Below are 57,671 nucleotides of genomic sequence, written 5' to 3'. Positions count from 1 at the left end.
GGTGCGATTGAACCCCCCGCGCTCACCGGGCCGATCCGGTCCTCCACGCCGATTGCCACCCCGATCGAAGCCGCCGCGTTCAGTAGGCCGATCCGCACCACCACGCTGACTGCCACTCCGATCGAAGCCGCCGCGTTCAGTAGGCCGATCCGCGCCGCCGCGCTGACTGCCGCCCCGGTCGAATCCGCCACGGTTGTCACCGCCGGAACGCTCCGAGCGCCGGCCCTCTCCCCGATCGGGTCCGCCACGCCTATCGCCGAATCCACGGTCGGAGCCACCGCGATTCTCACTCCGGTCGGCGCCGCCGCGCCGGTCGCCGTACGGGCGGTCCGAACTCCGGTCCCCGCGATACGGACGATCGCCACCTTCGCGCCCGTCGTCACCACGGTCGGATCGTCCGCGGTTCTCGCCGTACGGGCGATCCGACCCTTGGCCACGGTTGTCCCCGAAGCCGCCGCCGCGCTTGAAACCGCCACGGTTCTCCCCGGCGCTACGGCCGGAATCCGGTGCGCCGCGGCCTGATTCGCCTGGGCCACCGCTGCGGCGGAAACCTCCGCCACTGTTCGGACGGCGGTCCTGACCGCCGCGATCGACATCACCGCGGCCGGACCGAGGCTCGGATGGCCGGTCGTCGCCGGATCGGTCGCCCGACCGCTCGCGCGCGGATCGCCCGGAGCCAGAATCCTGGCCGGACCCGCTGCTGCGGCGGAAAGGCTTCCGACCGTCGTTCTGCTCCGACACGGTGATCCCTTTCTCTGTTCATGCTTCGTTGCCCGGCCGAGCCGTCGCCGTGGGCGGGTGCACCCGCCTACTCGAATTCAACCATGTGCCGGCGATCTCGCCGCCACTCGGCACTGGCCCCGGAACGACAAAAAGGGGACCCACGGTATGGGCCCCCTTTTCGGGAAGTATGTTCCGGCGGTGTCCTACTCTCCCACACCCTGTCGAGTGCAGTACCATCGGCGCAGGTGAGCTTAGCTTCCGGGTTCGGAATGGGACCGGGCGTTTCCCCACCGCTATAACCGCCGTAACTCTATGAAACTATCCACACAATCGTGTGTTGTTTCAGATACCGCACAGTGGACGCGTAACATCTTCGTTGGTAAGCCCTCGGCCTATTAGTACCGGTCACCTCCACACATTACTGCGCTTCCAGTTCCGGCCTATCAACCCAATAATCTGTTGGGGGCCTTACCCACTCGAAGGTGGTGAGAAACCTCATCTAGGAACAGGCTTCCCGCTTAGATGCTTTCAGCGGTTATCCCTTCCGAACGTAGCCAACCAGCCATGCCCCTGGCGGAACAACTGGCACACCAGAGGTTCGTCCGTCCCGGTCCTCTCGTACTAGGGACAGCCTTCCTCAAGTTTCTAACGCGCGCGGCGGATAGAGACCGAACTGTCTCACGACGTTCTAAACCCAGCTCGCGTGCCGCTTTAATGGGCGAACAGCCCAACCCTTGGGACCTACTCCAGCCCCAGGATGCGACGAGCCGACATCGAGGTGCCAAACCATCCCGTCGATATGGACTCTTGGGGAAGATCAGCCTGTTATCCCCGGGGTACCTTTTATCCGTTGAGCGACACCGCTTCCACACGCCGGTGCCGGATCACTAGTCCCGACTTTCGTCCCTGCTCGACATGTCTGTCTCACAGTCAAGCTCCCTTGTGCACTTACACTCAACACCTGATTACCAACCAGGCTGAGGGAACCTTTGGGCGCCTCCGTTACCATTTAGGAGGCAACCGCCCCAGTTAAACTACCCACCAGGCACTGTCCCTGAACCGGATCACGGTCCGAGGTTAGAAGTCCAATACGACCAGAGTGGTATTTCAACGACGACTCCCACGACACTAGCGTGCCGCTTTCACAGTCTCCCACCTATCCTACACAAACCGTACCGAACACCAATACCAAGCTATAGTGAAGGTCCCGGGGTCTTTTCGTCCTGCCGCGCGTAACGAGCATCTTTACTCGTACTGCAATTTCGCCGAGTCTGTGGTGGAGACAGCAGAGAAGTCGTTACGCCATTCGTGCAGGTCGGAACTTACCCGACAAGGAATTTCGCTACCTTAGGATGGTTATAGTTACCACCGCCGTTTACCGGGGCTTAAATTCTCAGCTTCGCCCCCGAAAGGGCTAACCGGTCCTCTTAACCTTCCGGCACCGGGCAGGCGTCAGTCCGTATACCTCGTCTTACGACTTCGCACGGACCTGTGTTTTTAGTAAACAGTCGCTTCTCTCTGGTCTCTGCGACCCAACCCAGCTCGAGGAGTAAATCCTGTCACCGGACCGGGCCCTCCTTCTCCCGAAGTTACGGAGGTATTTTGCCGAGTTCCTTCACCACAGTTCTCTCGATCGCCTCGGTATTCTCTACCTGACCACCTGTGTCGGTTTGGGGTACGGGCCGTGTACCAACTCACTAGAGGCTTTTCTCGGCAGCATAGGATCACTGAATTCACCTCAACGGCTACGCATCACCTCTCAGGCACATGCTGTGCGGATTTGCCTACACAACGCCCTACAGGCTTACACCCGGTAATCCACCACCGGGCCCAGCTACCTTCCTGCGTCACCCCATCGCTTGACTACTACCACAGGGGTCCCATGCATCCCCCTCCAGCTTCCCGAAGGAAGTCCATTGGGTTCAGGATGGTTAGCACCATGGATTCGCCATTGGGCGCGGATACACGGGTACGGGAATATCAACCCGTTGTCCATCGACTACGCCTGTCGGCCTCGCCTTAGGTCCCGACTCACCCTGGGCGGATTAACCTGGCCCAGGAACCCTTGGTCATCCGGCGGACGAGTTTCTCACTCGTCTTTCGCTACTCATGCCTGCATTCTCACTCCCACAGCCTCCACACCTGGATCACTCCGGCGCTTCCCCGGCTGCAGGACGCTCCCCTACCCACCCCGACCACTACCCATCACTGGGGATGTACATGTCGGAGTGCCGCGGCTTCGGCGGTGTACTTGAGCCCCGCTACATTGTCGGCGCAAGACCACTTGACCAGTGAGCTATTACGCACTCTTTCAAGGGTGGCTGCTTCTAAGCCAACCTCCTGGTTGTCTCAGCGATCTCACATCCTTTTCCACTTAGTACACGCTTAGGGGCCTTAGCCGGCGATCTGGGCTGTTTCCCTCTCGACTACGAAGCTTATCCCCCGCAGTCTCACTGCCACGCTCTCACACACCGGCATTCGGAGTTTGGCTGACTTCGGTAAGCTTGTAGGCCCCCTAGGCCATCCAGTAGCTCTACCTCCAGTGTGAAACACGTGACGCTGCACCTAAATGCATTTCGGGGAGAACCAGCTATCACGGAGTTTGATTGGCCTTTCACCCCTACCCACAGCTCATCCCCTCAGTTTTCAACCTAAGTGGGTTCGGGCCTCCACGTCGTCTTACCGACGCTTCACCCTGGCCATGGGTAGATCACTCCGCTTCGGGTCCATGACATGCGACTCAGGACGCCCTATTCGGACTCGCTTTCGCTACGGCTCCCCCACACGGGTTAACCTCGCCACACACCGATGACTCGCAGGCTCATTCTTCAAAAGGCACGCCATCACCCCACAACAAAGGAGGCTCTGACGGATTGTAAGCGTCCGGTTTCAGGTACTATTTCACTCCCCTCCCGGGGTACTTTTCACCTTTCCCTCACGGTACTAGTCCGCTATCGGTCACCAGGGAGTATTCAGGCTTACCGGGTGGTCCCGGCAGATTCACAGCAGATTTCACGGGCCCGCTGCTACTCGGGTACTCACTACGAGAGAGCACGTGTTTTCGTCTACGGGATTCTCACCCTCTACGACGGACCGTCCCAGGCCACTTCGACTAACACGAACTTTTCTGACTCTCGCTCCCCACGGCAGTAGGAAGAAAATGAGCCCCACGACCCCACACGTGCAACCCCTGCCGGGTATCACACACGCATGGTTTAGCCTCATCCGCTTTCGCTCGCCACTACTCACGGAATCACAATTGTTTTCTCTTCCTGTGGGTACTGAGATGTTTCACTTCCCCACGTTCCCTCCACACCGTCTATATATTCAACGGCGGGTAACACGACATCACTCGTGCTGGGTTTCCCCATTCGGAAATCCTCGGATCTCAGCTCGGTTGACAGCTCCCCGAGGCATATCGCAGCCTCCCACGTCCTTCATCGGCTCCTGGTGCCAAGGCATCCACCGAACGCTCTTAAACACTTACAAACAAAGATGCTCGCGTCCACTGTGCAGTTCTCAAACAACACACCCGAATCAGACAAACCCACCACCACGACCACTCCGAAGAGCGCGGTCTGCGTAGCATCCAACCGGATCGTTATCTTTCGCCTAGAAAGAAACACTCGCGTGTTCTTTCAGGACCCAACAGTGTGCCGATATATCCCCACCGAAACAGGGAAGTAGCCAGTGTTCCACCCATGAGCTTCCGCAGTCCCACAGTCGGGGACATGAACGGTCTCTGACGCGGTCGAGGACGACTCTTCGAACCGACCAGCGTAGAAGTGCTCCTTAGAAAGGAGGTGATCCAGCCGCACCTTCCGGTACGGCTACCTTGTTACGACTTCGTCCCAATCGCCAATCCCACCTTCGACGGCTCCCTCCCACAAGGGGTTAGGCCACCGGCTTCGGGTGTTACCGACTTTCATGACGTGACGGGCGGTGTGTACAAGGCCCGGGAACGTATTCACCGCAGCGTTGCTGATCTGCGATTACTAGCGACTCCAACTTCACGGGGTCGAGTTGCAGACCCCGATCCGAACTGAGACCGGCTTTAAGGGATTCGCTCCACCTCACGGTATCGCAGCCCTCTGTACCGGCCATTGTAGCATGTGTGAAGCCCTGGACATAAGGGGCATGATGACTTGACGTCGTCCCCACCTTCCTCCGAGTTGACCCCGGCAGTCTCCTGCGAGTCCCCACCATGACGTGCTGGCAACACAGGACAAGGGTTGCGCTCGTTGCGGGACTTAACCCAACATCTCACGACACGAGCTGACGACAGCCATGCACCACCTGTACACCAGCCACAAGGGAACCGACATCTCTGCCGGCGTCTGGTGTATGTCAAACCCAGGTAAGGTTCTTCGCGTTGCATCGAATTAATCCACATGCTCCGCCGCTTGTGCGGGCCCCCGTCAATTCCTTTGAGTTTTAGCCTTGCGGCCGTACTCCCCAGGCGGGGTACTTAATGCGTTAGCTACGGCACGGATCCCGTGGAAGGAAACCCACACCTAGTACCCACCGTTTACGGCGTGGACTACCAGGGTATCTAATCCTGTTCGCTACCCACGCTTTCGCTTCTCAGCGTCAGTTACTGCCCAGAGACCCGCCTTCGCCACCGGTGTTCCTCCTGATATCTGCGCATTTCACCGCTACACCAGGAATTCCAGTCTCCCCTGCAGTACTCTAGTCTGCCCGTATCGCCCGCAAGCTTGGGGTTGAGCCCCAAGTTTTCACGAACGACGCGACAAACCGCCTACAAGCTCTTTACGCCCAGTAATTCCGGACAACGCTCGCACCCTACGTATTACCGCGGCTGCTGGCACGTAGTTGGCCGGTGCTTCTTCTACAGGTACCGTCACTCACGCTTCGTCCCTGTCGAAAGCGGTTTACAACCCGAAGGCCGTCATCCCGCACGCGGCGTCGCTGCATCAGGCTTCCGCCCATTGTGCAATATTCCCCACTGCTGCCTCCCGTAGGAGTCTGGGCCGTGTCTCAGTCCCAGTGTGGCCGGTCGCCCTCTCAGGCCGGCTACCCGTCGTCGCCTTGGTAGGCCATTACCCCACCAACAAGCTGATAGGCCGCGGGCCCATCTCGCACCGATAAATCTTTCCACCACAAACCATGCGATTCGTGGTCATATCCGGTATTAGACCCAGTTTCCCAGGCTTATCCCAGAGTACGAGGCAGATCACCCACGTGTTACTCACCCGTTCGCCGCTCGTGTACCCCGAAGGGCCTTACCGCTCGACTTGCATGTGTTAAGCACGCCGCCAGCGTTCGTCCTGAGCCAGGATCAAACTCTCCGTTGAAGACTCACAAATCGAGAAGCCGATCTCTCGGCACTCTCAATCAGAAGTAATCTCGAACCAGAGTCCGAAAACCTAACTTAAACGCCAGCCGGAAAAATAGCTGACAAAAAATACCCGACCCTCACACGGGGGTGTAGAGAGCCGGAACCAAAATAATTGGCACTGACATTCATCGACACACTATTGAGTTCTCAAAGAACACACGCACCCAAGATCCGGCCGATTTTTCTTCGACCTTCTCTAGAGGCAACTTTTCCAGCCTAACCACTCCCACCTACCGAGTCAAGCTCAGGGGCGTCGAGCAGTCTTGCCAGCCGCCAGGCGCTCCCCGTCCTACCTCGTGGCCCCAGGCCTTGGTGGCTCCGGGTCGGCGTCCGTGTCGCTCTGACTTGGAATAAGTTACGTGTCGGATAACGGATCGTCAAATCCCCAAGACACTCGACATTCTCGCAGGTCAAGAGCGCGGGATCAGAGCGCCGCCCGACCTGAATCACAACGATGTGACTCAGGTCATGATGATCTTCATCGACCGGCGCGCCGCGCTCCCGCGAAGTTCTTCTTTCCGCGCCGCAGCACCAGCCAGCTCCCGTGCAGGTAGTCGGAATCGGCGGCGGTCCACTCCGGGTCGGAGATACGGGTGTTGTTCACCGACGCGCCGCCTTCGTTCACCGCGCGCCGCGCCGCGCCGCGACTGTCCGACAGGCCCGACGCCACCAGGAGATCCACGATCGTCGCGCCCTCGGCGGCCTCCGCGACCGTGCCGTCCACCGCGGCCTCCGAGAGTGCTGCGGACAGCGTTGATTCGTCCAATTCCTGCAGGTCACCGCGTCCGAACAGGGCCTGGCTGGCCAGCTGGACCGCGCGCGTGTTCGCCTCGCCGTGCACCAGTGTGGTCATCTCGGCCGCCAAGCGGCGCTGCGCCTCCCGGGCGTGCGGGCGTTCCTCGGTCGCCCGCTCGAGTTCGTCCAGCTCCTCGCGGTCGAGGAAGGTGAACCAGCGCAGGTACCGGACCACATCCGCGTCACCGGTGTTGACGAAGTACTGGTACCAGGCGTACGGGCTGGTCATCTCGGGGTCCAGCCATAGGCTCCCACCGCCGGTGGACTTGCCGAACTTCTTGCCGTCGGAGGAGGTGACCAGCGGCGTGGTGAGGGCATGGACGTGCTCGCCGTCCAGCCGTCGATTCAGCTCGACGCCCGCGATGATGTTGCCCCATTGGTCGGACCCGCCGACCTGCAATCGGCAGTCGTGCCGGCGGCGCAGCTGCACGAAGTCGTTGGCCTGCAACAGCATGTAGCTGAACTCGGTGTAGGAGATGCCTTCGCCGTCGAGGCGGCGCTTCACCGTCTCGCGGGCCAGCATGACATTGACGGAGAAGTGCTTGCCGATGTCGCGGAGGAAGTCGACAGCGCTCAGGGGCCCCGTCCAGTCCATGTTGTTCGCGATGATCGCGCCGCTCGGCGAATCGTCGAGGGCGACGAAGCGTTCGAGCTGACCGCGGATCCGGTCGGCCCAGTCGGCGACGGTGTCGGTCGAGTTCATCACCCGCTCGCCGACATCGCGGGGGTCGCCGATCAGCCCCGTGGCGCCGCCGGCCAGCACGATCGGCCGATGACCGGCCTGCTGGAATCGTTTGAGCGTCAGCAGCGGCACGAGGTGCCCGGCGTGCAGGCTCGCCGCGGTCGGATCGAAACCGGCATAGAGGGTGATCGGTCCCTTCGCCAGATCGGATCGCAGCTCGTCCAGGTCGGTGGACTGCGCGATCAGCCCACGCCAGCTCAGTTCATCGATGATGTCGACGCTCACCGCCCCCATCTTTCCGCACGTCCCGTGGATGTCCGTGCACAGGTCCATCACACCGAAATACGGTCGCGCGCGAACGGTGCGCGGCGGGCGCCGGAGCGGACTCAGGCGAAGGCGTCTTTCAACGAGGTCAGATGCACCCGGCTCGCCGTGGCCGCGGCGGCGCCGTCGCGGGCCCGGACGGCGTCCAGCAGGACCTCGTGGGCGCGATGGTCGGCGCGTTCGTCGGGCAGCGGGCGCAGGCGCAGCATGTCGATCATGGCGTGCCGCGAGCGCGGGACGAAGGCGTCGAACATGCTGGTGAGTACGTCGTTGTGGGCGGCGGTGACGACCGTGCGGTGGAAGGCGGTATCGGCGTCCACGAGGTGCTCGACCGACGGGCCGGCCTCGGCGCGGGCGGCCAGTGCCCGCCACATGGCGCGCAGGTCCGCGGGCGTGCGCCGCTGGGCCGCGAGCGCCGCGGCCTCCGCCTCGATGGCGATACGAGCCTCGATCACGGTGACGATGTCGGCGCGGCGCAAGAGCGTGTCCCAGTCCTCGGTCACCTCCAGCGCGGTGACGAAAACCCCTGCGCCCTGGCGGCTTTCGAGCACACCCCGGCCCGCCAGCTCGCGGATAGCCTCGCGCAACGTGGAGCGCCCGACGCCCAGCTGAGCGGCCAGGGTGGTCTCCCCCGGCAGCTTGTGGCCGAGCAGCCATTCGCCGGCGCGGATCCGGTCGAGCAGCACCTCGGCGGCCTGAGCCGCCAGCGGATGCCTTTGCACGTGCGCCAAAGCCCGCCCACCTCTCTGCTTGTCTGAGGAGTTGTTTCTGGCTAGTCTATGCCACATGGGACAGGGACTGCCTCTCCTCGGCCGCCGCGGCGGGGTCTGATCGACCGGCACCCTGCCCGCGGGTTGCTGGGCTGCGCCGGTCACACCTCCGACGCGAAAGCAACGCCACTCATGTCCTCTCCCTCCTTCCCGTGGAATCGCCAGCGCCCGTCCGTCATGCCGTCGCATCGGTATCGCCCTGTGCACGAACGGGTTTCGATCCCGGAGTTCGATCGTCGATGGCCGTCGAACCGGATCACCGAGGCGCCGCTGTGGGTGCCCGTGGACCTGCGCGACGGCAATCAGGCCCTCGCCGAGCCGATGGATCCGGCCCGCAAGCGCCGGTTCTTCGAGCTGATGGTGGCCATGGGCTACACGGAGATCGAGGTCGGGTATCCGAGCGCCTCACAGGCCGATTTCGACTTCGTCCGGCTCATTCGCGATGCCGATCTGGCGCCCGCGGACGTCACGCTGGTCGTGTTCACTCCGGCGCGCCGCGATCTGATCGAGCGCACCGTCCAGGCGATCGACGGCATCGCCAACGACGTGGTGATCCACATGTACACGGCGACGGCGCCACAGTGGCGGGACGTGGTGCTGGGCCGCACCCGCGACGAGGTGGCCGCGCTGATCCACGCCGGTGGGCGCGACGTCCTGGAGCTGGCGGGGCACCTGCCCAACGTCCGGTTCCAGTTCTCCCCGGAGGTCTTCATGCTCACCGAACCGGATTTCGTTCTGTCGGTGTGTGATTCGATGACAACGCTGTGGGATGCGACGCCGCGGCGTCCGGTGACCCTCAACCTGCCCGCGACCGTGGAGGTGGCGACGCCGAACGTGTACGCCGACCAGATCGAGTACATGCATCGCAACCTGTCCCGCCGGGACAGCGTCGTGCTGTCGGTGCATCCGCACAACGATCGGGGCACCGGCATCGCGTGCGCCGAACTGGCGGTGCTGGCCGGGGCGCAGCGGGTGGAGGGCTGCCTGTTCGGTAACGGGGAGCGCACGGGCAATGTCGACATCGCCACGCTGGCGCTGAATCTGCATGCCCAGGGCGTGGATCCGCGGGTCGACTTCTCCGACATCGACGAGGTGCGCCGGACCGTGGAGTACTGCACGCGCCTGCCGATCTCGCCGCGGCATCCCTATGTGGGCGATCTGGTGTACACGGCCTTCTCCGGGACGCATCAGGACGCGATCAAGAAGGGGTTCGCCGAACATCGCGCCCGCGCGGCCCGGCAGCAGCTGAGCGAGCGCGAAATCGATTGGGAGGTACCGTATCTGCCGATCGACCCCGCCGATGTCGGCCGCTCCTACGAGGCGGTGATCCGCGTCAATTCGCAGTCCGGCAAGGGCGGGATCGCCTACCTGCTGGAGACGGAGTACGGCGTGACTCTCGCCCGCGACGAGCAGATCGAGTTCGCCCGCACGGTGCAGCGCTACACCGACGAGACCGGGGCGGAGGTGTCGGCGGAGATGCTGTGGAAGCTGTACTCCGAGTTCCGTCCGGAGGCGGCGCTCAGGCCGGACGTTCCAGCTTCGGCGCCCGCGGGCTGCGCCGATAGGCCGACACGGCCGGGGAATCCGTGAGCCACAGCCGCCACGGCCGGTCGGCGGCCAGGCTGACACCGACGCGCGGCCCCACGGCGACGGCCGCGGAGTCGGTGATCTCCGGTCCCAGTTCCAGGCGGATCGCTGCGCCCGGATCGAACAGGGGCGTGCCGTAGTCGGCCAATGTGATGCCGAGCGCGCTGCCGAGATTGCCCGGTCCCTTGGCCAGGCCCGCGTCGGTGCGGGCGGCCGGGCGGCGGGCGCGGGCGGTCTCGTGCCCGGCGATCACCTCACCGGCCCGGATCAGCACGGCGCTCGCGACGCCGTCGGGTCCGCTGGTGACGTTGACGCAGGTGTGCATGCCGTAGCTGAAGTAGACGTACAGCACACCGGGCGGGCCGAACATGACGGCGTTGCGCGGCGTCCGGCCGCGGCCGGAGTGCGCGGCCGGGTCGTGCCACGGCCCGGCCGGGTCCCCGCCGTACGCCTCCACCTCGACGATTCGCACGGCGACGGGACCGGACCACAGGGTGGCGCCGAGCAGGCGGCGCGCGGCCGCGGGTGGTTCGACGGCAAGTTTCTCGGCAGACACAGCGATCCATTGTGCAGAATCGGCCCGGCACCCCGCGTGCCGGGCCGATCCCTCATCGCGTCCCTATTCGGGCCGGTTCACAGCCAACGGCTGACGCCGTCGTGCCCGGAGCAGGTGCCCCGGCGATGCTGGCTGAAGCTGTAGGTGCCGTCCTTGCACTGTGCGGTGGCGCCGTCGGGCGGCGTCGAACTCTGCTGCGGGCGCTGCACGCAGGCCTGGTCGACATTCTCGTACTCACCGGCGCCGCACACGTACTGGACGGGACCGGCGGCCGCGGTAGGCGCGACGAAGGCGGAGGTGGCGACGGCGGCCGCGAACAACAGCGGCGCCAGTCCGAAGGCGGCCCGCCCGGCGACCGCGGGGCGAGCCCGCCCGACGGCGCGGCGCATACTCATGAGCATTTCGAAATTCCTTACCGCAGAACACTTCTCATCAGGAGTGAGGCAATTTCCCCCAGTGCGGATCACCCTAACTCGGACGACCGGCATAATCCGAGCGATCTTCCTCGGAGAGGACGAAAGACCCTGCGCCCCAATGACCAGCGTCATCCCTCTACCCGATGCACACCCCGGGCTCAGCCCCGCCTTACCCGCGACAACCCCGTCACAGAACGGCATCCCCACTGCCGCGCAGGCCCTGCAATTTGTCCGGGTTGACCTGGAAACGGATGTTCTCGACGCGACCCTCGAGGATGTCGTAGCTCAGCGCGCCGATCGGCTGATCGCCGACCAAGACCAGCAGCCCTAGTTCACCGTTGATGATGGCCGGTTCCATCCGTGCCCCGGCGGAGGTGGGCTTGGCCATGGCGCCCAGCATCCAGCGTGCGACATGGTCGGGACCGTGTAGCGGGCGGCGGGCCGCGGTGACCTTGCCGCCGCCGTCGTTCCACAGCGTGACATCCGGCGCGAGCAGTGCCATCAGCGCGTTGACGTCGCCGCCGTGCGCGGCCGCCAGGAATTTCTCCGTGACTTCGCGCCGTGCGGCCTCGTCGGCGTCGTAGCGCGGGCGCCGGGCGTGGACGTGCCCGCGGGCGCGGTGGGCGATCTGGCGCACGGTCGTCTCGGGCCGGTCGAGGAAATCGCCGATCTCGGCGTGCGAGAAACCGAAGACCTCGCGCAGTACGAAGACGGCGCGCTCGAGCGGGCCGAGGGTTTCCAGCACGACCAGCATCGCGGTCGAAACACTGTCGGCGGTCTCGGTTTCCGCGGCGGCGTCGGCCGTGGTGAGCAGCGGTTCGGGCAGCCACGGTCCGACGTAGGTCTCGCGCACGGCGCGGGCCGAGGTGAGGCGATTCAGGGACAGATTCGTCACGGTACGCACCAGATATGCCTTCGGGTGATCGATCGCGTCGCGATCGGCGGCGTGCCATTTCAGCCAGGCGTCCTGCAGCACGTCCTCCGCGTCGGCGACGCTGCCCAGCATCCGGTAGGCGGTGCCGAACAGCAGTCGCCGGTGCGCGTCGAACGGGTCGGTGCTTACGTGGTCCGGCATGGTGTCATATTTTCCCGGCGGCGGCCGGTCGGCAAGGGTCAACGGGTCGCCCGGCCGCCCTTGGACAGCGCCACCCGGACATTCACACGCTTGCTCATCGCGTAGAAGGGGATCGGGCTGCTGCTGACGCTCTCCTTGTAGAAGACCGCCGCGCGACCGGTCAGGTACCAGCGCTTCGGGGTGTCGTCGGCGTGGGTGAACTGGATGACGGCGTCCCGGCGGCCCAGGCTGACCGGCTGGTGGAAGTAGCCGAAGCGGAACGGCTTCACCTTCTTGCCGCGCAACCGCCGGGCGATGGCGTCGGCGGCGTAGGCGGCGGTGGGCATCCCGCTCTGGCAGGTGCCGTGGATCTCGCCCCAGGCCTGGCGTACCGCGGCGGCGTCGCCGACGGCGTACACGTCGGGGTGCGACACCGAGCGGAGAGTGTCGTCGGTGACGATCAAACCCTTTGTGTCGGTGGCGATTCCGGCGTCCGCGGCGAGGCGGGGCACGCGCACGCCGGCGGTCCACAGGGTCAGGTCCGAGGCCACCAGTTCGCCGGTGGTCAGGCGGACGGCGTCGGGCAGCACCTTGGTCACCTGCACGCCGACCTCGCGGACGATGCCCATGCGATCCAGTGCCGCGTCCAGGTAGGCCCGCGCCCGATCGCCCATCATCGACCCCGGCTCACCGGCTGCGATCAGAGTGACCGTCAGTTCGGGATGGCTCTCGGCGAGTTCGGTGGCGGCTTCGACGCCGGTGAGACCGCCGCCGACCACGGTGACGCGGCCGCGGTCCGCCGCGACCTCGGCCAGGCGCCGCGAGAAGCGGTGCGCCAGGCGCGGATCGTTCAGCGTCCACGCGTGCTCGGCGGCGCCCGGCACGACGGTGGTGTCGGTGGCGCTACCGAGGGCGTACACCAGGGTGTCGTAGGTCAGATCGGTGCCGTCGTCCAGCGTCACGCGGTGCCCGGCGGGATCGATCGCGGTGGCGGCGGCCCGGCGGAAGTCCACCCCCGTCCCCTCGAGCAACTGCGGAATACGGTGATCGCCCAGCTCCTGACCTGCCGCCACCTGATGCATCCGCAGCCGCTCGGTGAAGCGCTCCGAAGGATTCACCAAGGTGATACGCACATCGCGACCCCGGGTGCGATGCGCCAGCCGGACGGTGGCCAGCATGCCGGTGTATCCGGCGCCGAGGACAACGATCTGGTGGATGTTCGCGGTGTTCATGATCGGCTCCAAGGGGGACGTCGGTGATGAGTCGCCCATGAGACAGGACAGCTACGAAAAACGTGACAGCCTGCAATTGTGATCCACGTCACCACCCATTCGAAGCCGCGCAGTAGAGGTTCCGGTCGCGCTTCGTTGGCGGCTGCCCGTCACGCACCCACGTGTTTGCGCAGGAACGCGGCCAGGGGTGTCAGGACGGCCTGGGGGTTGTCAATGAAGGGCCAGTGGCCGAGGCCGTCGAGAATGTGAATTTCGGCCTGGGGGAAGTGGTTTCGCTGTTGTTCGGCGAAGCGCACGGGGATGTAGCGGTCGCCGGCGCCCCAGATCACGCAGGTCGGGAGGGTGTCGGCGGTGAGGCCGAGGTGCCGTTCGGGGAATGCGGCGGCGGGGTCGCGGGAGTTGCGGTAGAGCTGGAGTACCGCGCGCTTGTGTGCCCAGTCCGCGTAGGCGGCGATTCGGTCGACATAGGAGCGGGGCAGCGGGACGGGGTTGTCGCGGTTGAGCGCGGCGTGCATGGCGCGTGGGGTGCCGGCCAGCTGGAACAGCTCGCCGAGCACCGGGGTCTGCCAGATCTTCGCGTACCGGTGCCAGCGATATCCTTCGAGGACGCCGGTGTTGATCATGGTGAGTCCGGCCAGCCGCTCGGGGTGGTCCAGCGCCCAGCGGAGTCCCCACGGCCCGCCGAAGTCGTGCAGCACCAGATGCGCCCGCTCGACGCCGAGGTCGTCCAGCAGCAGGCCGAGAAACCGCGCGTGCCCGATCACGCTGTGCTCGAACGAACGTGGCCGCTCCGACCGCCCGAAACCGGGCATGTCCATGGCGATCACGCGCGCGAATCCGGCGATCGCGGGCGCCAGCTCGGCCCAGTCGTCCATCGGCCCCGGATTCCCGTGCACGAACACCACGGCCTCCGTGGACCCGGCGGGCCCGCTGTCGTGCACGGCACACCGCACACCGTCGACCAGGCGTTCGGTCACCGCGAGCAGCGGTGCGGTTCCGGTCATCGAGTACTCCCCCTCCTCCGTGCGCCCGTCGGTCACGCCACGCGACCGGTCACGCCACCGACCGTACGTCGAATCCGTCCATCGTGCGCTCGCTTCGGCGGCGGCGCTGACCGGTCCGGCGAAACCCCGGCGCTCGCGGCCACCGTCTCGGGGGCGAACCCGGGACGAAATCCGGGCGCTTCCCGATTACGCGCGGCGATGCTCGGCTCTAGCGTCGAGACATGTCCTCCCGGCCGTCGCGAACGCGGCGAATTCTGTTCTGGCTCAGCATATTCGCCGTCCTCGTCCTGGTCGGAGCGACGGGAGTGACGGCCTGGCGGTACTCCGAGGCGAAGGTGTCCACGGTCGGGACGGTCGCCTTCACCGAGGAACTCACCGTCCCGTCGTTGGCGCGGCCCCGCACAGAGCCGGACGGCACGCGCGTGTTCGATCTCGAAATGAGTTCGGGAAGAAGGGAATTCCAGCTCGGCCAGGTCACCGAGACGTGGGGTTTCAACGGCGACTACCTCGGCCCGACATTGCGAGCGCGGCGCGGCGAGAAGGTACGCGTCGAGGTCCGCAACACCCTCGGCACGGCCTCCACCGTGCACTGGCACGGCATGCATCTGCCCGCGGCGATGGACGGCGGCCCGCATCAGCCGATCGCGCCGGGCGCGCTCTGGGCACCCGCGTGGACCGTGGACCAGCCCGCCGCCACACTCTGGTATCACCCGCATCCGCACGGCGCCACCGAAACTCACGTCCAGCGCGGGCTGGCCGGAATGTTCCTGATCGACGACGAGTCCGCGGACCTCCCGCTGCCCAGCGCCTACGGGGTGGACGACCTGCCGGTGATCGTCCAGGACGTGCGATTCCGGGGCGCCCGGTTCGACCATAGCCACGGATTCCTCTCCGACACCGGCTTTCTCGGCGATCGAACGATGGTCAACGGCACCCTCGCACCGTACCGCGAGGTCGGCGACGAGCTGGTCCGGCTGCGGTTGCTCAACGCCTCGACCGCCCGCGTCTACAACTTCGGCCTCGCCGACGACCGGAGATTCACGCTGATCGGCACCGACGGCGGGCTGCTGACCCGCCCGGCCGAGTTGGACCGGGTACAGCTGTCGCCCGGTGAGCGCGCGGAGATCGTGGTGCGGATGCGGCCCGGCGAGCGGGTCACGGTGCGCGGCTACCCCACCGACCTGGGCCTGAACTTCTTCAACAATCAATTCAGCGGTGGTGACGACACCTTCGACCTCCTCGAGCTGCGCGCCCGTCCGACGCTCCGCACCGCGTCGAACATCCCGGACCGCCTGGCCGGCACACCGCTGCCCGACTCCGCACCGGTCCGCGAGCGCACGTTCGACCTGCAACTGCCGGGCATCAACGGCAGGCCGATGGACATGGACCGCATCGACGAGACCGTCACCCGCGGCGACACCGAGACCTGGGTGGTGCGCAACACCGACGGCATGCCGCACAACTTCCACATCCACGACGTCGAGTTCACGGTGCTGGAGGTGGACGGAGCGCCGCCGCCCCCGGCACTCACCGGCCCGAAGGACACCGTCCTGATCCGCCCGGAAAGCACGGTCCGGCTCGCGCTTCGATTCGACGGACCCGCGGATCCGCACACGCCGTACATGTATCACTGTCACCTGCTGTGGCACGAGGACCAGGGCATGATGGGCCAATTCGTCGTCGTCGACCCCGGGGTTGCGCCGGATCCGCATCGGGCGCACAATTCATCACACAGTGAATTCAACACACGATGAATAAGAGGGTGACCCATGACGGCACCGGATCCGTCCCCCGCCATCGCGGTCGAACACCTGCGGGTGCACCGCGGGGGACGTGAAGTCCTGCACGACGTTTCACTCACCGTGCCCCGCGGCTGCATCACCGGACTGCTCGGCCCGTCCGGTTGCGGCAAGACCACCCTGATGCGCAGCGTCGTCGGCACGCAGCTGATCGAGGCGGGCAGCGTGCGAGTGCTCGGCGAGGAGGCGGGCAGCGCCGGGCTGCGGTCCCGCGTCGGATACGTGACACAGGCGCCGAGCATCTACGACGACCTCACCGTCTCCGACAACGTCTCGTATTTCGGTGCGCTGTACGGACGTTCGGCCGAGGACGTCGCGGCCGCCATCGACGCGGTCGGACTCACCCGGCACGCCCGGCAGCGCGGCAACCAGCTGTCCGGCGGCCAGCGCACGCGCGCCTCGCTGGCCTGCGCCCTGGTCGCCGATCCGGAGGTACTGGTGCTCGACGAACCGACCGTCGGGCTGGATCCCGTGCTGCGCGTGGAACTCTGGGAGCAGTTCCATGCCCTGGCCGCGCAGGGCCGGACGCTGCTGGTGTCCAGCCACGTCATGGACGAGGCCGAACACTGCGACCGGCTGTTGCTGATGCGCGACGGACAGCTGCTGGCCCAGCTCACCCCGGACGAACTGCGCGCCGACACCGGCGAATCGAGCCTGGAGAACGCCTTTCTCGCACTGATCAAAATGGGAGAGCCCCGATGACGACGACGGCCCCGCTGCGCTGCTACACCGCCACCTCCGCGCGCATCCTGCGGCAGTTGCGCGCCGACCATCGCACGGTCGCCATGCTGCTGCTGGTGCCGGCGCTGCTGATGTTGTTGCTGTACTTCGTGTATCGCGATACCCCGGCGATGCCCGGCGCGCCGCGGCTGTTCGACCGGGTGGGGATCAGCATGCTGGGCATCCTGCCGTTCATCGTGATGTTCCTGATCACCGCCATCGCGATGCAGCGCGAGCGCACCTCGGGAACCCTGGAGCGGCTGATGACGACGCCCCTGTCGAAACTGGACCTGCTGGCCGGGTACGGCACCGCCTTCTCCACCGCGGCCGCCGCCCAGGCCGGGCTCGCCTGCCTGGTCTCCTTCGGCCTGCTGGGGCTGAGCTCCGAGGGCAGTGTGTGGCTGGTATTGCTGATCGCCGTGCTGGACGCGATGCTCGGAGTGGCGCTGGGCCTGCTGGCAAGCGCCTTCGCGCGCACCGAGTTTCAGGCCGTGCAGTTCATGCCGCTGGTGGTCGGGCCGCAGTTCTTCCTGTGCGGGCTGCTGGTGCCGCGCGGCCAGCTGCCGGACTGGCTGGAGGTGATCAGCAACCTGCTGCCGCTGAGCTACGCCGTGGACGCGCTGCAGCAGGTGTCCCGGCATCCCGGCGTGACCGGCGAGATGTGGCGGGACCTCGGCGTCGTGGCCGGATTCGCCGCTGTCGCACTGGCTTTGGCGGCGGCGACGCTACGACGGCGGACGGCGTGACGGTGGGCGACCACGACGCCGCGCCCGGCCCCGCCGCGAACGGCAACGGCGGGTCCGGGCGCAGCGGACGGCGGCCCGGCCAGTCCGGGACGCGGGCGGCGATCCTGGACGCGGCGCGAATCCGGTTCGCGGAGGTGGGTTTCGACAAGGCGTCGATCCGGTCCATCGCCGGGCAGGCGGGTGTCGATCCGGCGCTGGTGCACCACTACTTCGGCACGAAACAGCAATTGCTCACCGCCGCACTGGATCTGCCGCTCGACCCGGCGATGATCCGCGACCGCATCGCCGCGGCGCCGGCCGAGCAGCTGGGTGTGACGATCGTGCGCACGGTGCTGGGCATCTGGGACTCTCCGGTCGGCGTGCACGCGGTGGCGACCCTGCGCAGCATTCTGGGCGGTGGCAACGACCCGGCGCTGGCACGGGCGTTCCTGCTGGAGGTGGTGCTGCGGGATGTGCGGGAACGCGCGGACAATCCCCCGGGCACCGGCGTGCCGCGAGTGTTGCTGGCCGCTTCGCAGATGATCGGGTTGCTGATCGCCCGCAAGGTGGTCTGTGTGGAACCGCTGGCGTCCATGACCCCGGACGAACTGGCGGTCGTCGTCGGCCCGACGATTCAGCGCTATCTCACCGGCGACCTGGAGTTGCCTCCGGCGGCGGGGTAACAGCCTTGCGGCAGTGTCAGCGCTGGGCCGAAAAGGCCTCGTGCTCTTCGGCACTCGCCTCGCGCGCCTCGTCGACGAGCAGCACCGGGATGCCGTTGTCGACGGGGTAGGCGCGCCGCAGGCGCGGGTTGTACAGCACGGTGTTGCCGTCGCGATCGTGGACCAGCGACAGCGGCCCCTTGTCCTGCGGGCAGGCGAGCAGGCTCAGCAGGGTGGGGTCCAAGGTTTCCTCCGGCATGATCGACAACCTACCCGGCGGACGACGCGGGGCCGCGCCGTGGCCGCCGGAACGAGAAGTGCCGGTGCCCGAAGAAGCTCGCGACCGCCACCAGACCCATCACCACCACGGTCGCCGGCGTCTCCGGCAGATCCAGGACACCGACCGCCAGTTGCACACCGGCCATGTTCAGCACCATCCCACCGGAATTCACCAGCACGAACCGGACGAAGTCGCGCAGCGCGTGCCCGCGCACCCGGAACACCAGCGTCCGATGCGCGACGAAGGCGAACACGATGGTGATGCAATAGGCCAGCGCCACGGCCGTCGCGGGCGGCCAGCTGTCGGGCAGCACCTTCAGCCACACCACGGTGAGCACCATGCCCAGCAGCGTGTTGACGCCGCCGACAGCCGCGAAGGCGATCTCCTGGCGCCGGATCAGCCGCAGCAGCAGTCCGGGCGCGAGCGTCTGCGCACCGGACGAGTGCGGCTGCCCGTGCGCCTCCGGGCTCGAACCGTCGTCGGCAGACGAAGTGCCGGACTTCGGACGGCGCGGCAGACCCGAATCACCCTCGGGCAGCAGCTGCGACACCTGTGCGCGTCCTTTCGAGCCCGTCATGCTCACGGAAGCGCTTCCGTCCGTGCGGAACCGGCAGTCGTCGGTGCGCCGGGCTCGTCCCGTCGCCGCGACCGCAGGTAGAGCCATTGGAGCACGCCCAAGCCGAGCAGCCCCAGCACCGCGGTGCCGATGCCGATCTTCCAGCCCGGCGGTCGCCAGGTCACGTCCAGTACCGCGTTCTCGGTGCCAGACGGGATATCCACGGCCACAAAGGATTTCGCGACGGTCGTGAACGGGATCTGCTTGCCGTTCAGCGTCACCCGATACCCCGGCCAGCCCAGCCGCGCGAACACCACGCGCCCGCCCGCCGCCGAGGACACCCGCACCTCGCTGGAGGTCTCGGACTCGGACAGGGAGGTGGCGGTGACCTCGTGCGCGTCGGCGACGCGGCCGTTCACCGTGGAGACCGGCCCGCCGGTCCGTTCGAGCACCCAGATGTACTTCTCGTGCCCGGGAGCGTCCACCCACGTCCAGCCCTCGGGCGGGGGCTGATTGCCCGCATCGGGGAACATGGCCTTCTGCAGCACGACCCGGTCCAGCTTCATCAGGTCCGCGACGGTGCGCCCGGTGCTCGGCTCGGGCGTGAACAGCCGCCGGTAGGCGTCGGGGCAGACACTGGAATCCCAACGCATGCACAGCATCTCGCCGAACCAGTAGTGCCCGTTCGGGGTGTAGCCGTTGACGTAGTGCTGCTCGACGTCCTTGGCGTAGTTGCCGAACGCCAGCGAGCCGTACGCGCCGTCCAGCGTCCGGTCCCCCGGCTGCAGCAGGCCGCGGTCGCCGAGTTGCAGCGTGATGCCGTCGAACTTCGGGAACGCCGCCTTCGCGTCGGAGCGGTTGGTCGGCAGGTGCCAGCTCATCGGATTCGGCTGGACGCTCTCCACCTGGGCGTAGGCGATGGGGAACATGGCGACCATGGTCAGCAGCGCGGCGGCGGCCGTACCGCGGCTGCGCGCGAGCCAGACCACGGCGGCGCCCACCGCGGCCACCACCACCGCGGACAGCACATGCCACAGCACGGCGTGCGGATGCGCCGAGAACGTCCGCACCCACAGCAGCCCGATCAGCACGGCGCCCGCGACCGCGCGATTACGCCAATTCGACGTGGTGCCGAAGCGGCCCAGCAGCACGCACACCAGCACCAGCAGACCCAGCGCCAGCATCGGCAGCACCCGGGCGGGCCAGCGCAGCGGACCCACGGTGCCCGGCCCGGCCGCCCACATCAGGAATATGACCGCGAACAGCGCCACCGCCGTCAACTCGCGCCACGCCGCCCGCGCCCGGCCCCAGTCGACGAACGCCAGCGCCGGGATCAGGAACCAGGCGATATAGGTCATCGGCAGCGGCTGGATGTAGCCCCACCACGAGTTGAGCGCGGGCACCGCCGAGGGCAGGCTCGCGTTCAGCGATTCCGACCAGGGCACCGTGAGGAACTGGTCGTTGTTGATCTGAGAAGTTCCGCGCCAGCTCACCTTCGCCGACAGCATGCTCGGCAGGTAGGTCAGCAGTCCCGCCAGGCCCGCGCACAGCGCGACCGCGGTCAGCCGCGCGACCGGCCGCCACTTGCGCTGGTACACGATCTCGCCGACGGCCACCGCCACGAGCATCAGCGCCGATTCCACCGCCGGGAACACGTATTCGACGGAGATCGCCAGATATAGGAACACGAAGACCGGAATCGGCCCGGACCGGCCCCGCGCGTACCGCACCGCCGACGCCCACGCATGCACCATCCACGCCGTGCCGGTCAGCGAGGTCATCCAGCTGGCCTGGTCGAAGAACAGGAACCACCCCGTCAGCGGGAAGGCCACACCGGCCACCGCCGCCCACTGCGGCCGGCCGCCGTAGGCCAGGCACACTCGGTACACGCCGAGCGCGGCGATGATCGCGAAGATCAGCTTCACCACCGTGGCGTAGACCGCGAGATTGTCGACCGAGGGCGCGATCAGATCGATCAGCAGCTGCGGCGGGTTGAACAGCCCCGCCTCCTCCATCGTGTAGTTCCCGGTCATCCACTGCTCGGGAATCAGTACCGGGAGCTTGCCCTCGCGCAGATAGCGGCCGAGCATCACCCACAGCGGGGTGTATTGGGATTCGGTGTCGTCGGTGAAGAAGTGGCGGGCATCGGCCAGCAACACCGCCACATAACCGAGAATCACGCCGACCGCGGTGACCGTTCCCCACCGGTAGATATCCCGGCGCGGTCTGCCGCTCGGGGCCGATTCCGGAGCCACGGAAGGTTCTGCCGCCGCAGAGGGTTCGGCCGGCGCCGTCGACACTGCACTTTGCACCACGAGTTCCAGACCCTACAGGGCGGCGTAACGGTTGGCATGAACCTGTTCGGGGGCGATGATGTCGGGATGCCTCGCCGCACCGGAGACCGCACCACGCTGCGTGTTAGAGTTCACCGCGATTCGGGCTCTGTACTGAAACGAGGAGTTCCGGCGCGCACCGTCGTCCCCGAAAGTCGAACCAGCTGATGCCGATTCCCTCTGCCGCTACCGAACCGGCGCGGTCCAACGGTCACCCCGGCCGGGCGCACGCGGTCTCGGTCGTCGTACCGGTGTACCGGGGCGAGGAGACCATCGCCGGACTGGTCGCCGAATTGCACCAGTTGGCCGAGCCCACCACCACTCCCGCCGGAGCGACCTTCACCGTCACGGAGATCGTGCTCGTCCACGATCACGGACCGGATCGCTCGGATGTGGTGCTGCGGCAGCTGGACAGCGACTACGAGCGGGTGCGGGTGGTGTGGCTGAGCCGCAACTTCGGCCAGGACGCCGCCACCATCGCCGGTATGGCGGCCGCGCGCGGCGAGTGGATCGTCACCATGGACGAGGACGGCCAGCACGATCCCGGCTTCATCGGCTCGTTCATCAATACGGCGCTGGCGCAGCGCGCGGACCTGGTCTACTCCAAGCCGACCAACACCCGGCCGCACGGATTCCTCCGCAATCTCACCTCGCGCGGGGCGAAACTGGTGCTCGCCACGGTGTTCGCCTTCCCCGATTCCACCCGGTTCGAGAGCTACCGGCTGATCCGCGGCGACATCGGGCGTCAGCTCGCCGAGGTCGCCTCCAACGGCGTGTACCTGGACGTGGCGCTGACCTGGGTGGTCGACAACGCGGCGCAGGCGCCGGTGGTGCTGCGATCCGAAGGGCGGGAGGAGTCCGGCTACAACTACCGGCGGCTGTTCTCGCTGTTCTGGAAGATGGTGCTGTGCAGCGGGACTCGCGGGCTGCGGCTGGTCAGCATGCTGGGTGTCACGCTGGCGCTGGCCGGGCTGGTGTACGCGGTGATCATCGTGTCGCAGGCGGTCTTCGGGCCCGGCGACAACCCCGAGGGCTGGGCCTCGACCATCGTTGTGCTGCTGCTGGTTTCGGGGGCGATCCTGTTCTCGCTCGGTCTCATCGCCGAGTATCTGGGCGTGGCGCTGCATGTGCTGGTGGGCAAACCCCTTTACCTGACGGTAGATTCGCCCACACCGCGCCCGGACGCCGGCACCGCCGAGCATCGCGCGCCGGCCCTGTCCACGACCGCAGCGATCGGGGGGAACGACCCGGGTGAGCACTGACCGCATCATCTTCAGCCGGCCCTACCGGGCCGCCCAGGAACTGGCCAATCTCGAGGCCGTGCTGTCGTCGGATCAGAGCCACGGCGACGGCCCGTTCACCGCGGCGGCCACCGCGAAGCTGAAGACGATCACCGGGGCTCCGCACGCGCTGCTGACCACGTCGTGCACGCACGCGCTGGAGATGGCGGGGCTGCTGCTCGAGCTGGGGCCCGACGACGAGGTGATCGTGCCCAGCTTCGCGTTCACCTCGACCGCGACCGCGATGGCCTTGCGCGGGGCCGTGTGCGTCTTCGCCGATATCGATGAGCGCGGCAATCTGGACGCCGACTCGGTGGCCGCGGCGATCACCGCGCGCACCAAGGCGATCGTGGTCATCCATTACGGCGGCGTGGCGGCGGAGATGGACCGGCTGCTCGCGCTGGCCGACGCGCACGGGCTGGCCATCGTCGAGGACAACGCGCACGGGCTCGGCGGCACCTGGCGCGGGCGGCCGCTGGGCAGCATCGGCACCGCGGGCGCGCTCAGCTTCCACGACACCAAGAACGTGCACTGCGGCGAGGGCGGCGCGGTGCTGCTCACCGACGAGATCCTGATGGGACGCGCGGAGATCATCCGGGAGAAGGGCACCGACCGGGCCCGGTTCCTGCGCGGCGCCGTCGACAAGTACTCCTGGCAGGACATCGGATCCAGCTACCTGCCCAGCGAACTGAACGCAGCCGTGCTGGACGCGCAACTGGCGGAGTTCGACCGGATCCAGGCGGGCCGGTTCCGGGTGTGGAACGCCTATGCCGCCGGACTGCCGGACTGGGCCGCCCGCAACGATGTGCGCCTGATGGAGGTGCCGGCCGACCGCGAGCACACCGCGCATCTGTACTACCTGCGCACGCCGACCGAGCGGCGGCGCGACGATCTCATCGATCACCTACGCGCACAGGGCATCTCGGCCCCGTTCCATTACGTCCCGCTGGACTCCAGCCCCGCCGGGCTGAAACTCGGCCGCACCCCGCACCCGTGCACGCGCACCGCCGAATTCTCCGGCACCCTCATCCGCCTCCCGCTCTGGCCGGGCCTCAGCGACACACAGGTCGCTCGGGTGATCGAGGCGGTCACGGCGTTCCAGGTCTGACGCCGGCGCCGTCAGGAGGGGAGGTCGCGGCGCATGCAGCAGCGGGGCCAACGGTCCAGGCCGTGGTCCGCCTCGGCGGCGCGTAGAGCGCGCAGGCCGGGGGTTTCCTCGTGGGTGGCGAGGCGAATCGACCTTCCCGCTACGCCAAGCTTCGTCATGGTCTCGTCCACACCTTCATGCTGGCGCATGGAGATCGACCGATTTCCTCCGCCCCTCAGGCGAGCAGGGTTTCCAACGCCTCGGGGGTGAGCACCTCGTAGGTTTCGGTGGCGCGGTCGTACCACCAGGTGTTCCCCCCGGCTCCAGGCGGACGGCGGCTTGGACCGCGCGGGTGGAGGGGCGGTAGGTGGAGCTGCGGGGGATCTCGTCGACGACGAAGACGAGGTCGGGGCGCTGGGCGGGATCCAGCGCGCGCAGGCACTCCGTGACGTCCTTGGGGACCAGGTGGTAGCCGCGGCGGACACTGACGGCGGCCACGGCCAGCATCCGCTCGGACGCACCCGTTCCGGCGCGCAACCCGAAAGCCACCTCCAGATCCACCGCGGCGATGTCGTTGAGGGTGTCCACGATGGGCTGGGTGAAGACCGGCCCGCGGGCAGTAGTGATGACCGTGTCGCGGCGATCCATCAACCAGTAGTCGCCGTCGCGGTCGCGCCGGAACAGGTTCTCCGTCGGCACCCAGGCGTCGCCGGGCGTGAACACGCCGCGCAGACCGCCGCGCGAGATGTCGGCCGTGTCGGCCGCCTTCCCGATCAGCAGGCCCACCTCGTTGTCGGCGGCCCGGCGCGCGAAACCCTGTGCGTCGGTGCGGATCTCGTCCGTCTCGGGGTCGTAGCAGACCAGCTCCACCCGCGCGGCGCCGGGCACCGGGCGGCCCTTGCTGCCGATCTTGGCGCCCGCCACGTTGGCCAGCACCACATCTCCCTCGATGGACGCGTAGAACTCGAGAACCCGTGCGGGAGCGAATCTCTCGGTGGTCCGCCGCCACAGCCCGGCCGGCATGCCGGAACCGATGAACAGCCGGATCGGATGCGAATGACCGTTGGGGAAGGTGTCGGCGTCGAGGATGTCGCGCAGCATCGTCCAGGTGTAGGTGACGACGGTGACGCCGTATCGGTGCACCTCCTCGGCGAAACGCGCCGGATCGAGCGAGCGGGCCAGCGCGATCCGGCTGCCACCGGCCACCGCACCGCCCAGACTCACCAGCAACCCCGACGAATGATGCAGCGGCGCCAGGCAATACACCGTGTCGCCGCGGTCCAGATCGGCCGAGCCGGCCGTGCCGAACGCCGACACCGCCCAGCGGTGGTTGGTGATGTATTTGATGTCCAGCTTGTCGCCGGTACCCGTCACCAGGACGAACGCCAGCTCCCGCGCGAGCCCCGGATTCGGGCGGAACCAGCCGGGCAGCACCACCCGCGACGGGTCGATCTGCTCGAGATCGGTGACCTCGCACCCCGGCGGCACATCCAGGCCGCGCGCGTCCCCGCCGCCGAGCACCAGGACCCGGGCGCCGGTGTCGGTGGCCGCGCGCAGATTCTCCGGATCGGCGAGGATCGTCTTGGCGCCGGTCACCTCGACCGCACGCCGTAACTCGCTGCCGGGCGCGAGCAGCACGGCCACCGCGCCCAGCCGCGACAGCGCCGCCACCGCGGCCAGCGCGCTCGGCCTGGTCTCCATCAGCACGCCGACCCGGGTGCCCGGCCGCACGCCGACCGAGATCAGGCCGCGCACCACATTGTCGATGCGCACGTTGACCGCGGCGTTCGTATGCACGCGGTCGTCGAAGAGGAACAGGTCGCGCAGCGGCGCACGGCGCGCCTGCTCGGCGAGCAACCGACCCAGCGAGATCCGGGTGTGCGGCTGGATCATGCCCAAACGGGTCAGCCGCGGCAGTGCCCGCGCCGCCTCGCCGGTCAATTCCATCGAGCCGCGCAGGGTGCTGCCCGCGATGCTGCCGAGCACCGCGCCCAGTCCGGCGCCGGCCTCGGCGAGCCCGGCGGCGGTGTGCACCACGCGGGTCGCCGCCGAGCGCGGGCGGTTGACGGCGGCGTGCTCGTACATCGGCGCGATCTGGTCGGGCAGGTCGCCGCGGCCGCTGAGCCAGCTCACCCAGTCCCGCACCAGCGGCCAGGTCTGGGTGGTCGCCGTCGACCCGGCCACCAGGCCGAAATGCCCGGCGACCAGCGTGGCCTCGTAGACGTCGGCGTTCGGCGCGGCGCGCAGGACGCCGCGCACCGCGGCGGGCTGGCCGATGTCGTCCACCTCGCCGACGAAGGCCAGGATCGGGCACCGCAGCTCGGCCAGCGACACCGGATGGTCGCGAATCACGAAGCCGCCCAGCATCATCCGGTTGTGCGTCACGAACTGCTTGAGCAGGTCGGCGGCGGCCGGACCGGAGTAGCCGACCCAGCCGTCGTGCTCGAGGAACCGGCGCTGGCGCTCCTTGGGCAGCAGCGCCTCCCGGTCGTGCAGCTGGCGCAGGAAATCTATGCGGGCCTTGGCCGTCTTCACCGGGTCCAGCATCTGGAAGCCCAGGCGCACCATGGAGTCGGTGATGGGCAGCCGGGTGAGGACGTGGTCGGCGACGAAATCGGCGACGTCGGACACCAGCCCGTGCGGCAGCCCGAACGGCAGGCCCGCCACGATGTCGACGGGGCTGCCGAAGGTGACGATGCTCTCCACGCCCTTGCCGTAGCGGTAGGCGGCGGTCTGGTAGGCGAACATGCCGCCCTGCGAATAACCCATCAGGTGCACGCCGTGGCCGGTCAGCTCGTTGACCGTGTCGATGGCGCTGTCCAGGGCCAGCACGTGGTCGGCCAGGTCGCGCTGCCAGCCGCCCTCTTCGCTGGCGGGCGACCCGAAATCGATGACCCAGCAATCGATTCCGGCGCGCTGCAGGATGCCGACGGCGCCGCCCTCGGCGTTCACGTCGTAGATGTCGGCATTGACCATCAGCGGCGGCACCAGCAGCGCCACGGGACGGCCGGGGGTGGTGTCGTCGGGGAAGTAGTGCCGCAGCCGGTACATGCGCTTGCGCTCGGTGACCTCGTACGGCGACGACTCCACGTCGTGCGCCAGCCCCCCGAAGCGGATCACCTCGAGCCCGTTCTGCGCCGTCGCCACCAACCGTTGCACCGACCGCGCGACGAACCTCGTATCGAACTTCACGGAAACTCCCAGCCCTCGCCCTGCACGTGACACCCGTCACAGACCCCTGCGCGTCCAGATGAGCTTGCCACATCATCAGCCTACTTCGCGGGCATCGGACCCGACGCATCCGGCAACGAGCGGTTCGCCCGTTCGTTACGAGCGGTTCGCCGGTTCGTTGCGCTGCCCGCAGGGACTCCTCGCCCTGTCTCCGCACGCGGCGGTTCGTACCGCCCCCGACGCGCCGAGGGCATTCGACGCCGACGCGCCGAACAGCTGAATGGACGGCCGAACGATCACCAATCGTTATGGCACAAGGTTTTTCACATCGTTCGCGAATTCCGCCACATCCTGTCGGTGCCGGGACTTACTATCAATTCGCTGGAAACGCGCTGTCGCGCATTTAGTTTCGCTCGAGTGTCAAGTTGAGCAGGCCCCCGGCCTGCCGTATCGACCTGTCTCCACCACCGGCGCCGTCGCCGTCGCCGTGGCAATTACGAGGTGAGGACCGCAGCATGACCATCGAACTGCCGGCACAGACCGAGAACCACGTGCAGAAGAGCCTGTCCACCAGTGCCGCACACCAACTCGCGCACACCACAAAATCCGAACCGCAGATGCAGGGCATCAGCTCCCGCTGGCTGACCCGCATGCTGCCCTGGGTCCAGGTGCACGGCGGCATCTACCGCGTCAACCGCCGCCTGACCCACACCGTCGGCAACGGCGAGGTCGAATTCGTCGTCGACGGCGGCCAGGCCCGGGTCATTCCCCTGGAGCTGCAGGAACTGCCGCCGCTGCGCGGTTTCGACGACGAGGAGGCGCTCGGCGCGCTTGCCCGGCAGTTCGAGCAGCGCGACCTGGAGCCGGGCACGGTCGTCGCCGAATTCGGCAACCCCATCGACCAGCTCCTGCTCATCGTGCACGGCAAGCTGAGCAAGCTCGGCACCGGCGAGTACGGCGAGACCACCCGGGTCGGCATCCTCGGCGGCGGTTCGTATTTCGGCGAGGACGTGCTCACCGACGACGACGCCATCTGGCCGGTCACGCTCACCACCGTCACCCGCACCACCCTGCTCGCCCTCCCCCGCGCGGCGTTCGAGCGCACCCGCGACGAGATACCGGCGCTGAGCGAGCAACTGTCACGCTTCGCGTCGGCGCAGTCGCGGCCCCAGAACAACCACGGCGAGGCGAATATCGAGATCTCCTCCGGGCACGCGGGCGAGCCGCTGCTCGAGGGCACCTTCGTCGACTACGACGCCGCCCCGCGCGAGTACGAACTGGGCCTGGCGCAGAGCGTGCTGCGCGTGCACACCCGCGTCGCGGACCTGTTCAACGAGCCGCACAACCAGATCGAACAGCAGCTGCGGCTGACCATCGAGGCCCTGCGGGAGCGCCGCGAATACGACCTGGTCAACAACCCCGACTTCGGCCTGCTGCACAACTGCGATCTCAAACAGCGCATCTACACCGAGTCGGGCGGCCCCACCCCCGACGACATGGACGAGCTGCTGAGCATGCGGCGCAGCACGAAATTCTTTCTGGCACACCCGAAAGCGATCGCGGCGTTCGGGCGCGAATGCACCCGTCTCGGCATCTATCCGGACCCGGTCGAGGTCGACGGCAACCGCCTCCCGGCCTGGCGCGGCGTACCCATCTATCCGTGCGGCAAAATCCCGGTGAGCGACAGACACACCACCTCGATCCTGGCCATGCGCACCGGCGAGAAGGAACAGGGCGTGATCGGCCTGCACCAGACCGGCATCCCCGACGAGTACGAGCCGAGTCTCAACGTGCGCTTCAAGGGCATCGACGACCAGTCGATCATCTCGTACCTGGTCAGCTGCTACTACTCGGCGGCCGTGCTGGTGCCCGACGCGCTGGGGATCCTCGACAATGTCCTCGTCGCCCGGCACGACTGACGGGAGCGAGCAGCCATGTCGGTGCTGTCACGCGCCGCGGCCCCGCCTGCCACCGGCGAGCTGGCCGCGGTCGTCGCCAAGCTTCTGACCAATCTGGACCACGCTCCCCCGGCCGTGTTACCGCTGCCGGACAACTCGGAAAGCCCCTCGGAAAGCCCTGAGCCCCAGTCGGTTTCATCACCATTCGCGGACATGGTCGACGCCGTCACACCGCATCGCCTCTTGGGGCCCACCGGGCTCGGCGCGTCCGGCCTGCTATTACGGCCGCGGCGCGACGCGGACGACGGCGAGCGCCCGCTCGGCTCCGGCCCGCCCGGCCCGCCCGGCCCGCCGGAGTCCACGGGCGAGCCGGGCGAGTCCCGGTTGAGTCGCCTGCTGTCGGGGCACACGGATCTCACCCGATTCGCGCACCGGACGGCGGCACCGGCGCACGCCCTCTCGGACGCCGAGCCGCCGGCGGAGGCCCGCGACATCCCGCCGCTGTACTGCCCACCGCCGCTGCGCGACGTTCCGGCACTCGCCACGGCGGTGAACGAGGGAATCATCGTGTGGGCCGAGAGCATCGGCCTGTACGAGGGCAATCTGGACGAGCTGCGAAAAGCCGATTTCGGGCGGCTGATCATGCTCGCGCATCCGGACTGCGACGACCCGGACCGGCTGCTCGCCGCCGCCAAATGCGCGGTGTCGGAATGGTCGGTAGACGACTATTACTGTGAGGAGGACGCCGACGACCGCGCCCCCGACGGCAGCCCGTCCAGCGCCGCGGCGGAGCTGGGGCCGCGACTCGAAATGGCCGCGGCCGCAATAGATCCGGTGCACCTACCGGCGGAGTATCAGGAGCGTTTGGAGCGCGCGCTGCAAGCCGATCCGATTCTGCGCGCGTTCCGCACCTCGTTCGAGCACCTGTCGCACTACGCCACGCCGGCGCAGCTGGCGCGGCTGCGCACCGAGATCGGTGGCTGGTTCATCGCGCTCGGCGCGGAGGCGGGCTGGCGGACGGCCGGGCGGATGCCACCGGTGTGGGAGTACCTGGCCAACCGGCAACCGCACAGCTTCCTGCCGTGCATGGCCCCGATCGACGTGCTCGGCGGCTACGAGCTGAGCGCGCCGGAGTACACCGATCCCCGCGTCCGCCGCGTGGTCACCACGGCCGCGCTGGCCGCGCAGATGGTCAACGACCTGTACTCGATGGCCCGCGAGGACCTGTCGAACGGCCGGGAGTTCAATCTGCCGACAGTGCTTGCTGCGGAAGAGAACTGCCCGCGCCGGGAGGCGGTGCGGCGCACGGCCGAGATCCACGACGAACTGGTGCACCGCTTCGAAGGGGAGGCGGCGGTGCTCGCCGCCGCGGCCACCCCGCAATTGCGGCGCTTCCTGGGCGGCCTGTGGGGCTGGATGGGCGGCAACCGCGCCTGGCACGCCGACAGCCGCCGCTATCACGACCAGAGCTGACGCACCCGTATTTCGATATCTCATTCGCGCACGACCCGGCACAACCAGGTTCGAGAGGATGATCTGCGATGACGATGCTCGACCGCGAGACCGATGGTGTCCTGCACAGCAGTTACCAGCGCTCGGTCGCCGAATATTGGAACAACAACCCCAATGACGACCGGGTCAACACCAAACTCGGTGACGTCGACGGGCTCTACCACCACCACTACGGTATCGGCGAGCCGGACTGGTCGGTGCTGGAGGGCCCGGACGACACCCGGCAGGACCGGATCGTGCGCGAACTGCACCGGCTCGAAACCGCCCAGGCCGACCTGCTGCTCGACCATCTCGGTGACGTCCGCCCCGGTGATCGGCTGCTCGATGCCGGCTGCGGGCGCGGCGGCACGAGCATCATAGCCAACCAGCGCTTCGGTTGCCGGATGGACGGCGTGACGATCTCGGAGTACCAGGTCGGCTTCGCCAACGATCAGGCCCGCAAGCGCGGTGTCGCCGACATGGTGCAGTTCCATTTCAAGAACATGCTCGAGACCGGTTTCGACTCGGGCAGCGTGCGCGGGATCTGGACCAACGAGACGACCATGTACGTCGATCTGCACGATCTGTTCGGCGAATTCGCGCGCCTGCTGGAACCGGGCGGGCGCTACGTCTGCATCACCGGCTGCTCCAACGACGTGACGGGCGGCAAGTCGTCCTCGGTGAGCTGGATCGACGCCCACTACGGCTGCATGATCCACCCACGCGGCGAGTACTTCCGGGCCCTGGCCGCGAACGGCCTGGTCCCGGTCGGCGTCACCGATCTGACCCCGGCCACCATCCCCTACTGGGATCTGCGCACCCATTCCGAGCTGGCCACCGGTGTGGAGAAGCCGTTCCTCACCGCCTATCGGGAGGGAAGTTTCCAGTATTTGCTGATCGCCGCGGATAAGGTAGGTAGGTGACCATCGACTCGACGATCGACCGCGAGGCCCTGCCCGTCGAACTGGTGGACGACCAGGGCCGCGCGGTCGGCGCGTGCCCGGTGGCCCAGGCGCACGCCGCGCCGGGCCGCCTGCACCGCGCATTCTCAGTGTTGTTGTTCGATGCCGACGGGCGGGTGCTTCTGCAACAGCGCGCCGCGGTCAAGACCCGATTCCCGCTGTTGTGGACCAATACCTGCTGCGGCCATCCGGCGCCGGGCAGCGACCTGGCCGAGGCCGCGGCGGAGCGGCTCGTGGAGGAGCTGGGGATCTACAGCACGCTGTCCGAGGTGGGCACGTTCACCTACCGGGCGGCCGATCCCGGCACCGGCCGCGTCGAGCACGAATGGGATCACGTGCTGGTCGGCCGGTTCGACGGCGCGCCCCCGCGTCCCGATCCGGCGGAGATCGCCGACTACGCCTGGGTGTGGCCGAGCGACCTCGCCGACGCCATGGTCGCCGATCCGCAGCGTTATACGCCCTGGTTGTCCGGGGTGCTCGGGGTGGTCGAGAGCGTCGAGGTCGAATAGCGCCCGGGGTGCCGCCGCGCTAAGGCCATGCGAACGAGACGCCGTCCGGTGGTGCGAGGAGGCCGGTGTCGGTGGGCAGTGTCGCCAGTACCGACTCGAGCCGGGAGTGGTGGCGTTGCGCGACGGTGAGCAGTCGCTGCACATCCTGGGCGAGGAAGGCGTCCAGCATGAGCGCGTGGTCGGTGTGCAACCGCACCCGGTCGGCCCGCGACACATGCACCATCGACTGCACGGGTTCGGTGATGTTCCAGGCGGATTCGAGCAGATGCAGCAGCCGGAACATGCGGGAGGGCCGGGACAGGGCGAGGTGGAACTGACGAGACCGGCGGTGGTAGCCGACCGGATCGTCGTCGCGGATGGCCTGTTCCAGCGCCGCGTTCACCTCCAGCAGCGCCGCTCGATCCACGGAGGTGGCGTGGCTGACGGCCGCGGCCAGCGACGCCTCCTCCAGTGCCTGGCGGACCAGGTACATCTCGCGCAGTTCGCTCGCGGTCAGCTGTGCCACCGTGTATCCCGAATGCGGCTGGTGCGCGACGAGGCCCTCACCGATGAGTATCTTCAGCGCCTCGCGGACCGGGATGTGGCTGACGTCGAACAGTTCGGCCACCTCGCGCAGCGGGATCACGGTGCCCGGCGGCACCGCGCCGTCGAGAATCACCCGTCGCAGTTCCCCGAGGATGATCTGCGGCCGGCCCGGTTCGTCGACCACCAGCTTCGCGAGTAACGCCGAGCGTCGTCGTGGAGGCATGTCGTGACGGTATGGCGGCGGTGTTTTCGGCAGCGGTCGCCGATGTGACGATCACGAAACGATCGGCAATCGTCTGGCAGCATGTCGGCCATGGAATCGATCGGGCTGGACCACATCGAGGCGGCGGCGAAGCAACTGGCGCCGGTCATCCGGCGCACGCCGCTCGTGGCCTCCCGGGTGCTGTCGGAGAGGACTGGCCTCGAGGTACGGCTGAAATGCGAAAACCTGCAGCGCACGGGCTCGTTCAAGCCGCGCGGCGCCTATCACCGGATCGCGAATCTGCCCGCGGCCGACCGGCGGCGCGGCGTGGTGGCGGCCAGCGCCGGTAACCACGCGCAGGGGGTCGCCTGGTCCGCGACGACGCTCGGCATCGACTCGACGGTGTTCATGCCCATCGGCGCCTCGCTGCCGAAGTTGGCCGCCACCCGGGCGTACGGCGCCACCGTGCACCAGGTCGGCGACAGCATCGACCGGTCCCTCACCGCGGCAATGGATTTCGCGGAACAGACCGGGGCGACGTTGATCCATCCCTTCGACCACCCCGATATCGTCGCGGGCCAGGCCACCGTGGCGCTGGAGATCCTGGAGCAGTTGCCGGAGGTGGGCACCGTCGTCGTGCCGACCGGTGGCGGCGGGCTGCTCGCCGGGGTGGTCGTCGCGCTGCGCCACCTGGCCCCCGAGGTCCGTGTGATCGGCGTGCAGGCCGCGCAGGCGGCGGCCTGGCCGGAGTCGCTGGCGGCGGGTAAACCCGTTGCGCTGGAACGGATGTCGACCATGGCCGACGGTATCGCGGTAGGCCTGCCCGGCGAGGTGCCGTTCGCGCATGTCGCCGATCGGGTCTCGATCGTGACCGTCGACGAGGACGCGCTGTCGAGCGCGCTGCTGCTGTGCATGGAGCGCGCCAAACTGATCGTCGAACCGGCCGGGGCCGCCGCGGTCGCGGCGCTGATGAGCCGCGCCGACGAACTGGATCTGCGCGGCCCGGTGTGCGCGATACTGTCCGGCGGCAATGTGGATCCGCTGTTGCTCACCCGGCTCATCGGGCACGGGCTGAGCGCGGCCGGGCGTTATCTCGCTGTGCGCGTGACGATCTCGGATCGGCCCGGGAGCCTGGGCAGGCTCCTGGCCGCAGTCGGCGACACCGGGGCGAGCGTGCTCGATGTCGTGCACTCGCGCACCGGGGCCTGGCTGGCCATCGACGAGGTCGAGGTGCTGCTCACCCTGGAGACCCGCGGCGCCGCCCACCGCGACGACGTACTGGACGCCCTGGAAACCGCGGGATACCCGGTGCGCGTACAGGATTGAGCGATCAGTGCGCGGCGCCCAGTTCCAGGGCGAGCACGCCGAGGATCACCAGCCCGATCCCGCCGATCTGCACCGGGGTCAGGCCTTCGTCGAGGAACAACGCCCCGATGGTGGCCACGGCCGCCACCCCGATGGCCGACCACACCCCATAGGCGACGCCGATGGACATCCCCCGCTTCAATGCCTGCGACAAGAAGAAGAACGCGCCCGCATACCCGACCACCACCACGATCGAGGGCGCCAGTTTGCTGAACCCCTCGGACAATTTCAACGACACCGTGGCCGTCACCTCGGACGCGATGGCCAGCACCAGCAGCAGGAAGGTCATGGCCGCAGGATAACCGGCGCGCCTGTCAGGACAGCCAGGCGCGGGCGGTGGCGGTGGCGGTGCGGACTTCCTCCAGTTGCCGGGCGACCTGTTCGCCCGCCGTGCCGCCGCGGGCGTTGCGCGAGGCGATGGAGCCCTGGACGGTGAGGACCTCGCGCACCTTCGGGGTGAGGGCGGGGTCGACGGCGGCGAACTCCTCGTCGGTGAGTTCGTCCAGACCCACGCCGCGGGCCTCGGCGGCGCGGACGCAGCCGCCGGCGGCCTCGTGCGCCACGCGGAACGGAACGCCTTGGCGCACCAGCCATTCGGCGATATCGGTGGCCAGGGTGTAACCGGCGGGGGCCAGTTCGGCCATGCGGTCGGTGTGGAAGGTCAGGGTCGACATCAGGCCCGCGATGGCAGGCAGCAGCAGCTCGAGCTGGGCGACCGAATCGAACAGGGGCTCCTTGTCTTCCTGCAGGTCCCGGTTGTAGGCCAGCGGCTGCGCCTTCAGCGTGGCGAGCAGGCCGGTGAGGTTGCCGATCAGGCGACCGGCCTTGCCGCGAGTCAGCTCCGACACGTCCGGATTCTTCTTCTGCGGCATGATCGACGACCCGGTGGACCACGCGTCGGCCAGCGTGATGTAGCCGAATTCCGGTGTGCTCCAGATGATCACCTCTTCGGCCATCCGGGACAGGTCCACCGCGATCATGGCGAGCACGAACGCCGCCTCCGCGGCGAAGTCCCGCGACGAGGTGGCGTCGATCGAATTGGCCGCGGCCGCATCGAAATCCAGGTCGGCGGCGATCGATTCCGGATCCAGGCCCAGCGACGACCCCGCCAGCGCGCCGGAACCGTAGGGGGACACGGCCGCTCGCTTGTCGAAATCGCGCAGCCGGTCGACGTCGCGCAGCAGCGGATGGGCGTGGGCGAGCAATTGATGCGCGAGCAGCACCGGCTGCGCGGCCTGCAGGTGCGTCTTGCCCGGCATGACCGCCTCCGGGTGCGCGGCCGCCTGTGCCACGAGCGCGTCCACCACGTCCAGCACCCCGGCCGCGACCCGGCGCACCGCGTCACGCAGCCACATCCGGAACAGCGTCGCCACCTGGTCGTTGCGCGACCGCCCCGCCCGCAGCCGCCCACCGAGTTCGGTGCCGACGCGCTCGATCAGCCCGCGCTCCAGCGCACCGTGCACGTCCTCGTCGGATTCGGCCGGACCGAACGCACCCGACTCGACGTCCGCGGCGAGCCGGTCCAACCCGGCGAGCATGCCCGCCAGATCACCGTCGGACAGCAGCCCGGCCTTGTGCAGCACCCGCGCATGCGCCTTCGACGCCCGGACGTCATAGGGCGCCAGCACCCAGTCGAACTGAGTCGACTTGCTCAGCGCGGCCATCGCCGCCGCCGGCCCGGACGCAAACCGCCCACCCCACAGCGCCCCCTCATTGGTGCTGCCGCCCTGCGTCATCGCTCGTCGTCTCCTCGTATCGCGATCATCGGAATGTGCCCGCGCGGATCTCGGGTGGCGCTACTTCTTCTTGCTCAGGTCTCGGCGGGCGGCGACCTTGGAGGAGAGGCCGTGGATCTGGACGAAGCCCTTGGCCAGGGACTGGTCGAAGGTGTCGCCCTCGTCGTAGGTGGCGAGGTTGAAGTCGTAGAGGGATTCCTCGCTGCGGCGGCCGTTGACGACGACGTTGCCGCCGTGCAGGACCATCCGGATCTGGCCGGAGACGTGCTCCTGGGTGTCGCGCACGAACGCGTCCAGCGCGCGCTTGAGCGGCGAGAACCACAGGCCGTCGTACACCAGCTCGCCCCAGCGCTGCTCGACCTGACGCTTGTAGCGGCCCAGCTCGCGCTCGACGGTGACGGCCTCGAGTTCCTGGTGTGCGGCGATCAGCGCGATGGCGCCGGGCGCCTCGTAGATCTCGCGGCTCTTGATGCCGACCAGCCGGTCCTCCACCATGTCCAGCCGCCCGACGCCCTGCCGGCCCGCGCGCGTGTTCAGCTCGGTGATGGCCTCGAGCACGCTGACGGGGCGGCCGTCGATGGCCACCGGGATGCCGCGGTCGAAGGTGACGATCAGCTCGTCGGGGGCCTCGAAGTTGACCGTCGGATCCACGGTGTAGTCGTAGACGTCCTTGGTCGGCGCGTTCCACAGGTCCTCGAGGAAGCCCGTCTCGACCGCGCGACCCCACAGGTTCTGGTCGATGGAGAACGGCGACTTCTTGGTGACCGTGATCGGCAGGCTGTTCTCCTCGGCGAAGGCGATGGCCTTCTCGCGGGTCCAGGCGTAGTCGCGGACGGGTGCGATGACGTTCAGGTCCGGCGCCAGCGCGCCGATGCCGACCTCGAAGCGCACCTGGTCGTTGCCCTTGCCGGTGCAGCCGTGCGCGACGGTGGAGGCGTTGTGGTACTCGGCGGCCTCCACCAGATGCTTGACGATCAGCGGGCGGCTGATCGCTGACACCAGCGGGTAGCGGCCCATGTACAGGGCGTTGGCCTGCACGGTCGGCAGGCAGTACTCGTCGGCGAACTCGTCGCGGGCGTCCACCACGATCGCCTCGACGGCGCCGCAGTCGAGCGCGCGCTGCCGCACGAGCTCCATATCCTCGCCACCCTGGCCCAGGTCGATCGCGACCGCGACCACCTCGGCCCCGGTCTCCTTGCCGATCCAGCTGATGGCAACGGAGGTGTCCAGCCCGCCGGAGTAGGCGAGTACGACGCGATCGGCCATTTCTGTAAGCTCCTCAGGTTTTCGTGCGTATCCAAGTCTGCATGCCCGCCGCCTCCCCGGACGGCTCCCGCCACTGACAAATGATTATGCATGATGATGCAATCCCATGCATAACCGGGGTCAGGCCAGTAGTTCGATCTTCGCGGCCAGCTCCGCGCCGGTGAGCGGTTCGCGGGCGATGACGGCGACGGTGTCGTCACCGGCGATGGTGCCGACCACCTCGGGGAGAGAGGCGCGGTCCAGGGCGCTGGCCAAGAAGTGCGCGGCGCCCGGCGGGGTGCGCAGCACGGCGATGTTGCCGCTGTGGTCGGTGGAGACCAGCAGATCGCCGAGGAGTTTCGACAGCCGGTCGGTGCCGCCCGTGACGCCACGGACCGGGCTGCCGTCCTCCGGAACCACATAGATGCCCGCGCCGCCGTCCGCGGCGCGCAGTTTCACCGCACCCAGTTCGTCGAGATCGCGCGACAGCGTGGCCTGCGTGGTCTCGATGCCCTCGGCCGCCAGCAACGCCGCCAGCTCGCTCTGACTGCGCACCGCGTTGGCGGACAGCAACTCCACGATCCGCTGCTGCCGCCCGGCCCGGGTCCGCGCGATCGCGGGACCCGCTTTGGCCTTCCCCGCTCTCATACGGTTCGCTCGATCATCGGGCGCCGCCGGCGCGCTGGGATAAGAGCCACACCAGCAGGGCTTTCTGCGCGTGCAGGCGGTTTTCCGCCTCGTCCCAGACCACACTGTGCGGGCCGTCGAGCACCTCGTCGGTGATCTCCTCGCCGCGATGCGCCGGAAGGCAGTGCAGCACAACGGCATCCGTGGCGGCGCGGGCCAGCAGCGCGCCGTCGATCCGGAAGCGGCGGAACGGGCCGATCCGGTCCAGGCCGTCGTTCTCCTGGCCCATCGACGTCCAGGTGTCGGTGACCAGCGCGTCGGCGCCGGTCGCCGCCGCCACCGGATCGTCGGTGACGGTGATCGTCGCACCGGTCTCGGCGGCGCGCTTGCGAGCCGCCTCGACCACCTCCTCGGCGGGCGCGAAACCCGCGGGCGCGGCGATCGTCACGTGCAGCCCGGCCGTCACGCCGCCCAGCAGCAGCGAGTGCGCCATATTGTTGGCGCCGTCGCCGAGGTAGGTGAGCCGCTGCCCGGCCAATGCACCCTTGTGCTCGGTGAGCGTCAGCAGGTCCGCCAGCACCTGACAGGGATGGAATTCGTCGGATAACGCGTTGACCACCGGAACCGTTGCGGCCGAAGCCATCTCGTCCAAGCGCCGCTGCTCGAAGGTACGCCACACCACCGCGTCCACGTAGCGCGAGAGCACCCGGCCGGTGTCCGCCAGGGTCTCCTCCCGGCCCAGCTGGGTGTCGCGGCCGTCCACCACCACGGCGTGGCCGCCGAGCTGGGCGATACCCACCTCGAAGGAGAACCGGGTGCGGGTCGAGTTCTTCTCGAAGATCACCCCGACCCCGCGCGGCCCCTCCAGCGGCCGGTGCGCATACGGCGACTTCTTCACTTCCGCTGCCAGGGCGAGGATTTCGGCCTGCTCGGCGGGCGTGATGTCGTCGTCGCGGAGGAAATGGCGGATGCTCACAGGTCTGCCTCCCGTAGCGCGGCGTCGAGGATCACGGGCAGATCGGACAGGAAGTTCTCGGCCTGGCCCTCGGTCAGCACCAGCGGCGGCGCCAGCCGGATGACGTCCGGCTTGGCGGGATTCACCAGATACCCCGACGCCCGCGCGAACGCCTCCACCTGCGCCGAAAGGTCTTGTGTCAGCTGGATTCCGATGAGCAGCCCCGCGCCGCGCACGTGGTCGATCAGCGGGTGGCCGAGTTCGTCGATGCCGTCGATGAGCGTCTTGCCGACCGCTTCCACGTGCGCGAGCAGGCCGGTCTCATCGATGGTGCGCAGCACCGCCAGCGCGGCAGCCGCGCACACGGGATTGCCGCCGAAGGTGGTGCCGTGCAGCCCCGGAGTGAACAGTTCGGCCGCGGGCCCCTGCGCCAGCACCGCGCCGATCGGCATCCCGCCGCCCAGACCCTTGGCCAGCGTGATCACGTCGGGCACCACCCCCGCGGCCTGGTGCGCGAAGAACGTGCCGGTGCGCCCGATCCCGGTCTGCACCTCGTCCAACACCAGCAGCGCCCCGAAGTGCGAGGTGATGACGCGGGCCTCGGCCAGATAGTCCAGCGGCGGCACCACGACGCCGCTCTCGCCCATCATCGGTTCCAGGAACACCGCGGCGGTGTCCTCGTCGACCGTCGCGGCCAGCGCGTCGGCATTGCCGTACGGGACGTGCACGACGCCCGAGGGCAACGGCTCGAACGGCGTCCGCTTCGACGGCTGCCCGGTCAGGGCCAGCGCACCCATGGTGCGGCCGTGGAAGGCGTCGTCGCAGGCGATGATCTTGCGGCGGCCGGTCAGCCGGGCGATCTTGAACGCCGCCTCGACGGCCTCGGTGCCGGAGTTGCAGAAGAAAGCGCGGCCGGTGCCGTCGCCGAAGTGCGCCAGCAGCCGCTCGGCCAGCTCGATCACCGGCTCGGTGGCGTACAGATTCGAGACGTGCCCGAGCGTGCCGAGCTGCTGGGTGACCGCCTCGAGGACCGCCGGATGCGCGTGCCCGAGGCTGTTCACCGCGATGCCGCCGAGCAGGTCGACGTAGCGGTTCCCGTCGGCGTCGTAGACCACCGCGCCGGCGCCGCGCACCAGCGCGAGCTTCGGGGTGCCGTAGTTGTTCATCAGCGCGGACGACCAGCGCTGCTGCAATTGCTGTGTGCTCATGGCCTTGTCGTTCCTGTGTCGGGCGGGGTCACCATCGTTCCGATGCCTTCCCCGGTGAACAGTTCCAGCAGGACCGCATGCGGCACCCGCCCATCGATCACGTGCGCGGTCGGCACGCCTCCCTGCACAGCGCGCAGGCACGCCTCCATCTTCGGCACCATCCCGGCGTCCAGGCTCGGGAGCAGGGCCGCCAGTTCGGTGCTGTCGATGTGCGTGGTCAGCGAGGACCGGTCGGGCCAATTCGTGTACAGCCCTTCGACATCGGTGAGTACCACCAGCTTCTCCGCTCCGATCCCTTCGGCCAGTGCTGCCGCCGCGGTGTCGGCGTTGATGTTGTGTACCACGCCATCGGCGTCCGGGGCGATGGTCGACACCACCGGAATGCGCCCGGCCCTGATGAGATCGAGTACCGCGTCGGGATCCACCGAGGTGACGTCGCCGACGAGGCCGATATCGGTGGCCACGCCCTCGACGGTGACGGTGCGCCGCGTCGCGGTGAACAACCGCGCGTCCTCCCCGGAGATGCCGACCGCGTACGGGCCGTGCGCGTTGATCAGCCCGACCAGTTCGCGGCCGACCTGACCGAACAGCACCATCCGCACCACGTCCATCACCTCGGGGGTGGTGACGCGGAAGCCGCCGCGAAACTCGCCCTCCAGGCCCAGCTTTCGCAACATCGCGCTGATCTGCGGGCCGCCGCCGTGCACCACCACCGGATGCACGCCGACGGTGCGCAGGAACGCCATGTCGGCGGCGAAGGCCGCTTTGAGATCGTCGTCGACCATGGCGTTGCCGCCGTACTTCACCACGACGATCTTGTCGCGGAAATTCTGCAGCCACGGCAGCGCGCCGGCGAGCACGTGCGCCTTGTCCAGGGCCGAAAGCCCTTCCGTCAGTGGCGTGCTCATGAGCTGTACGCCGAATTCTCTTCCACGTACCCGTGTGACAGGTCGGTGGTGCGGATGGTGGCCTCGCCCGCGCCCTGCCCCAGCTCGATCACCACGTGGATATCGGCCCCGGACAGGTCGACCTCGCGGGCGCCGGGCGCGCCCATGCCGTCGACGCATACCGGATTTCCGTTGAACGACACCGAGATCCGGTGCGGGTCCAGGGTGATCGGCGCCATGCCGATCGCCGCCAGCACCCGGCCCCAGTTCGGGTCGGAGCCGAACAAGGCCGTCTTGACCAGCGAGTCGCGCGCCACGGTGCGGGCGCCGACCAGCGCCTCGTCCTCGTCGACGGCGCCGGTGACGGTCACCAGTACCCGCTTGGTGACGCCCTCGGCGTCGGCCATCAGCTGCGCGGCCAGATCGTCGCACACCGCCAGCACCGCGGCGTCGAGTTCGGCCTGGCTCGGTGCCACCTCGGCGGCGCCGTTCGCCAGCAGCAGCACGGTGTCGTTGGTGGAGCAGGAGCCGTCCACGTCGAGCCGGTCGAAGGTGCGCCGGGTCGCGGTGCGCAGGGCATGGTCGAGTTGCTCCGGCGTGGCGACGGCGTCGGTGGTCAGCACCACCAGCATGGTGGCCAGCGAGGGCGCGAGCATGCCCGCGCCCTTGGCCATGCCGCCGACGTTCCACTTGTCGCGGTGGTGGAAGGCGGTCTGCTTCGGCACGGTGTCGGTGGTCATGATGGCGTGCGCCGCGTCGGTGCCGCCGTTGAGGCCACCGCCCATCTCGCGCACGATCTCGGTGATCGCCGGGAGCAGCTTGTCCATCGGCAGCCGGTCGCCGATCAGGCCGGTCGAGCAGACCGCGATCTCCCCGGCGCCGGTCTCGGTTCCCCAGTTGCTCAACGCCTTCGCCAGTTCCTCGGCGGTGGTGTGGGTGTCCTGGAAGCCGCCGGGTCCGGTGCAGGCGTTGGCGCCGCCGGAGTTCAGGATCACCGCGCGCAGGTGGCCGCCCCGCAGCACCTGCTGCGACCACAGCACCGGCGCCGCCTTGACCTTGTTGCTGGTGAACACGCCCGCCGCGGCGTACTCCGGGCCCTCGCTGAAAACCAGTGCGAGATCGGGGTTTCCGCTGGCCTTGAGGCCCGCCGCGATACCGGCGGCGCGGAAGCCGAGCGGAGCGGTCACACCCTGCGTGCGGACCAGTTTGCCGCCGGCGATGTCGGTCGATGTCACGGTGCCACTCCTACGGTGGAAAGTCCGGCGGTCTCGTCGAGACCCAGTGCCAGGTTCATCGATTGCACCGCGCCGCCCGCGGTGCCCTTGGTCAGATTGTCGATCGCGCCGACGACCACCAGCAGCCCGGCGTCGGTGTCGACGGCCACCTGCAGCGTGACCGCGTTCGAGCCGAGCACCGAACCGGTCTGCGGCAGTGCGCCTTCCGGCAGCAGGTGCACGAAAGGCTCGTCGGCGTAGGCCTTCTCGTAGACCGCGCGGGCCTGCGCGGCGTCGACGTGCGTGACGGCCGTGCAAGTGGCGAGGATGCCGCGCGGCATCGGCGCGAGCACCGGGGTGAACGACACCCGCACCGGGCCGCCACCGGCCGCGCTCAGGTTCTGCGCGATCTCCGGCGTGTGCCGATGCGCACCGGCGATGTTGTAGGCGCGCGCCGAACCCATCACCTCCGAACCGAGCAGGCCGACGTCGAGCTTGCGACCGGCGCCCGAGGTGCCGGTGACCGCCACGACGTGCACGGTCGGCTCGACGATGCCCGCCGCCACCGCGGGGGCCATGGCCAGGCTCGATACGGTCGGATAGCAGCCGGGCACCGCGATCCGGGTCGCGCCGCGCAGCCGGTCTCGCGCGCCGGGCAGCTCCGGCAGCCCGTACGGCCAGCTTCCGGCGTGCGGGGACCCGTAGTATCGCTCCCAGGCCTGCGCGTCGGTGAGCCGGAAGTCGGCGCCGCAGTCGATGATCACGGTCGATTCCGGGAGCGCCTGCGCGATAACCGCCGACTGCCCGTGCGGGAGTCCCAGGAAGACCACGTCGTGCCCGGCGAGAACCTCCGGAGTGGTCTCGGCCAGGACGCGACCGGCCAGCGGCAGCAGATGGGGCTGCAGCTCGCCGAGGGTGGCGCCGGCGTTGGATCCCGCGGTCAGCGCCCCGATCTCGAGGCGCCCGGATCGGTAGGCCGGATGCTCCAGCAGCAGGCGCAGCACTTCGCCGCCCGCGTATCCGCTCGCACCAGCCACCGCGACCCGCAGCACGGGCCCCTCCGAGGTATCCGCCATGTGATGATTATGCACGATCATGCAAGCTCATTCACGGGTGGGTGGGCACGGGCAGTTGATATGCGCGCTTATTATTACTAGCCTCGGCCTCGCAGTCAGCGAACGACCAGGGAGCCTCCATGTCCGTTATCACGACCCGGCCCGGTGTCCTGACACTGATCATCACCCTGCACGTCCAGCCATCGAACTGCGATGCCCTGCTGGCCGAAATCCAAAGCACCACTGCCGATTTCATCGCCCGGCAACCCGGTTTCGTCTCGGCGAACCTGCATCGCACGGCCGACTCCACCCGCCTGGTGAACTACGGGCAGTGGGAGAGCCGGGAACTGTACGACCAAGCACGCGCCCGCCCCGAATTCCAGGCCTTCTCCGCCCGGGTGAACGAACTCGCCGACCGCGTGGACCCGGTTGCCTGCGAGGTGGTCTTCACCCAGGAAGCCCGGCACTGATCCGGGGCGGTCGGCGGCGGCTTCGGCGGGATTGCCCGAAGGATGCCGAAACGTAACGGCGAAAGCGGTAACGACGATCTCGGTGTTTCGATTCATCTCCTGACAGGGAATCAAGAAGTGAATCCCCGTCGCCACCGGGACGTCCGCCGAGTTTGCCGGCGGCGTCCAGCTCGCAGCACTGCCAGGAGAGTCCGTTGCTGTTCCTACGCCTAGCCGTCCTCATCGTCGCCGCGGTCGTCCTCGGCATTCTGCTCACCTACCGCGCGGGGAATCGCCGCGTTCCCTCCTCCCCTCGCACCACGCCGCACCGGCCGCGTACCTCCGTCACGCGCACTCGTGCACCGGGCAGGCGTTCCCTCTCGCCGCGTACCGGGCGCCGCGGCCCGGTACAGCGGCCGGGCGCGCACTTCCGCAGTTGCAGGAACACAGTCGCGACTCGCGAGGACACCGGCGCGACGCTGGGCTGACTATCGCGAGCGTCAGAAGAAGGTGTGCAGCAGGTCCACGACCCGCGGCCGCGCGGCTTCGGCGTCGTCGATCACCGGGATCAGCCGCCACTTGTCGAACGCCGTGCACGGATGCGAAAGGCCCAGCCGCACCACGCTTCCGACCGGCAGCGCACCACCGGCGGGCAGCCGCAGGAAAGCGTGCTGGTCGTTGAGGGCCGACACGTACGCGCCCGGCGGCACCTCCGCTCCGCCCGACACCCGTTGCGGTACCGGCAGTCCCGCGTCGAAAGGCAGGTCGCGCCGTCCGGCGTCCAGCAACGCCAGCCCGTGCTCCGGACGCGACACCGTGCGCGCCCAGCCGTGCATGGCCGCCCGGAGCGGGCGGTCGGCGTGTGGCGCGGTCAGCGGCGAGATGCCGGAGTAGAAGCCGTCGTCGTGGATCAGGTAGGCCCCGGACCGCAGGACCACCGTCACCGGAACACCTTGTGCGCCCGGCTCGTCGGCGAGCCCGGCCAGCCGCTCGACCACGAGGTCCGGGAAGGCGCTGCCGCCCGCGGTGACGATCGCCGGACGTTCGTAACGACTCGCGAGCGCGCCGTGCAGCCGGGCCAGTTCGTCGAGATAGCGGTGCACGGCGCCGACGGCGTCGCTCGTCCGGTCGTGCGCCAGCGCGCCCTCGTAGCCTCCGACACCCGCCAGTGCCAGCCGGTCCGAACGGGATACGGCCGCGGCGACCGCCATCGCCTCGTCCAGGCCGCGCGCGCCGGTTCGCCCCTGCGGGCCGCCCAGCTCCACCAGGACCGGTATCCGCGCACCGGCGGGCAGCGAGTGCACCATCCGCTCGACGGTGGGCACGCTGTCGACCCAGCTCACGAGCTCGAAATCCGGATCCCGGCGCAATTCCGCTGCCAGCCAATGTAATCCGACCGGATCGACCAGCGCGTTGGCGAGCAGGATGCGGCCGACGCCGAACGAGCGCGCCACCTGCGCCTGCCATCCGGTCGCCAGCGTGATCCCCCACGCTCCGGCCGCCAGCTGTTCGGCCCACAGCTGCGGGGACATGGTGGTCTTGCCGTGCGGCGCCAGCCGCACACCCGCGGCGGCCGCCCACTCGGCCATGACCGTCAGGTTCGTATCCAGCGCCGCCCGCTCCATGGTCAGCACGGGAGTGGCGAAGTCATCCAGATACGGTGTGCCGGCGAGGAATTCGCGCGCCGTACGACCCCAGGCCGCGGGCGGTACAGATTTGTACTCCGGCCCGAGCACACGATCGCCGAGCGCATGGACCGCCGCCGCGTCGATGCCGCGCGGCGTCATCGGTCGGCGAGGATGCCCAGCACCTGCTCCGAGACGTAGAACGGCTCCAGCCGCTCGCGGATCAGCTTGGCCAGCACGCCGTTTCGCTTGGCCGCCTCGATCACCGCGGGGCCGTAGGCGAGGATCTCCTCGGCGATGTCGTCCGGCGTCACGCCCAGTTCGGGGAGCAGTCCGGCCAGGGTGTGGTCGCCGTACTTCTCGAAGAACACCTCGACGGACTCGTCCAGCAGCAGCCCGACGTACTCCTTGTTGCGGGTGGTGACCACGATCCGGTGCACCATCAGCACGAGTTGTCGCAGGTCGCCCTTGCTCAGATAGTCCCGCAGGCCGCTGACCGGCTCGCCGGCGTGCACATCCCAGAATTCCATGGCGGCGCCGTGCACCGGCGCGTCGCGCAGGGTCTCGCGGATCGCGTTGGTCACCCGCTTCAGCGCGTACAGCGTGCCCTTCTCGGCCAGCGCGCCGACCCGGCTGCCCTCGGCGGCCTTGCGCGCCGACTTCACCGCCGACTGCCCGATCGACATCAGTGAGTTCACGCCGGGCACCTTGCCGACGATCTTCTTGTTCGCCTCGAGGATGTCGTCGATGAGCATGTCGGTGAACTTGGCGGCCACCGGGCCCGCCGTCGGCGCCTCGCTGAGGCGGTCGAGCAGCCGCTCCTGGGCGCCGTGCATGCCGAGAATCTTCTCCAGCAGCGCCTCCACCGGCTCGCGCTCGACCACATCACCGAGCGTGTAGTCGTGGTTGGCGGCGATGTGGTCGTAGAGCGCGTCCGACAGCACACCGACCAGATCGCGCGCCAGCGGGCTGTCGCTGCGGTCGACCACCTTGCGCACGGTGCGCTTGGCCTGGTCGAGCGTCACCACGTCACGGAAGACGATGGTGTCGGCGACCTCGATCACCGCCGTTACGTCCCGGGCGACGACCTCGGCGAATCGTTCGCCCGACACCTCCCCGATCAGGAAGTCCACCTGCGCGTCGAGCAGCCGTTCGGCGATCTCCCGCGGTTCGGTCATCGCATCCACCCTCTATCCGTTACCGGCTCGCCCGGTCACCCGGAATCGTTGCGGCGCACCGACTTCCGGATCCGGTCCAGGCGTTCCCGCGCGGCCTTGTCCCGCGCCTCCCATTGTTCCTCGACGCTGCGGCCCGCCGGTGTCTGCGACGAAAGCTCGTCCATCCCCTGCGCGGTGCCGAAACGCTGCTCGACCTTATCCCGAACTGACTCGAAAGTAGGGACGCCGGATCGCGAGTAGCCGCCGACCTCCGCATTACCCGTGGTCGGTAGGGGTATCTCCGCACTCGGCACGACCTGGCCGAATGTCTCAGACACCGGCGGCACGTCCGGCAAGGTGGTGTCGGACGTCACATCGAAGTCCGCTTCGATATGACCGCCGCGTGCGGCCAATTCGGCGGCTACCAGGTGAAGCTGCTCGAGCCCCGGCCGCCCGGTGGTCGCAGCAAGCACCACCGCGAGCAGGTCCGCGTCCGGCAGAGCTGCCAGCAGGGCCGCAATATCACTGGTATCCGACATGAATCCAAGGGTACGTGCGCCGACGTTCGTGCGAGTGCGGGAACGTACGGCGACCTGCCATTCCGCGCAGGTGACTCAGGAGCCTGCGGCGGGGCGGTCGAACGTCTCGATGGTCGCTTTCGAAGTGGACCGATCCTGCAAGATCAGTTCCCACGGGCCGACATTCACGTCGAAGTTCTTGCCGAACCCCAACCACTTGCCCGCCATGCGAGTACCGGTCAACTCGATCAACAGCTGAATGGCTCCGTGATACTTCGCGCCACGGTAGTAGCCCTGGCTCGCGGTCCGCTCGCTCCAAGTACCGGTAGCCACATGGCCATCCACCGTGAGATCGAGCTCGAGCGACGACTTGGCCGACCCCGGCAAGCTCCGCACGGTCAACTGGCTGTCGTGCTGCAACACGATCACGTAATGCGACGACGTGAATGTCTGCTCACGGCCGCTCGAATAGAACTCGTAGCGCGACAACCAGATTCCCGAGTAGGTGCCCGAGTGTTGCGGCGGGCGGCCGGAAGCCGGGTGGTGTTCGCGCGGCACAGCGCCGATATCCGAGTCGACTTCGTGCCCTGCGTCGTTTCCGCCGGACAGGCTTCGGCCGGCCATCACCGCACCGAATCCCAGCGACTCGATCGGCAGGCCCATGACCTTCTCCAGTGCCCTGGCGTGCGAGGGGCGGGGGTTGGTGGTGTAACCGGATTCCCAGCGTTGCACCAGGCGTTTGGTGGCGCTGACGCAGCCGACGTCACGGAGCGCGCGAGCGAGGTCGTCTTGGCTCATGAGACGCGCGTTCCGCGCCGCGCGCAAGGCCGCATTCGGTGTGCCCATAACTCCACACAGTAGCGTTTGGACGCCTAAATGTCGCCCCCGAAGTGCGCGGATTGACGCCCCCCACTGTCATCGCTTCGACCAAGCCTTTCAGCGGATGCTGAGGACGGCCCTACCGCCAGGATGGCGCCGACCTCCCACCCGGTTTCCTCAGCGATAGCGCCTTCCAATCGACCGAACCGGGCGCTCATGTGCATTACCGACATCGAAACCGCTTGCCCCCGAATAAGTTTCGCACGCTGGGCGCACTTCACCTTCGAGACGAGTCAAGCATGAACAAATTCGACTGGACGCATGACGCCCCCCGCCGCACCGATCACCGACCAGCACGCCCACACGATCATGCAGATGCATCGCGCCTGCTCGGTAGACGACTGCCCGCGCAAGCGCTTCGCCTGGACCAGGCTGATCGAGGCGAAAAAGATCAAGCCCGACAGCTCCCGCACCTATTGAGGCCGAAAGAAGTGCACACCGCCGGGCTACGTCCGTAGCCATCGAGAGGCCCGGCGGTGTGCCTGACATGGGCCAGGCAATGTTGGAGGGAAACGGCAGGTACGATCCACGCTACGTTGCTACCGGCGGTGCGGTGCAGTACCGCCCGCCCGGGACCGAGGGAGGTCGATGAATATGACCGTCACCGGCTGTATTTCGCGTACCCTCGTCCGGCCCGCCCACTACTGACTCGCGGGCCGGATCGTTCCCTCACGATCTGGAGAGACAACGTGTCCAGCAATATTTCCTCCGTCGCCGACCTCATCGGCGAACACGTCCTGCTGCGCCTCTGGAGCGAGTCCGACCTCGCCGCCGTTCGGGACGGGATCCGGCGTGCGTCCTGGGCCGCCGACTTCCCCGCTGACGGCGATCGCGTGATCGCCGGGATGATCGCCGAAACCCCGGAGTGGCAAGGCGAATTCGGGCACAGGCTGATCTTGGAGCGCGACAGCGGGCTGGTGGTCGGCTCGATCGGCCTGTTCTGGCCGCCAGAGCACGGCGCGGTCGAGATCGGCTACGGCACAGTGCCTTCGCGGCGCGGGCGCGGGTTGGCGGCGGAGGCCACCCGGCTGCTCACCGCGTTCGCGTTCACCGAACCACGAGTCGACGCGGTGTTCGCCACTGTGGAGACGACCAACCCCGCCTCGATCCGGGTACTGGAGAAGGCCGGGTTCGAGCGGTGGTCGGTGTCCGCGGCCGACGGCACCGAGCGCTGGGGATGCCGACGCGACAGTGCTAATCCCTTGTCGCGGTAGGGTTCTGCGCCAGTACGCCGCGGGCCCAGGTCGCGATGTCGGTGCTCCAGCCCGGGATCATGATCAGGTCGTTGTGCCCGGCGCCCGGGTAGATCTTCAGCGACTTGGGTTCGGCGGCGGCCGCGTACAGGGCACGGCCCATCTGCACCGGCAGCAGTTCGTCGTTGTCGCCGTGCATGATCAGTGCCGGGGCGCGTAGTGCGCGGATCCGGCGCAGGCTCGGAAAGGCGTTCGGCACGAACGGCTTCGGCAGGAACGGGTACACCGCCGTCGCCGCGTCACGCAGGCCGGTGAAGGTCGACATCAGGATCAGGCCCGCGGGCGGGAACTCGGTGGCGAGCTCGATCATCACCGCGCCGCCGAGCGACTTGCCGAGGTAGAACACCTTGTCCGGGTCCACGCCCGGACGGTCCAGCAGGGCCGTCCGGGCGGCCCGCGCGTCCAGGTAGACGCCGTGCTCACTGGGCCGTCCCGCGCTGCGGCCGTAGCCGCGGTAGTCGAAGACCAGCACGTCGAACCCGGCCGCGGCGAGCAGCGCGAGTATCGGCGACCGGTCGCCGATATTGCCCGCGTTACCGTGCGCGAACAGGATGTGCCCCACCGGCTGCTTCGCCCGCACGAACCAGCCGTTCACCCGCACGCCGTCGGCGGCGGTGAAGTACAGGTCGTCGTACTCGAGCCCCAGCCGGCGCGGTGTCACCGTGACCTGCCGTTCGGGCAGGAAAGTCAACGCGTTCAGCAGCGAGGTGGCCGGGTGTCGCATAGTTCCCTTCTACCTCACCGTCCCGCCAGACCGGCGGTGGCGATCCCCCGCACGAACGCCTTGTTGGCGAAGGCGTAGACGACCAGCATCGGCGCGAGCATCAGCAGCGAGGCCGCCATGAACACCGGCCAGTGCGCGGTGTACTGGCCCTGCATCCACACCAAGCCCAGGTTCAACGTCGCGATACTGGTGCGCTGCAACATGATCAGCGGCCACAGGAAGTCGTTCCAGACCGTGACCCAGGTGAGTACCGCGAGCACCAGGACCGCGGGCTTGGTGTGCGGCAACAACACTCGCCAAAAGGTCTGCCAGACGGTGCAGCCGTCCAGAATCGCCGCTTCCTCCAATTCGGCGGGGAGCGTGAGGAAGAACTGCCGCATCAGGTAGGTGCCGAAGGCGCTGCCGAACAGGCCGGGCACGATCATCGACAGCGGGCTGTCCACCCAGCCGAAGGTGCGCATCAGGATGAACTGCGGGATCACGGTGACGGTCAGCGGCACCATGAGGGTGCCCAGATAGGCCAGGAACACCACGTCGCGCCCCTTGAACGGCAGGCGCGCGAACGCGTAACCGGCCAGCGAGCAGAAGAAGACCTGCCCGGCGGTGACGCAGCCCGCGTAGAGCACGGTGTTGAGGAACATCCGGCCGAACGGCACGAATTCGAAGACCGAGCGGTAGTTCGACCACTGCGGTTCGGTGGGCAGCAGCGCCGACCCCGTCACCTCGCCCTGCTTCTTCAGCGAGCCCGACAGCGCCCACAGCACCGGCACCAGCGCACACCAGGCCATCACCGTCAGGGCGAGATAGATCAGCAGTCCCCGCGCGGTACGACGAACGATCACCCGCCGCGACCGGGCCGCGGTGCCCATCAGCCCTCCTCCGTGTCGCTGCGCCCCAGCCGCAACTGCAAGTAGGTGAGCGCCAGCAGAAGCAGGAACACCACCCACGCCAGGGCGCACGCGTAGCCGAGGTCGTTGAACGCGAAAGCGTTCTGGAACAACATGATTCCGAACAGACAGGTCCCGGTCTCGGGCCCGCCGTTGCCGCCGGTGAGCACGTAGGCCTGATCGAAGGCCTGGAACGAGTTGATGACCGAGATGACGAAGACGAAGCCGAGTGCCGGGCGGATCAGTGGCAGCGTCACCGACCAGAACCGCCGCGGCCCGCCCGCCCCGTCGATGCGCGCCGCCTCGTGCAGATCCTCGGGCACGCCCTGCATCGCCGCCAGCAGCACCGCCGCCGCGAACGGCACGCTCTTCCAGATACTCACCAGGCACAGCGACGCCAGCGCCCAGCCGGGATCGCTCAGCCAGCGCACCGGTCCCACCCCGAACCAGCCCAGCACCGTATTGAACAGGCCGCCGTCGGTGTTGAACATGAAGCCCCACACGATGGTCATGGCCGCCGTCGAGGCCACCAGCGGCAGGAACAGCACGCTGCGGAAGAAGCCGATGCCCTTGACCTTCGCGTTCAACGCGCCCGCGACGGCGAGGCTGACGACGATCGTCGGGACGATCGTGGCGACGGTGAAGATCACGGTGTTCGCCAGTGCCCGATAGAACAGCCCGTCGCCGGCGAACAGCCGCCGATAGTTCCGAATCCCGATGTATTCCGGCGGATCGAACATATTCCAGTGGTGGAAGCTGAGATACAGCGAGAAGGCCAGCGGGAACAGCAGAAAGACCAGCACCGCAAGCAGATTCGGGGCGATGAAGGCGCGGCCGGCCGCAGCCTTGCGGCGGGTGAGCGCGGACCCGCGACGAGCACGGCCCGCCTCCGCGGTCACGACACCGCTCCCGTGAGCAGCCGGTCGAGTTCCGCGGCCAGGCCGTCCTGGAACCAGGACGCCGGGGCCGCGCCGCGCAGCACCCGGTCGGTGGCCCGCTGCCAGGCCGCGTCGACCTGCGGCCAGCGCGGGCTCACCGGCAGATGGTGCGAGTGCGCGGGCCCGCCGGTGAGCACCTCGAGATTGCGGATTCCGGTGTGCGCCGCGGCGAATTCCGGCGACTCCAACGCCGAACGCAGCGCGGGCACGAACAACCCGGACGCCGCGACCGCCCGCTGCCCTTCCGGACCGGTCGCGAATTTGACGAACTCCCAGGCCAGATCCTTCTTCGCGCTGGACGCGGCGATGGCGAGGCCGGTGGTGCCGATATCGGATTTCGCGGCCTGGCCGTGCGGGCCGACCGGCAGCACCGTGACATCGAAATCCAGATCGGGCGCCGCGGCGAAACCGCTGTACTGCCAATGCCCCGTCAGCACCATGGCGGCCTTGCCCTGCGAGAAAAGGTCCAGCGCCGACATCGACGCGGACGCCGAGAGCATGTCCGCGGCCAGCGGCGCGACCCGGTGCCGCACGGACAGATCCGCGTAGAACTGGAATCCCTCGATGAACCGGTCGTCGTCGATGTTCGCGCGGGTCGGGTTGATCGGGGGCGTGAACCATTCGGCGCCGTTGTTCATCCCGAAGATCGCGCCCGACCAGCGCGGCACCGGCCACGCGTCCACGAAGCCCCACTGGGTGGTCTTGCCGGAGGCGTCGCGTTTGGTCAATGCCGTTGCGGTGTCCAGGAATTCGGCGAAGGTCCAGGCGTCTTCCCAGCGCGCGGGAGGCGGCGCGATCCCGGCCTCCTCGAAGAGTTTCCTGTTGTAGTACACGAAGATTCCGGCCCACTGTTCCGGCAGCGCGTACTGGCCGCCCTCGAAGCGGAACGTCTCGTACAGCTGCGGAATGCCGTCGGCGCGCAGGCGGGCCGCGTACTCGGGATCCTTGTCCAGCATGACGGTGAGGTCCTGGAGCACCCCGAGTTCGGCGAACCGTGAATACGACTCCCACTGCATCAGCACGTCCGGGCACTTCCCGCCGGCGCAGTAGGTGAGGATCTGCTGTTGCGGATCGACGCCCGACATCTGCACTCGGATGTCGATGTCCGGCCGGACCTTCGCGAACGCCTCGATGATCCGCATCCGCACCTTCGCCTCGTCGGGCGCGGCCTGGAAGAAGAACGTCAACGCGTCCGGATTGTCGGAGCAACCGCTCAGGGCGGGGACCGCCGCCGACGCACCCGCCACCGCCGCACCCCGCAGCAGTGCGCGCCGGCTCAGCATCGTCGCCCTCCGAACAGTCGCCCTTCGAAACCCGTTGAGACGAAACGCCGATCACGGTAGCGGAAGGTGCGCGCGATCACACCGGGAATCGCCGAAGCGAGTTCGGGGTGGTGTATGCGGCCCCCGAGGTCCGGCCTACGCGGACACTATCCCGCTCGACACGGCACTATCCGCCGTCTCGCTGCGGATAGTGTCCACACAGGCCGGGCGATCACGAACGGAACGGCCGGGTCACCAGCAACTATGCGCGGATGACGGCCCCCACCGCGTCGGAGGCCGCGGCCACCGCGGCGTCGCGGGCGGCGCTGGCCTCGTCCTCGGTGAGGGTGCGGTCGACGGCGCGGAAACGCAGGGCGTAGGTGAGGGACTTGCGGCCCTCGCCCGCTTGCGCGCCCTCGTACACGTCGAACAGCGCGATGTCCTCCAGCAGGTCGCCCGCGCCGGTGCGCAGCGCCGACTCCACCGAGGCCGCGGGGACCGTCTTCTCGACCGACACCGACACGTCCTGCAATACCGCGGGGAACGCGGAAACCACTGGCGCGGGACGGGTTTCACGCAGCGGCAGCGCGTCCAGGTCGAGTTCTAGGGCACAGGTGCGCGGCGGCAGGCCCGAGCGCTCCAGCGCCGCGGGATGCAACTCGCCCGCGTGGCCGACGACCGTGCCGTCCACCACGAGTTCGGCGCAGCGGCCCGGGTGGAACGGCAGATAGGCCGCGGCCCGGCGTTCCAGGGTCACTCCGGCCGCGGCGGCCACGGCGTCGGCGAGCGCGAAGGCGTCGGCGGCCTCGGCGGCGCGGCCGGGACCCCACGGTCCACGTGGCTCGCGTCGACCCGTCAGCACCGCCGCCACGTGCACCGGCTGGTCCGGCAGCGATTGCACCAGGGTCGCGATCTGCTCGTCGGTCGGCCGTCGATCCACCGGCAGCGGCTCCACGGCGCGGGTCTCGCCGGTCGGCAGCACCACCTGCGCGATGCTGTAGATCGCGAGGTCGCGCTCGCCGCGGGAGATGTTGCGGGCGGCCACTTCCAGCAGGCCCGGCAGCAACGTGGTCACCAGTTCGGCACGCTCCACGTCGAGTGGGTTGAGCACGCGCAGCGTCCGGCGGCGCGGATCGTCGGCGTCGAGCCCCCAGGCGTCGAAGACGTTGTCCTGCATGAAGACCGGGGCGGGCACCTCCACCGCGCCGGCGAACGCCAGCGCCCGGCTCACCGCGCGGCGGCGGCGCTGGGCGGGGGTGAATCCGCGACCGGCGGGCGCGGTCGGCAGCACCGAGGGGATCTGCTCGAGCCCCTCCAGCCGCAGCACCTCCTCCACCAGGTCGGCGGGCTGGGTCAGGTCGGGCCGCCAACTCGGCGGGGTGACGACGATCTGCCCGTGCCCGGACTCGCTGACGTCGATCTCGACCGTGCAGCCGACCTGCGCCAGCCGCCGCGCCGAGGTGCCGGTGCGGTAGACGACGCCCGCGGTGCGGTCGGCCAGGTCCAGATCCATCCGGATCGGCTCCGGCGCCGGCGTCGCAATCCGTACGTCGGTGAGTTCGGATTGCACTGTGCCACCGGCGATCTCGGCCAGCAGCGCGGCGGCCCGGTCCAGCGCGGCGACGTTCAGTTCGGGGTCGACGACGCGTTCGAACCGCCGCGACGCCTCCGAGGACAGCTTGTGCCGGCGCGCGGTCCGCGCGATCGCCACCGGGTTCCAGGTCGCCGCCTCCAGCAGGATCTCGGTGGAGGCGTCGCCGACCTCGGTGGTCGCGCCGCCCATGATGCCGGCCAGCGAGATCACGCCGGAATCGTCGGCGATCACCACGTCCTCGGCGTCGAGCACGCGCTCCGCGTCGTCCAGGGTGCGCAGCGTCTCACCGCGGTGGGCGCGGCGAACCACCAAGCCGCCGTGGAGCTTTGCCGCGTCGAATGCGTGCAGCGGCTGGCCCAGCTCCAGCATCACGTAGTTGGTCACGTCGACGGCCGGGGAGATCGGCCGCACGCCTGACAGCAGCAGCCGCCGCTGCAACCACCACGGGCTGACCGCCGCCGGGTCGACGCCGGTCACCCGGCGCGCGGCGAAGCGGGTGCACAGCGACTCCGGTTCGAGCCGGATCTGCCAGGCGTCGGCCTCGTCGTCGGGCAGCGTGCGCACGGCCGGGTCGGCGAACTCCAGGTCGAAGCCGCAGGCCAGCTCGCGGGCGAGGCCGCGCACCGAGAAGGCGTAGCCGCGATCGGGCGTGATGGCCAGTTCGACGATCGTATCGTCCAGTCCCAGCACATCGTTGGCGTCCGCGCCCGGCTCGGCCGTACCGGGCTCGAGCACCAGGATGCCCGAATGGTCCTTGCCGATACCGAGTTCGGCGACCGAACAGATCATGCCGTGGGACACGTGCCCGTAGGTCTTGCGCGAGCTGATCTCGAAACCGCCGGGCAGAACGCCGCCCGGCAGCACCACCACGACCAGGTCACCGACCGCGAAGTTGGTTGCGCCGCAGACGATCTCCTGTGGTTCCGGGCGGCCGATGTCGACCTTGCAGAACCGGATCGGCTTCTTGAACTCGGTCAGCTCGGTGATCTCGGCGACCCGGCCCACCACCAGGGGACGGTCGGGACCGCCGGTGATCCGCTCCAGGGTGTCGATCTCCTCGACCTCGAGGCCGACCCGGACGAATCCGGCGTCGAGTTCCTCCGGGGTCACCGACCACTCCGGGGTGGTGCGCTGCAAGACTTCGGTCAGCCAGGACTGCGCTACTCGCACGTGACGTTTCGCTTCCTCGTTGGTGAGACTCCCGCCGCGCGCGGGGGCGGCGTCGCTCGAATCGGGACGGTCAGGACTGGACGCCGAAGGGCAGCGTGAATCGCACGTCGCCTTCGACCATGTCGCGCATGTCGGGGATGCCGTTGCGGAACTGCAGGGTTCGCTCCATGCCCATGCCGAACGCGAACCCGCTGTACTCCTCGGGGTCGATGCCGCTGGCGATGAGCACCTTCGGGTTCACCATGCCGCAACCGCCCCACTCGACCCAGCCGGCCCCGCCCTTCTTGTCCGGGAACCACACGTCGACCTCGGCGGAGGGCTCGGTGAAGGGAAAGAAGCTGGGGCGCATGCGGGTTCGGGTGTCCGGGCCGAACAGCGCCCGCGCGAAGGCGTCCAGGGTGCCGCGTAGGTGGGCCATCGTCAGGCCCTTGTCCACGGCCAGGCCCTCGACCTGCGAGAAGATCGGGGTGTGGGTGGCGTCGAGTTCGTCGGTGCGGAAGGTGCGCCCCGGGCACACGATGTAGATCGGCAGCTCCCGCTCCAGCATGGACCGCACCTGCACCGGGGAGGTGTGCGTGCGCAGCACCTGCCGCGAACCCTCGGGCGCCACATAGAAGGTGTCCTGCATGGTGCGCGCCGGATGATCGGGCAGGAAGTTCAGCGCGTCGAAGTTGAAGTGGTCGGTCTCCACTTCCGGTCCCTCGGCTACCTCCCAGCCCATGCCGACGAACACGTCGGCGATGCGCTCGGACAGGATCGTGATCGGGTGCCGCGCGCCGACCGGCCCGCGCGGGGCGGGCAGCGTGACGTCGATCGCCTCGGCCACCAGCACCGCGGCGTCGCGCTCGGCGAGCAGTGCGGCGCGCCGGGACTCGAACGCCTCCGACACCCGCGATCGGGCCACGTTGACCCGCTTGCCGGCGTCGGCCTTCTCCTCCTTGGGCAGGCTGCCCACGGCCCGCTGGGCCAGCGCGATCGGCGACTTGCCGCTCATGTGCTCGGTCTTGGCGGCCGCGAGCGCATCCAGGTCGGCCGCCGCGGCAAACGCCTTCTCCGCTGCTGCTGCGGCGGCGGACAGCGATTCCTCGCTCAGTGCCGCGGTCTGCTCGGCTCGTGCGTTCTCGTCGGCCACGATGCTTCGTCTCTCCCCTGGCTGGTACGGGTATCGGAGGTTTACCTACCCCACATTGTTGCTGGTCGAATCGTACGCAATGCACCCAGCCCGGCTCACGGGCATTTTCGCCCGCGTCCACCAGCCCGGATGCCCGCGGCGCACGACACCCCGCAACGCGCGGGGCGTTGCGGGGTGTCGTCATGCTGCCGGGCCGGGGACCGCTATTGCACGGGCTCGATCCGGCGCGGCAGCAGCGCCGAGACCAGCGCGCCGAAGCCCACGACCGCCGCGCCGACCCAGACCGCGGGCACCAGGCCGTCGACGTAGCTCTGCGGGGAGAGGTAGGACCCGCGCGAGGCGAACACCGAGGCCAGTACCGCCACCCCCATCGCCACGCCGACCTCGCGAAGGGTGCTGTTGGTGCCCGACGCCATCGCCTGGTCCTGCGGTGCCGTGCTGGCCATCACCACGGTGGCGCTAGGCGCGAAGGTCAGGCCCATGCCGATCCCGGCGAGCACGAACGGCCCGACGTAGGAGCCGTAACCGACGTCGACGGTCGTGACCGCCGCCATCCATGCCAGCGCCACCGCCAGCAGCACCTGACCGCTGGTGAGCAGCGTGCGCGCACCCACCCGGTCGACGATCAGCCCCGCGATCGGCGCGACCACCATGGGCGCCAGCGTCCACGGCAATGTGCGCACACCGGCCTCCAGCGGCGAATAGCCCTGCACCACCTGGAAGAACTGCGCGAGCAGGAAGATCGAGCCGAAGACCCCGACCGAGAAGGTGAAGGTGGTCGTGTTGCTGACCCGGAACGCCCGCGACCGGAACAGCCGCAGCGGCAGCATCGGGTCCGGTGTGCGCAGTTCCCATCCGATCAGCGCGGCCAGCAGCACGCCGCCGCCGATCAGCGCGGTCAGCACCGGCACCGAGATCCAGCCGTCGTCGGCGCCGTGGATCACGCCCCACACCAGGGCCAGCACTCCCCCGGCCGCCAGCACCAGTCCCAGCGGATCGAAACGCCTACTGCCGCCGAAGGATTCGCTGAGCACCCGCGCGACGAACGGCAGCACGACCAGGCCGATGGGCACGTTCAGCCAGAAGATC

Annotated in this window: 47 protein-coding genes, 3 rRNA genes and 2 pseudogenes (2 of these 52 cut by a window edge); 15 read left to right on the top strand and 37 right to left on the bottom strand. The window is 68.3% G+C overall.

Annotated features, from left to right (window positions below):
- From ACFMRZ_RS35770 to ACFMRZ_RS35745, 6 genes and pseudogenes are all read right to left on the bottom strand, one after another.
- A pseudogene (locus tag ACFMRZ_RS35770) lies at positions 1-48 on the bottom strand (hypothetical protein); its annotated part reaches 1,059 nt to the left of the window's first position; the annotation flags it as partial.
- Positions 49-913: 865 nt separating this feature from the next.
- Positions 914-1,030: ribosomal RNA gene (rrf, locus tag ACFMRZ_RS35765) — 5S ribosomal RNA — on the bottom strand.
- A gap of 68 nt (positions 1,031-1,098) precedes the next feature.
- A 23S ribosomal RNA gene (locus ACFMRZ_RS35760) occupies positions 1,099-4,212 on the bottom strand.
- 307 nt (positions 4,213-4,519) lie between these two features.
- A 16S ribosomal RNA gene (locus ACFMRZ_RS35755) occupies positions 4,520-6,038 on the bottom strand.
- The 16S, 23S and 5S rRNA genes sit together here, the layout of an rRNA operon.
- Before the next feature lie 522 nt (positions 6,039-6,560).
- Positions 6,561-7,853: a tyrosine--tRNA ligase gene (gene tyrS, locus ACFMRZ_RS35750; RefSeq protein WP_400182573.1), complete on the bottom strand. Its 1,293-nt coding sequence runs from the start codon at positions 7,851-7,853 to the stop codon at positions 6,561-6,563.
- 92 nt (positions 7,854-7,945) lie between these two features.
- The gene (locus ACFMRZ_RS35745) at positions 7,946-8,614 is read right to left on the bottom strand and encodes a FadR/GntR family transcriptional regulator (protein WP_400182572.1); all 669 of its coding nucleotides are present in this window, start codon (positions 8,612-8,614) and stop codon (positions 7,946-7,948) included.
- Between the two features lie 216 nt (positions 8,615-8,830).
- Here ACFMRZ_RS35745 and ACFMRZ_RS35740 point away from each other — a divergent pair, with 216 nt between their 5' ends.
- Positions 8,831-10,243 carry a 2-isopropylmalate synthase gene (locus ACFMRZ_RS35740; RefSeq protein WP_400183055.1) on the top strand — a complete coding sequence of 471 codons (1,413 nt, stop codon included), beginning with the start codon at positions 8,831-8,833 and terminating at the stop codon, positions 10,241-10,243.
- Here ACFMRZ_RS35740 and ACFMRZ_RS35735 read toward each other — a convergent pair.
- The 5 genes from ACFMRZ_RS35735 to ACFMRZ_RS35715 all read right to left on the bottom strand — a co-directional run bounded on the left by ACFMRZ_RS35735 (position 10,173) and on the right by ACFMRZ_RS35715 (position 14,502).
- Complete coding sequence (locus tag ACFMRZ_RS35735) at positions 10,173-10,796, bottom strand: DNA-3-methyladenine glycosylase (protein ID WP_400182571.1); 624 nt, start codon at positions 10,794-10,796, stop codon at positions 10,173-10,175. The two genes, ACFMRZ_RS35740 and ACFMRZ_RS35735, sit on opposite strands and share 71 nt — an antisense overlap.
- 77 nt (positions 10,797-10,873) lie before the next feature.
- Positions 10,874-11,191, bottom strand: coding sequence for a DUF3761 domain-containing protein (locus ACFMRZ_RS35730; protein ID WP_400182570.1), 318 nt, complete (start codon positions 11,189-11,191; stop codon positions 10,874-10,876).
- A 208-nt stretch (positions 11,192-11,399) separates the two neighbouring features.
- A complete protein-coding gene (locus tag ACFMRZ_RS35725) occupies positions 11,400-12,287 on the bottom strand; it encodes an RNA polymerase sigma-70 factor (protein ID WP_400182569.1) in 888 nt (295 codons plus the stop codon).
- Positions 12,288-12,325: 38 nt separating this feature from the next.
- Complete coding sequence (locus tag ACFMRZ_RS35720; RefSeq protein ID WP_400182568.1) at positions 12,326-13,498, bottom strand: NAD(P)/FAD-dependent oxidoreductase; 1,173 nt, start codon at positions 13,496-13,498, stop codon at positions 12,326-12,328.
- A 149-nt stretch (positions 13,499-13,647) separates the two neighbouring features.
- Entirely contained in the window at positions 13,648-14,502 is an 855-nt protein-coding gene (locus ACFMRZ_RS35715; protein ID WP_400182567.1) for an alpha/beta fold hydrolase, read from the bottom strand.
- A 221-nt stretch (positions 14,503-14,723) separates the two neighbouring features.
- Here ACFMRZ_RS35715 and ACFMRZ_RS35710 point away from each other — a divergent pair, with 221 nt between their 5' ends.
- From ACFMRZ_RS35710 to ACFMRZ_RS35695, 4 genes are read left to right on the top strand one after another with little or no spacing between them, the layout of a single operon-like run.
- On the top strand, positions 14,724-16,256 hold the full coding sequence (locus ACFMRZ_RS35710) for a multicopper oxidase family protein (protein ID WP_400182566.1): 1,533 nt from the start codon (positions 14,724-14,726) through the stop codon (positions 16,254-16,256).
- Between the two features lie 15 nt (positions 16,257-16,271).
- Positions 16,272-17,003 (top strand): ABC transporter ATP-binding protein, encoded by a 732-nt coding sequence (locus ACFMRZ_RS35705; protein WP_280273867.1) that lies wholly within the window; start codon positions 16,272-16,274, stop codon positions 17,001-17,003.
- The gene (locus tag ACFMRZ_RS35700) at positions 17,000-17,767 is read left to right on the top strand and encodes an ABC transporter permease (RefSeq protein WP_280273866.1); all 768 of its coding nucleotides are present in this window, start codon (positions 17,000-17,002) and stop codon (positions 17,765-17,767) included. Before ACFMRZ_RS35705 ends, ACFMRZ_RS35700 begins: the two co-directional genes overlap by 4 nt.
- Before the next feature lie 2 nt (positions 17,768-17,769).
- On the top strand, positions 17,770-18,429 hold the full coding sequence (locus ACFMRZ_RS35695; protein ID WP_400183054.1) for a TetR family transcriptional regulator: 660 nt from the start codon (positions 17,770-17,772) through the stop codon (positions 18,427-18,429).
- A 16-nt stretch (positions 18,430-18,445) separates the two neighbouring features.
- Here ACFMRZ_RS35695 and ACFMRZ_RS35690 read toward each other — a convergent pair whose 3' ends face one another.
- Genes ACFMRZ_RS35690 through ACFMRZ_RS35680 form a run of 3 tightly spaced genes read right to left on the bottom strand, consistent with a single transcriptional unit; the run spans position 18,446 to position 21,499 of the window.
- A complete protein-coding gene (locus ACFMRZ_RS35690; protein WP_280273864.1) occupies positions 18,446-18,667 on the bottom strand; it encodes a Trm112 family protein in 222 nt (73 codons plus the stop codon).
- A gap of 10 nt (positions 18,668-18,677) precedes the next feature.
- The gene (locus ACFMRZ_RS35685; protein ID WP_400182565.1) at positions 18,678-19,238 is read right to left on the bottom strand and encodes a GtrA family protein; all 561 of its coding nucleotides are present in this window, start codon (positions 19,236-19,238) and stop codon (positions 18,678-18,680) included.
- Between the two features lie 29 nt (positions 19,239-19,267).
- Complete coding sequence (locus tag ACFMRZ_RS35680; RefSeq protein WP_400182564.1) at positions 19,268-21,499, bottom strand: hypothetical protein; 2,232 nt, start codon at positions 21,497-21,499, stop codon at positions 19,268-19,270.
- Positions 21,500-21,744: 245 nt separating this feature from the next.
- Between ACFMRZ_RS35680 and ACFMRZ_RS35675 the strand changes: the two genes are divergently transcribed.
- Both ACFMRZ_RS35675 and rffA read left to right on the top strand, forming a co-directional pair.
- Positions 21,745-22,839: a glycosyltransferase gene (locus ACFMRZ_RS35675; RefSeq protein ID WP_400182563.1), complete on the top strand. Its 1,095-nt coding sequence runs from the start codon at positions 21,745-21,747 to the stop codon at positions 22,837-22,839.
- Entirely contained in the window at positions 22,829-23,965 is a 1,137-nt protein-coding gene (gene rffA / locus ACFMRZ_RS35670; RefSeq protein ID WP_400182562.1) for a dTDP-4-amino-4,6-dideoxygalactose transaminase, read from the top strand. Before ACFMRZ_RS35675 ends, rffA begins: the two co-directional genes overlap by 11 nt.
- A gap of 11 nt (positions 23,966-23,976) precedes the next feature.
- On the opposite strand, the gene ACFMRZ_RS35665 is transcribed toward rffA, so the two are convergent.
- Together ACFMRZ_RS35665 and ACFMRZ_RS35660 are read right to left on the bottom strand one after the other, a co-directional pair.
- Positions 23,977-24,123 (bottom strand): hypothetical protein, encoded by a 147-nt coding sequence (locus ACFMRZ_RS35665; RefSeq protein WP_400182561.1) that lies wholly within the window; start codon positions 24,121-24,123, stop codon positions 23,977-23,979.
- Positions 24,124-24,179: 56 nt separating this feature from the next.
- A pseudogene (locus tag ACFMRZ_RS35660) lies at positions 24,180-27,136 on the bottom strand (AMP-binding protein).
- A 494-nt stretch (positions 27,137-27,630) separates the two neighbouring features.
- On the opposite strand from ACFMRZ_RS35660, the gene ACFMRZ_RS35655 reads away from it, so the two are divergent.
- The 4 genes from ACFMRZ_RS35655 to idi all read left to right on the top strand — a co-directional run bounded on the left by ACFMRZ_RS35655 (position 27,631) and on the right by idi (position 31,975).
- Positions 27,631-29,034, top strand: coding sequence for a family 2B encapsulin nanocompartment shell protein (locus ACFMRZ_RS35655; protein WP_400182560.1), 1,404 nt, complete (start codon positions 27,631-27,633; stop codon positions 29,032-29,034).
- A gap of 15 nt (positions 29,035-29,049) precedes the next feature.
- Positions 29,050-30,486, top strand: a complete 1,437-nt coding sequence (locus tag ACFMRZ_RS35650; protein WP_400182559.1) for a family 2 encapsulin nanocompartment cargo protein terpene cyclase — start codon at positions 29,050-29,052, stop codon at positions 30,484-30,486.
- A 68-nt stretch (positions 30,487-30,554) separates the two neighbouring features.
- Positions 30,555-31,427, top strand: a complete 873-nt coding sequence (locus ACFMRZ_RS35645) for a geranyl diphosphate 2-C-methyltransferase (protein ID WP_400182558.1) — start codon at positions 30,555-30,557, stop codon at positions 31,425-31,427.
- Positions 31,424-31,975 carry an isopentenyl-diphosphate Delta-isomerase gene (idi, locus tag ACFMRZ_RS35640; protein WP_400182557.1) on the top strand — a complete coding sequence of 184 codons (552 nt, stop codon included), beginning with the start codon at positions 31,424-31,426 and terminating at the stop codon, positions 31,973-31,975. The genes ACFMRZ_RS35645 and idi overlap by 4 nt, the downstream gene beginning before the upstream one ends.
- A 19-nt stretch (positions 31,976-31,994) precedes the next feature.
- On the opposite strand, the gene ACFMRZ_RS35635 is transcribed toward idi, so the two are convergent.
- On the bottom strand, positions 31,995-32,723 hold the full coding sequence (locus ACFMRZ_RS35635) for a GntR family transcriptional regulator (RefSeq protein WP_280273855.1): 729 nt from the start codon (positions 32,721-32,723) through the stop codon (positions 31,995-31,997).
- An 81-nt stretch (positions 32,724-32,804) separates the two neighbouring features.
- Between ACFMRZ_RS35635 and ilvA the strand changes: the two genes are divergently transcribed.
- Positions 32,805-34,028, top strand: coding sequence for a threonine ammonia-lyase (ilvA, locus tag ACFMRZ_RS35630; RefSeq protein ID WP_400182556.1), 1,224 nt, complete (start codon positions 32,805-32,807; stop codon positions 34,026-34,028).
- 4 nt (positions 34,029-34,032) lie between these two features.
- Here the strand turns inward: ilvA and ACFMRZ_RS35625 are convergent, their stop codons facing one another.
- From ACFMRZ_RS35625 to argC, 9 genes are all read right to left on the bottom strand, one after another.
- Positions 34,033-34,356, bottom strand: coding sequence for a DMT family transporter (locus ACFMRZ_RS35625; protein ID WP_400182555.1), 324 nt, complete (start codon positions 34,354-34,356; stop codon positions 34,033-34,035).
- Between the two features lie 25 nt (positions 34,357-34,381).
- The gene (gene argH, locus ACFMRZ_RS35620; protein ID WP_400182554.1) at positions 34,382-35,803 is read right to left on the bottom strand and encodes an argininosuccinate lyase; all 1,422 of its coding nucleotides are present in this window, start codon (positions 35,801-35,803) and stop codon (positions 34,382-34,384) included.
- A gap of 60 nt (positions 35,804-35,863) precedes the next feature.
- Positions 35,864-37,069 (bottom strand): argininosuccinate synthase, encoded by a 1,206-nt coding sequence (locus tag ACFMRZ_RS35615; protein WP_280273851.1) that lies wholly within the window; start codon positions 37,067-37,069, stop codon positions 35,864-35,866.
- Between the two features lie 120 nt (positions 37,070-37,189).
- Positions 37,190-37,696 carry an arginine repressor gene (locus ACFMRZ_RS35610; RefSeq protein WP_400182553.1) on the bottom strand — a complete coding sequence of 169 codons (507 nt, stop codon included), beginning with the start codon at positions 37,694-37,696 and terminating at the stop codon, positions 37,190-37,192.
- Between the two features lie 13 nt (positions 37,697-37,709).
- Positions 37,710-38,651: an ornithine carbamoyltransferase gene (gene argF / locus ACFMRZ_RS35605; protein ID WP_400182552.1), complete on the bottom strand. Its 942-nt coding sequence runs from the start codon at positions 38,649-38,651 to the stop codon at positions 37,710-37,712.
- Entirely contained in the window at positions 38,648-39,838 is a 1,191-nt protein-coding gene (locus ACFMRZ_RS35600; RefSeq protein WP_400182551.1) for an acetylornithine transaminase, read from the bottom strand. The genes argF and ACFMRZ_RS35600 overlap by 4 nt, the downstream gene beginning before the upstream one ends.
- Complete coding sequence (gene argB, locus ACFMRZ_RS35595) at positions 39,835-40,746, bottom strand: acetylglutamate kinase (protein WP_400182550.1); 912 nt, start codon at positions 40,744-40,746, stop codon at positions 39,835-39,837. Before argB ends, ACFMRZ_RS35600 begins: the two co-directional genes overlap by 4 nt.
- Positions 40,743-41,960: a bifunctional glutamate N-acetyltransferase/amino-acid acetyltransferase ArgJ gene (gene argJ, locus ACFMRZ_RS35590; protein WP_400182549.1), complete on the bottom strand. Its 1,218-nt coding sequence runs from the start codon at positions 41,958-41,960 to the stop codon at positions 40,743-40,745. The genes argB and argJ overlap by 4 nt, the downstream gene beginning before the upstream one ends.
- The gene (gene argC, locus ACFMRZ_RS35585) at positions 41,957-43,015 is read right to left on the bottom strand and encodes an N-acetyl-gamma-glutamyl-phosphate reductase (RefSeq protein WP_280370445.1); all 1,059 of its coding nucleotides are present in this window, start codon (positions 43,013-43,015) and stop codon (positions 41,957-41,959) included. Before argC ends, argJ begins: the two co-directional genes overlap by 4 nt.
- Positions 43,016-43,134: 119 nt before the next feature.
- On the opposite strand from argC, the gene ACFMRZ_RS35580 reads away from it, so the two are divergent.
- Positions 43,135-43,464 carry a putative quinol monooxygenase gene (locus tag ACFMRZ_RS35580; RefSeq protein ID WP_400182548.1) on the top strand — a complete coding sequence of 110 codons (330 nt, stop codon included), beginning with the start codon at positions 43,135-43,137 and terminating at the stop codon, positions 43,462-43,464.
- 479 nt (positions 43,465-43,943) lie between these two features.
- Here the strand turns inward: ACFMRZ_RS35580 and ACFMRZ_RS35575 are convergent, their stop codons facing one another.
- The 4 genes from ACFMRZ_RS35575 to ACFMRZ_RS35560 all read right to left on the bottom strand — a co-directional run bounded on the left by ACFMRZ_RS35575 (position 43,944) and on the right by ACFMRZ_RS35560 (position 47,589).
- Complete coding sequence (locus ACFMRZ_RS35575; protein ID WP_400182547.1) at positions 43,944-45,230, bottom strand: amino acid deaminase; 1,287 nt, start codon at positions 45,228-45,230, stop codon at positions 43,944-43,946.
- Positions 45,227-46,246: a hypothetical protein gene (locus ACFMRZ_RS35570; RefSeq protein ID WP_400182546.1), complete on the bottom strand. Its 1,020-nt coding sequence runs from the start codon at positions 46,244-46,246 to the stop codon at positions 45,227-45,229. The genes ACFMRZ_RS35575 and ACFMRZ_RS35570 overlap by 4 nt, the downstream gene beginning before the upstream one ends.
- Positions 46,247-46,281: 35 nt before the next feature.
- Entirely contained in the window at positions 46,282-46,764 is a 483-nt protein-coding gene (locus ACFMRZ_RS35565; protein WP_400182545.1) for a PspA/IM30 family protein, read from the bottom strand.
- Between the two features lie 75 nt (positions 46,765-46,839).
- Entirely contained in the window at positions 46,840-47,589 is a 750-nt protein-coding gene (locus ACFMRZ_RS35560) for a multiprotein-bridging factor 1 family protein (protein WP_400182544.1), read from the bottom strand.
- A gap of 294 nt (positions 47,590-47,883) precedes the next feature.
- Here ACFMRZ_RS35560 and ACFMRZ_RS35555 point away from each other — a divergent pair, with 294 nt between their 5' ends.
- Both ACFMRZ_RS35555 and ACFMRZ_RS35550 read left to right on the top strand, forming a co-directional pair.
- Positions 47,884-48,042, top strand: coding sequence for a hypothetical protein (locus tag ACFMRZ_RS35555; RefSeq protein ID WP_400182543.1), 159 nt, complete (start codon positions 47,884-47,886; stop codon positions 48,040-48,042).
- A 269-nt stretch (positions 48,043-48,311) separates the two neighbouring features.
- Positions 48,312-48,836 carry a GNAT family N-acetyltransferase gene (locus ACFMRZ_RS35550; protein ID WP_400182542.1) on the top strand — a complete coding sequence of 175 codons (525 nt, stop codon included), beginning with the start codon at positions 48,312-48,314 and terminating at the stop codon, positions 48,834-48,836.
- On the opposite strand, the gene ACFMRZ_RS35545 is transcribed toward ACFMRZ_RS35550, so the two are convergent.
- From ACFMRZ_RS35545 to ACFMRZ_RS35515, 7 genes are all read right to left on the bottom strand, one after another.
- Positions 48,817-49,599, bottom strand: a complete 783-nt coding sequence (locus tag ACFMRZ_RS35545; RefSeq protein WP_400182541.1) for an alpha/beta hydrolase — start codon at positions 49,597-49,599, stop codon at positions 48,817-48,819. The two genes, ACFMRZ_RS35550 and ACFMRZ_RS35545, sit on opposite strands and share 20 nt — an antisense overlap.
- Positions 49,600-49,613: 14 nt before the next feature.
- Entirely contained in the window at positions 49,614-50,468 is an 855-nt protein-coding gene (locus tag ACFMRZ_RS35540) for a carbohydrate ABC transporter permease (protein ID WP_400182540.1), read from the bottom strand.
- Positions 50,468-51,385, bottom strand: coding sequence for a carbohydrate ABC transporter permease (locus ACFMRZ_RS35535; protein WP_400182539.1), 918 nt, complete (start codon positions 51,383-51,385; stop codon positions 50,468-50,470). The genes ACFMRZ_RS35540 and ACFMRZ_RS35535 overlap by 1 nt, the downstream gene beginning before the upstream one ends.
- Positions 51,382-52,707: a sugar ABC transporter substrate-binding protein gene (locus tag ACFMRZ_RS35530; RefSeq protein ID WP_280273833.1), complete on the bottom strand. Its 1,326-nt coding sequence runs from the start codon at positions 52,705-52,707 to the stop codon at positions 51,382-51,384. The genes ACFMRZ_RS35535 and ACFMRZ_RS35530 overlap by 4 nt, the downstream gene beginning before the upstream one ends.
- 241 nt (positions 52,708-52,948) lie before the next feature.
- Positions 52,949-55,450 (bottom strand): phenylalanine--tRNA ligase subunit beta, encoded by a 2,502-nt coding sequence (pheT, locus tag ACFMRZ_RS35525; RefSeq protein WP_400182538.1) that lies wholly within the window; start codon positions 55,448-55,450, stop codon positions 52,949-52,951.
- 70 nt (positions 55,451-55,520) lie between these two features.
- The gene (pheS, locus tag ACFMRZ_RS35520) at positions 55,521-56,582 is read right to left on the bottom strand and encodes a phenylalanine--tRNA ligase subunit alpha (protein WP_280273831.1); all 1,062 of its coding nucleotides are present in this window, start codon (positions 56,580-56,582) and stop codon (positions 55,521-55,523) included.
- 203 nt (positions 56,583-56,785) lie between these two features.
- Positions 56,786-57,671, bottom strand: partial view of a DHA2 family efflux MFS transporter permease subunit gene (locus ACFMRZ_RS35515; protein WP_400182537.1) — the 3' portion only. It continues 542 nt past the right edge of the window; 886 of the gene's 1,428 nt are visible here — the last part of the coding sequence; its start codon lies beyond the right edge, outside the window — the gene reads right to left on this strand; its stop codon occupies positions 56,786-56,788.

Source organism: Nocardia sp. N2S4-5 (assembly GCF_044628355.1).
Classification (GTDB): Bacteria; Actinomycetota; Actinomycetes; order Mycobacteriales; family Mycobacteriaceae; genus Nocardia; species Nocardia wallacei_B.
This window is presented reverse-complemented; position numbering and strand designations above follow the sequence as displayed.

Coding starts and splice junctions, on each gene's coding strand:
- tyrS (WP_400182573.1), bottom strand. CDS start 7,853: ATGGGGGCGGTGAGCGTCGACATCATCGATGAACTGAGCTGGCGTGGG.
- ACFMRZ_RS35740 (WP_400183055.1), top strand. CDS start 8,831: ATGCCGTCGCATCGGTATCGCCCTGTGCACGAACGGGTTTCGATCCCG.
- ACFMRZ_RS35730 (WP_400182570.1), bottom strand. CDS start 11,191: ATGAGTATGCGCCGCGCCGTCGGGCGGGCTCGCCCCGCGGTCGCCGGG.
- ACFMRZ_RS35725 (WP_400182569.1), bottom strand. CDS start 12,287: ATGCCGGACCACGTAAGCACCGACCCGTTCGACGCGCACCGGCGACTG.
- ACFMRZ_RS35720 (WP_400182568.1), bottom strand. CDS start 13,498: ATGAACACCGCGAACATCCACCAGATCGTTGTCCTCGGCGCCGGATAC.
- ACFMRZ_RS35715 (WP_400182567.1), bottom strand. CDS start 14,502: ATGACCGGAACCGCACCGCTGCTCGCGGTGACCGAACGCCTGGTCGAC.
- ACFMRZ_RS35710 (WP_400182566.1), top strand. CDS start 14,724: ATGTCCTCCCGGCCGTCGCGAACGCGGCGAATTCTGTTCTGGCTCAGC.
- ACFMRZ_RS35705 (WP_280273867.1), top strand. CDS start 16,272: ATGACGGCACCGGATCCGTCCCCCGCCATCGCGGTCGAACACCTGCGG.
- ACFMRZ_RS35700 (WP_280273866.1), top strand. CDS start 17,000: ATGACGACGACGGCCCCGCTGCGCTGCTACACCGCCACCTCCGCGCGC.
- ACFMRZ_RS35690 (WP_280273864.1), bottom strand. CDS start 18,667: ATGCCGGAGGAAACCTTGGACCCCACCCTGCTGAGCCTGCTCGCCTGC.
- ACFMRZ_RS35675 (WP_400182563.1), top strand. CDS start 21,745: ATGCCGATTCCCTCTGCCGCTACCGAACCGGCGCGGTCCAACGGTCAC.
- ACFMRZ_RS35665 (WP_400182561.1), bottom strand. CDS start 24,123: ATGACGAAGCTTGGCGTAGCGGGAAGGTCGATTCGCCTCGCCACCCAC.
- ACFMRZ_RS35655 (WP_400182560.1), top strand. CDS start 27,631: ATGACCATCGAACTGCCGGCACAGACCGAGAACCACGTGCAGAAGAGC.
- ACFMRZ_RS35650 (WP_400182559.1), top strand. CDS start 29,050: ATGTCGGTGCTGTCACGCGCCGCGGCCCCGCCTGCCACCGGCGAGCTG.
- ACFMRZ_RS35645 (WP_400182558.1), top strand. CDS start 30,555: ATGACGATGCTCGACCGCGAGACCGATGGTGTCCTGCACAGCAGTTAC.
- ACFMRZ_RS35635 (WP_280273855.1), bottom strand. CDS start 32,723: ATGCCTCCACGACGACGCTCGGCGTTACTCGCGAAGCTGGTGGTCGAC.
- ilvA (WP_400182556.1), top strand. CDS start 32,805: ATGTCGGCCATGGAATCGATCGGGCTGGACCACATCGAGGCGGCGGCG.
- ACFMRZ_RS35625 (WP_400182555.1), bottom strand. CDS start 34,356: ATGACCTTCCTGCTGCTGGTGCTGGCCATCGCGTCCGAGGTGACGGCC.
- argH (WP_400182554.1), bottom strand. CDS start 35,803: ATGACGCAGGGCGGCAGCACCAATGAGGGGGCGCTGTGGGGTGGGCGG.
- ACFMRZ_RS35615 (WP_280273851.1), bottom strand. CDS start 37,069: ATGGCCGATCGCGTCGTACTCGCCTACTCCGGCGGGCTGGACACCTCC.
- ACFMRZ_RS35610 (WP_400182553.1), bottom strand. CDS start 37,696: ATGAGAGCGGGGAAGGCCAAAGCGGGTCCCGCGATCGCGCGGACCCGG.
- ACFMRZ_RS35600 (WP_400182551.1), bottom strand. CDS start 39,838: ATGAGCACACAGCAATTGCAGCAGCGCTGGTCGTCCGCGCTGATGAAC.
- argB (WP_400182550.1), bottom strand. CDS start 40,746: ATGAGCACGCCACTGACGGAAGGGCTTTCGGCCCTGGACAAGGCGCAC.
- argC (WP_280370445.1), bottom strand. CDS start 43,015: ATGGCGGATACCTCGGAGGGGCCCGTGCTGCGGGTCGCGGTGGCTGGT.
- ACFMRZ_RS35580 (WP_400182548.1), top strand. CDS start 43,135: ATGTCCGTTATCACGACCCGGCCCGGTGTCCTGACACTGATCATCACC.
- ACFMRZ_RS35575 (WP_400182547.1), bottom strand. CDS start 45,230: ATGACGCCGCGCGGCATCGACGCGGCGGCGGTCCATGCGCTCGGCGAT.
- ACFMRZ_RS35570 (WP_400182546.1), bottom strand. CDS start 46,246: ATGACCGAACCGCGGGAGATCGCCGAACGGCTGCTCGACGCGCAGGTG.
- ACFMRZ_RS35565 (WP_400182545.1), bottom strand. CDS start 46,764: ATGTCGGATACCAGTGATATTGCGGCCCTGCTGGCAGCTCTGCCGGAC.
- ACFMRZ_RS35560 (WP_400182544.1), bottom strand. CDS start 47,589: ATGGGCACACCGAATGCGGCCTTGCGCGCGGCGCGGAACGCGCGTCTC.
- ACFMRZ_RS35555 (WP_400182543.1), top strand. CDS start 47,884: ATGACGCCCCCCGCCGCACCGATCACCGACCAGCACGCCCACACGATC.
- ACFMRZ_RS35545 (WP_400182541.1), bottom strand. CDS start 49,599: ATGCGACACCCGGCCACCTCGCTGCTGAACGCGTTGACTTTCCTGCCC.
- ACFMRZ_RS35540 (WP_400182540.1), bottom strand. CDS start 50,468: ATGGGCACCGCGGCCCGGTCGCGGCGGGTGATCGTTCGTCGTACCGCG.
- ACFMRZ_RS35530 (WP_280273833.1), bottom strand. CDS start 52,707: ATGCTGAGCCGGCGCGCACTGCTGCGGGGTGCGGCGGTGGCGGGTGCG.